Here is a 43,690-nt window from a genome sequence, read left to right as displayed (position 1 = left end):
GTTTATAGATGCATGAATTATTCATTTTTTACACAAGCAATAAATTAATGTAAAAAACTATTGCTTGTTATTCGATGGTTTTCGTATGTTTAGAAAGTAAGGCTTATGATTACAGTATTAATTTCTGTACCCCCGCATCTAAGAATCGCAGATCGAAATCGATATGTAATTTAGATTCGCCTGTTTATCTTAAAATTATACCTCAGTGATATTTATTTAATTACGAATAATATTACACCGATCTTTAGTAAAATATTTTTTTGAATTAATCTTATTGATCACTGAGATCAGTTTTCGGGCACAAATGACTGTTCACAAGTATTCGTCCAAATAATCACTGAGTGCGATGTGAATGCTAATTATCTGAAAGTAAGCGTTTTTATAGACGAGAAAACAAGCAAGAGTAAGGGGAAATCTATCCACTTCAGGAACCAAACGGACACTAACTGGAAATCCACGACGATAATTTTGGTAGTAAAATCAGCTCCTGCATAAATTATCTTTATGATAATAAAGGGTTTTACTGGTTTGAGTGAGAAGTGGAGGTGTTAATGCCAGTATCTGACGGACAGGTAAAGTTTAACTGAGTAACCTATGCTTTTAAAAGTAAAGGCATAATTGAATTTTTAGTTTAAGTTATCCTAATATATATTATTTGTACGTAAGGATAGTTTAATATTTGTTATTATATTTTTACACAGTTGTTAAAGAAAGGTACTTTGAGAAATAAACCTTATTTTTTTGCTAAGAATCAAAACGACATTTAGATTTTTAAATCATTCCTAGCACTTAGCAGCTCGGCAAAGAGTTTATTGAATTCATCAACTTTGGCACGCAGACTGGCCATATGACGCTCTTTTTCAGATTCAGGAAGATAGGCGAAAAGCTTGAGCAGATCGAGCTCACGCTCTGAAAGTGGCGGGGTTAATGCTTCAACAGGCGTCGGTGAATTCTCACTGTCGCCATATAAGATCCACATAGGTGAACATTTTAGTGCCTTAGCGAGTGCAAAAAGATTTTTGCCACCGGGTGTCGTATCACAGCTTTCCCACTGCGAAATTGTGACGTGTGAAACCTTCACCGCCAAAGCAAGATTGCGTTGGGTGTGTTTCAGCTCTTTCCGTCGCAATTTAATGCGTTCACCGTGGTCCATCATAATTGAATGATTCTAATTTTTATCGACTTAAATATCTCAAACACATTTTTTTAGGAAAAGCTAACATTGGCTTTTTATTTAAAATCCCATTTTCTCATCGATTTTTTCAATGAGATTGTGCTTGAGTGAAAATAGCGCAGCCAGTCCTCCCATGTTGTTGGGGGAAATTTGAATTTTTTGAGCTAGGCGGTCCAGCTTTATAGTTCAATATGGACCTTATTGATACAACAAGACAGGTGTATTAACTAAATGAGAAATTAAATTATTTTGAATTTTAGATGCAATTGAATTTTGCAGTCGGGCGGGGACTGGGACTAACTTAACAAATTATTTAAGTATATTATGCCCTGCCGATATTTCTGTGTTAACAGAAACTATCATGGTTACAACGATATGTTTACACACCATAACGTAGGTCGCAGTATCAAGAAAGAAGGCTCCCTCATCCAGCCAGCTATCTTTCTCGCCGGGGAGCCTTCGGTTTTCAATTCGCCATCATGGAAGACCAAAATCTCGGAGTGGGATGGCACACTCAAAGGGTTTGGGCTTGAGACAGCGCATGCTCGCGGGGGGATTACAAGGTTCCGGTTCCGCCGTCAGAGCACCACACTTGGCCAGAAGCATAGCTGTTCTCTGCACTGGCAAAGGTGACATATAACGGTGCGATTTCAGCCGGTTGTCCCGGACGAGCCAGCGGAGCATCCTCCCCAAACTTTTCGACTTTTTCTTGCGGTTGGCCACCGCAAACTTGAAGGGCTGTCCAGTAAGGCCCAGGCGCGACGGCGTTCACTCTTATGCCATCTGGGCCAAGCTGTTTTGCCAACGACTTGGTAAAGGCGACGATTGAAGCCTTGGTCTGCGCGTAATCCAGCAAAATTTCGCTCGGTTTATATGCCTGAACTGAGGTGGTATTAATGATAGAAGCGCCGCGAGGCAGGTATTCCAACGCAGCTTTGGTGATCCAGAACATGGCGTAAACGTTGGTTTTAAACGTCGCGTCGAAAGCCTCAGTGGTCAGGTCTTTAATGGATTTACAGAACTGCTGACGACCCGCATTGTTTACCAGAATGTCTAATCCGCCCAACTCCTTCGCAGCCTGTTTGACCAACTGCTGGCAAAAATTCTCTTCACGAATATCACCCGGAATGGCAACCGCCTTGCGGCCTTCCTCCCTAATTAATGCTATCACTTCTTTTGCATCCGACTCTTCTGCGGGAAGGTAGTTTATTGCCACATCAGCCCCTTCACGGGCGTAGGCAATGGCAACTGCGCGACCAATACCGGAGTCTCCGCCGGTGATAAGTGCCTTACGGCCTGCTAGTTTTCCACTGCCTTGATAGGATTTTTCACCGTGGTCTGGACGAGGAGACATCTCGCTAGCCAGCCCAGGGAAGGGTTGTTTCTGCTGTTTAAAAGGCGGTACAGGATAAGAATCGGCATTACCCAAGACGTTTGCTGTGTCAGAATTTTGCTTGTTACTCATTATGCGCTCCTTCCATATTTACGCGAAACATAGATAAAGCCTAGGTCAAAAAATCACAGTTTTGAGTTTTTAGGATTGTTCTTCAGAAAACGGGCCTGGGTACCAACACACAATTTTTACTGTCCGCTGACCAACCCATCCATCACCGAAGCGGCATCTACATCCACAAGCAAGCACACTAACGTAGTATTACCCGTTGATTCTATTAATGATAAGTTTACGTTGCCTCCGCTTATTGCATCGCCTTTATAGAGCATATTTCTCTCAACCTCGATCTCGCCGTCCATGACATATAAAAACTGAGCAAAACCTTCGCGTTGCGGAGCCTCGGTTTTATCATTGTGCTCAAGACGAATGTCATAAACATAAACCGCCTGACGTATTTCCAGCGGCGCATCTTCGCCTTCGGGTCCGGCCAGCAGCGTCCACTGATTGGTTTTGATGCCTTCCGGGCGATTCATAAACTGCGTGCGACCTTCAAGATTTGCCAGACGCGGGCGGATAAAAATTTGCAACATTTCGGTCGCGACCAGTGGCGTGGATTCTTCATGCCAAAAACTTTCGCCGGCGTTCATCATCATCAGCTTTTTCGACGACAGCGGCGTACGATTGCCGTTTGAATCTTCATGTACCATCGATCCCTGCCAAACATAGCTGAGGATTTCATCATTAACGTGTTGATGCATGCTGACCAGCGTACCCATTTGTAGATTCGCGTGGTCGATAACACTCAGCGGCCCAAATGCGTCGTCGTGACGTTCAGGCAAGATCTTTCCAGGGCGCATTCGGCGTATCTTAAAAGGGCCATATTCAAAGGTCGATTTCGGTTCCGCGCGTAGTACGTTAAACATTTTTTACTCCCTCGGCATAGGGTGAACACGGTGATCCCGCGCACATGGAATAAGCATCATGGCAGCATAATGGCGAATTTTCCTGTAGCGGGTAAGTTTGCAGAGACGCTCGGCGTGATAAATAGAGTATTGATGGCTGTATAAATATTCAGTATCATCAACGTTGTCTATTTTTTATTCGGTAACGCCTCGCTGTTTTAGTGTCCTTATGCAAAACGAAAATACCCTGCTTTATCAGTATCCTGAACATCTGCGTCATACGCTCGATACGCTGCCCTCACGCAGCGGCGTGTACGTTTTTTACGGCCAGGACCACACCTTTCCGCTGTATATCGGCAAGAGTGTCAACATTCGCAGCCGTGTGCAGGCGCACTTTCGAACAGCCGCCGAAGCCAAGCTGTTACGCATGACCAGCAGCATAAATTATTTTGAAACCGTGGGTGAAATTGGCGCTTTACTGCTTGAATCACAAATGATTAAAGAGCAGCGGCCGCTGTTTAACAAACGTCTGCGGGTGACACGTAAACTTTGCTCCTTGCAGGTGAGCGACGGCACGACGCGGGTCATATTTAGTAATGAAACGGATTTTTCCACGGCCCACGATCTGTTTGGATTATTTAAAACCAAAATGGCCGCTATCGAAAAATTAAGGGAAATAGCCGATCGGGAACGGCTTTGTTATGGCGCACTGGGGCTTGAAAAATTGTCGAACAAAAGGGCCTGTTTTCGCTATTCTTTAGGGCGCTGTGCGGGCGTTTGTTGCGAAAAAGAGTCGCTTGAAGCTCACCAGCTGCGGCTTAAAAATGCGCTGGAAGCGATGAGAATTCGTAGCTGGCCCTATCCGGGACGCATCGCAATTGAAGAGAAATCAGAGCAGCAGACGGAATACCACGTGCTGAATAACTGGTTTTATTTAGGCACAGTCAACACACTCGACGCTGCTAAAGAAGTGAATATCACACCTCCGCATTTCGATCGCGACAGCTACAAAATACTGTGCCAGCACATTTTGAAGCACAAGGGGCTGGCGATCACGCTGCTCGATTAACCCCTCGTTAAGCGTTTAGCCTTTGGATAATGCCTTAAGTGCCGCAATACCTTGGGTTTCAATCAGCGTTTGCAGTGGTGAAAAGAGTGGGGCGGGCAGTTCATCAAGATGAAACCAGTGCCAGCCTTCACATTTTTCCGGCTCCAATACGGCAGGTTCCCCGGCTGCCGTGCAGCTGTACATAAACAGCGTGATGTAGTGCTTGCCAACGTCGTGGAACACATTGCTGACGTAAGGCCCCGCGTGCAGTTCTCCAGTATCGAGACTGGTTTCCTCTGCCGTTTCGCGCGCGGCACAGGCCTGTGGCGTTTCACCAAATTCTAAATGCCCGCCCGGTGCTGACCAGTCTCCGGCACCGTGACTGCCTCTGCGGCGGCCTAGCAAAAGTTTACCCTCGCGAAAAATAAGTACGCCAACGCCAATCTGTGGTGACATATAAAATCTCCTGTTGTTTTAGAGATAATGCTTGGCTAAGCGTCCTCAAACAAGTTTCATTTAGTGCGGTTGGCATGAATCTGGGCTAACGAACTCAAATAGACTCCACGGCGTTTAATTCACACCTAACGTCGTCCTGCGCTGCCGCAAATACGGATTTTCTCGGCCACCACCGCCTTCATCGCCAGCTTGCCCGGAACGATGTATTTACGCGGATCGTTGGCGTCTGGATGTTGATTGAAATATCCTTTAACCGCGTCGGCGAAGGCAATTTTAAGTTCGGTAGCAACGTTAACTTTGCATACGCCGAGTGTGATGGCACGTTTTACCATCGCTTCTGGGATCCCCGAGGCGCCGTGCAACACCAGCGGAATATCAACCTGCTGGCGGATCTTCTCCAGACGATCGAAATCCAGTTTTGGATCCCCCTGATACAGCCCGTGTGCCGATCCTATGGCCACCGCCAGCGAGTCAATACCGGTGATTTCGACAAACTCACGTGCCGCCAGCGGATCGGTAAAGAAGCTGTCGGCCGAATCTACAACTAGATCATCCTCCTGTCCGCCGAGCCTGCCTAACTCGGCTTCCACGCTGGCACCGTAGCGATGACACAGTTTTACCGCCTGTAAAACCAGTGCAATATTTTGCCGAAACGGCAGGTGTGAACCGTCGATCATTACTGACAGGATCCCCTGACGCACCTTATCTTCAATGTCATTCATCTCTTCGTGGTGATCGAGATGCAGTGCCATTGGCAGATTGTAGCGGCGTGCGGCCGCCTGGCAGATCTCCACCAGATAATCGGTACCGGCATAGTCAAAGGTGCCCGGCGTGCCGGCCATGATCACCGGCGACTCCAATTCCGCGGCGGTTTCGGCAACCACCTGCACCGTCTCGAGATTGTGCACGTTGAACGCCGGAACCGCGTAGCCTTCGCGCTGCGCTTTGTTAAGCATTTCGCGGTTAGAGACTAAATACATAGAAACTCCCTGTGTTGGCAATGTTAAACCACAGTTAAAGCGCCGAGGCGCTGGCCTGATTTGCCGGTTTTGAATAGTGATAAATCGTGACCCCTTTAACCACGCGGTTAACCTCGCCTGTCGGGCAGGGGTTATCCGGCGTCAGGCCATGAGCCAGCGAGGTTTCCATTGCCAACATCTGGGCAAACAGCAGATAGGGGAACATCATCCACACGTCGTCACCTTCGTGATGCAGTGTTTGCACGTCGGGCACGGTATCGGCTTCGCCGCTCAGACCGACCATTTGCTGCACCAGTCCATCACGCTTGAGTTCATGCCACAGGTCTACGTCGTACTGACGCGCATAGCTGTCGCTGGAAAACATCATCAGCACCAGCGTCCTGTCGTCGACCATAAATTTAGGTCCGTGGCGAAGACCCAGCGGTGAGTCATAGCGGGTGACAATGCGACCGGCGGTAAGCTCCAGCATTTTCAACGAGGCCTCTTCCGCCAAACCGGTAAAGCAGCTGCCGCCTAGGGTGATGTAGCGGCTGAAACCGCTGTTGGCCAGTTTTTTCACCTGCGGCTGTAGGCTTTCGCGCAGGAGATAGCAGCTTTCGACCATTGCATTCAGTTGTGGATAGGCTTCGCTGAGCGACTGTGGCCCCAGCAGCAGCGCCGCACCAAGCATCATGCAGCTAAAGCTGGAAGTCATGGCAAAGCTTTGGTCGTTGGACCCTTCCGGCATTACCACTGCCAGCACGTTGTCGCGGCCTTCGGCATATTGCGCCAACTGGCTGTCCGGGTTACACACCAGCATTAGGTGATAGCACTCCGGCACCAGTTGGTCTGCCAGCGCCACGCTGGCCACGCTTTCAGGACTGTTGCCCGAGCGGGCAAACGACACCAACAGCGTGGGGCGCGAGCGGTCGAGGTACTGATGCGGATTGGCAACAATATCCGTGGTGCCATAGGCTACTACGTCACGCCCAGTTTGCTGGCGCAGCCACGGCGCTAGCGCACGTCCTGCAAAGGCGGAGCTGCCCGCTCCGCAGAGCACAATTTGCAGACGTGGGTCGGCCAGTAGAGGTTGCAAAAAGGGCTGCCACTGCCCGCTGTCCTGGGTTAGCTGCTGATGCAGGCGACGCCACATGTCCGGCTGTTGCCATATTTCGCGCGCAGTGTGCAGGGCATTGTGTTGCTCCAGCCAGTCGGTGCTGTAGGAAAAATAGGGGGTCATGATACGTACTCCTTAGCAGCTGGCTGGCAGGCATCGGCATAATCCGTCAGCACTTCACTGATTTTGTGTATAACCCAATCCTGAGGGTCGGAAGAAAGCGTGCCAGCATTGATAGCGCGGGCCTGTTCAGGCAGATATTGGCTGAGCAATGCCAGCGGAACCGGATTTTTACGCAGGTTGTCCAGCATGTGGTCAACCGCCTGTGAAACCTCCGGCAGCGGCCAGTAATAACGCACGCGGTCGCTCAGGCTGTATTGTCGATAAAGGTGTTGCTGATGCGGTTTACCCGGATAGTAGCGGCGCCACTGCTCGGGGCGTTCACACATCACCTGTTCCAGCGTGGAACATAGGTGTGAAGCCTGATGTTCCCCCAGCCATTCCCGCTCAATGTGGTCGAGAGCAAACAGCGCCTCGCGCAGAGCAAACGTCAGGGCAGGGCCGACTTTGAGAATGGCAAAGTGGTCGCGCACCAATTGGCGATAAGCCTGCGGAGGCTGGTAATCGGTGGAGTGAGCCTCATAAACCAGCGTCGGCCAACTCTCGATAAAACGGGTCAACTGTCGCGCGCGCTCTGGCTGATAGTGCTCAACGCTTTGGTTATCAAATTCAACGCCAGGCTGGACCACCAACGCGATCACTCGCGGCCAAACCGAGGCTAAACCCTGCGCCATCCAGGCACTGCGATGCACGCCGAGTGTGGTTTCAACCGCCTCAGGCGTGGTGACGTGCATGCCTTCCTCCAGCTCACCCTGTGCGCCGCCCGGCACCGGCACTTCGGTGCCTATCACGTACACAGGTGCTTCTCCGCCGTGCAGCTGCCAGTTTTTTTCCGCGATGGCACAAAGGCGTGCGGCACGCTGAGCCACCTGTTCGTCGCCGAGTGGGAAAGGGTCGCCGGCACAGGACATTGAACAGTCGAGATGAATTTTGCGAAAACCGGCGGCGACGTAATCGGCAATCAGCGTGTCTGCCAGCGCCATCGCCTGTTCTGCGTCTTTATCCTGCCAGGCATTAGGGCCAAGATGGTCACCGCCGAGCCAAACGCGCTCGCGCGGTAAACCCAATGCATCGGCCTGCTGCCAGACAGCATCACGAAACTGATGCGGCTTCATGCCGGTATAGCCACCAAACTGATTGACCTGATTCGAGGTCGCCTCAATTAACACCGCGCTATCCCGCTGTAGCGCCTGACGCAGCGCGGCCTCTATTACCCAGGGATGCGCCGAGCAGACAGAAAACACGCCTACTGGTTCTCCAGATTTATGGCGCTGGATCAGCGAAAGTAGTTGTTGCATGAAAACTCCTTAACAGGATGTTCAATTGACAGAATGTTGGATGGCGTGCTTTAGCGGTCGGCGATGATCACCTCGACGCCTAAATTGTGCAGCGACCGGCGGTATTCGTCGGGAATGCCGCTGTCGGTCACCAGCTTTTGGATCTGCCCAATTTCGCGGATCATGCAGAAGCTGGTGCGGCCAAACTTGCTGGCATCCGCTACGGCAATCACTTCACGCGCAACGTCACACATTGCGCGATTGAGCTGCGCTTCTCCTGGATTGGGCGTGGTAATGCCGCTGACCAGATCAAAACCGTCTACGCCCAAAAACAGCTTGTCGAAGCGGTATTGGCGAATGTGCTGCTCGGCCGAGGGGCCATAAAGCGACCATGACTTTCGCCTGACGCTGCCGCCTATCACCATCAAATCCACCTGTTCGTTGCTGGCCAACTCAAAGGCAATATTGAGCGCATTGGTCATCACCACTAGCTCCTGCTTGCCCTGCAACTGAGGCACCATCTGGCTGATGGTGGAACCGGAATCAAGAATGATGGAATCTCCATCGTTAACCAGCGCGGCGGCGGCGCAGGCGATGGTGTATTTCACGTCGCGATTGATGCGGCCCTTGTCCTGCAACGGGCGGTCAAACACGAACTGTTTGTTAAGCTTGGCGCCGCCGTAGGCGCGAACGGCGCAGCCACTTTTTTCCAGATAACGCAGATCGTTACGAATGGTCACGCTGGACACGTCGTATTGTCCGCTGAGATCCTCCACGCGCACCGACCCTTCACGACAAAGCTGGTCGATAATTAACTCCCGACGTTTAAGCGTATTAATCATTGCCGTTTACACTCCCGAGGCAGCGGTGCTGTTTCTGCTTACGTTTATTTTGCTGCTTTCGGTGTTTCGAGGTGATTACACCAAACGCAACTCCGGAAATCAACGTCATTTTTCACAATAAATCCTTATATATCATAAAGTTAATTATCATATCTCTTTCGTTTCATCATGAATCGAAAGGCCGAAGGAATGAGGAAAAGGCTTTAAAACGGTTATTTTTCAGCGCTTCTTTCGGTTTCCCTGCACACTATTTTTTTAAACAGTGAAAGGGAGCAATTAACGGAATACTTTTTATCTTTCGCTTATTTGATTGAAAAATTTTTCGGCAATAGCCTCATTTCAACTCGTGTGGAGCAGCGCCGCACCGCGTACGCCGCTGCTGTCGCCAAATACCGGCGGTAAAATAGCCGCGGGGTTGCTGTGGGCGAATAACCAGCCGCGCATTGCCTGTGGCAGCAGTTGGTAAATCTCGGGTATGTTCGACAAGCCGCCGCCGAAAACAAATGCGTCAACGTCGAGCATCAGTTGCAGGCTGGCCAGTGCGCTGGCGAGAATATCGATATAAAGAGTGATAAGCCGTGCGGCCAGTGGACAGCCCTGCCGATAGTGCATCAGCAGTTCTGGCACACTGGTGGCTGGATGGTTAACATGCAGGCTCAGCGCCATCAGTCCACGGCCAGAAACGTAGCGTTCAAAACAGCCGGTCAATCCGCAGGTGCAGGTAAAAAGCGGCAAGTCATAGCGCTGCACCAGCTGCGCCGAAATAGGCGTGTGTCCCCATTCGCCCGCCAGCCCGTTTTTTCCCTTGTACAGATGCTTGTTAAGCACCAGACCGCCGCCCGCACCTGTGCCGATAATCACACCAAAAACAATGTCATGGCCGCGAGTTTGTTCAGTACTGGCTTCTGAAAGTGCAAAGCAGCGGCAGTCGTTTTCAATCGCCACCGGCCGTTCCAACGTATGAGTCAGGTCATCCTCCAGGCAGTGTCCTGACAGGCAGGGAACGTTAACCGAAAGTTGCCGATGGCTCACTGGGTCTGTTACGCCGGGCAGGCCGATGCCGATAGTCCCTCGCGTGTGCAGCGTCATGTCAGCCTGCGCGACCAGCGTTTTTACACAGTTCAGAAACTGCTGATAGTCTCCGGTCGGCGTATTGACCCGCTGGCAAAAAACCTGGTTAAGGCGGTCATCAAAGGCAGCCATTTCAATTTTTGTGCCGCCAATATCAAATCCATAGCGCATCAGTGCTCTCCTTGGGATCAGGCCGAATGGACTGCGATAATGGCCCCTTCACGGCGGGCGCGTTCGGCGGCGAAAACCATTAAATGGCTCTCCAGCGTTTCTTTGGGGCCTGAGAGGATCTGGCTGGCGTCGTTGCGTCGAATGGCGTCGATAAAGTGCGCCATCAGGTAGTAATCACCGCCGCCGTGCCCACTCATGGTGCTGCTTTGCGCCGGACTGATGCTGTCGATGTCTTCTACGTCATACAGCGTTTCGCTGTCGTCGATAAACGAGGTGATGCGGATAAATCGACCGTCGCCTTCCAACGTGCCGTGGCTGCCGAAAAGCTGTGTTTTGCGGTCTTCGTGGCGGGTGAAGGCGGTCATGGTGAAAGAGGCCGTTTTGCCGCCGGCGAACTGAATGTTGACCACCTGATGGTCGACCACGTTATTGTCACAGCGATAAACGCAGCGGCCGTACTGACCGTGGCGCAGGGCGGCAATCAAATTTTCCTGGCTGACTTCCGGCGTCAGCACGCGCAAAAAACCCTGCGTTGATTTGTGGGTATCGCCAAGATAGATTTTCTTGGCCGAATAGGGACACGTGGCTTCCACGCGACAGTCGAGGCAGTTATCGGCGGCATCGGCCGGTTGATTCTCGGCGCGAAAATGGCGCAGGCCGCCAAATGAGCTCACTTGCTCGCACGGGGTATCCATGATGTAGCGGATCCAGTCGATATCGTGGCAAGATTTCTGCAATAGCATCGAGGCCGACTGCTGATCGTTACGCCAGTTGCCGCGCACGAAAGAGTGGGCCTGATGCCAGTAACCCACCGGTTCCAGATGCTGCATGCTGATCACGTCGCCAATCACCTTGTCGCGCAGCAGCTGTTTAAGTTTCTGGGTGTAGCGCGTGTAGCGCAGCACGTGGCCTACCGAGAAAATAACCCCCGCACGCTGCACCGCCGCAACAATATCTTTGCACTCTTGGCTGTCGGGCGAGAGAGGCTTTTCCAGCAGCATATGATAGCCCTGCGCCGCAAAAGCCAGTGCCGGTTCGAGATGCATACTGTCCTGAGTACAAATCAGTACCGCGTCAGCCATTTTTACCGCGGCGGCCGCGTCTTTCCAGTCTTTGAACACAGCCTCTGGGGCAATGCCGTGCTGTTCGACAAACTGCTGCCGATAGGTATCACGAGGCTCGGCCACGGCGACAACGCGCATCAGTTCAGGATGCGCCAGCGCGTAGCGTGAATAGATTTCACCTCGCGCACCGGCACCGACAACCAACACGCTCACGGGCTGAGTGGGCGTTAAAGCAGATGATGATGTAAACGACATAAGGTTCTCCACATTGCAAACTGTCAAAAGGGCCGTAACGTTTAGTGATGCTGTTTTAGATTTAGGCCAGTTTCTTTGTCGAACAGGTGCGCGCGGTCGAGGGCAAAATCGAGCCAGATTTGCTCACCCAGCAGCGGGTCCCAGTCATAGCGCGTGGCAACGCGGGTAATGAAACGATAGCCGCCGATGTCGCAGTGCAGCAGTTCTTCATTGCCCATGCGCTCGACGGTAACGATGGTGGCGGCAATGGCATTGGCATGACCTGCCTCAACCAGACGCAAATACTCGGGGCGGATGCCGAGGCACACTTCACTGTGTTGATAGCCGCTGAGCTGCTGGTGCAGCTGAGGGGGAAGATTGAGCTGTGTGCGTTCATCGAGGCGCAGGCCGATGGAAAATCCCTGACGGACCAGCGGCAGATCATGCAGATTCATTGACGGGCTGCCAATAAACTCGGCGACAAAGCGGTTAGCAGGGGAGTGATAGAGATTAACCGGTTTATCAACCTGCATGATTTGCCCACGATTTAACACGCAAATGCGGTCGCCCATCGTCATGGCTTCAACCTGATCATGGGTAACGTAAATCATGGTGGCGCCTACGCCTTCTTTTTTAAGCTGGTTGTGTAAGTCAATCAGCTGTACGCGCATTGAAACACGCAGTTTGGCGTCAAGGTTTGATAGAGGCTCATCAAACAGAAAGACTTTTGGCTTGCGCACAATGGCACGACCCACCGCCACGCGCTGGCATTGACCGCCCGAGAGTTGCCCTGGTTTACGCTGAAGTAAATTGGTAATTTCCAGTTTCTCGGCGGCGTTACGCACCCGACGGTCAATCTCCTGCTTGCTCTCTTTGCCAATCAGGCTAAACGCCATGTTTTTGTACACGGTCATATGGGGATAAAGCGCGTAATTTTGAAATACCATGGCGATGCCGCGGTCCTTGGGCATGGTGTCGTTTACACACTGATTTTGAATGATGATTTGCCCCTCACTGACGCTCTCTAACCCGGCAATCATGCGCAGCAGTGTGGATTTAGCGCAGCCTGAAGGCCCGACAAACACCATAAATTCGCCGTCGCAGATCTCCAGATCGATGCCGTGAAGTGCTTTAAATCCGTTTGGATAAACTTTTTCAACGCTATGCAATTGTATTCCGCTCATCTAACTCTCCCCCCTCATCTTTCGGGGTGATAAGGTGATTAATAAAAGGGCTTAACCTTTGACGCCTGAACTGGCGATGCCCTGAATGAAGTAGCGCTGAAACAGAATGAACAGCATCAGCATCGGAATAATGGCCATCAGCGCGCCGGCCATCAGCATCGGATACTCCTCGCCCGCGCGGCTTGATAGAGAGGCCAGCCCCACCGGAAGCGTGAGTTTGTCGCTGCTGGTGTTGACGATCAGCGGCCACATCAGATTGTTCCAACTCCACAGGCCGTTGATGATGATGCAGGCTACGATCCCCGGACGGATAAGCGGCAGCATAATGCGCCAGAAAATGGTGAAGTGGCTGTAGCCGTCCATCAGCGCAGCTTCTTCCATCTCTTTTGGCACCGCCATAAAGAACTGTCGCAGTAAAAAGGTAGCGTAGATGCTAAACACGCCGGGCAGGATCATCCCGGTCAGGGTGTTGATCAGGCCCAGCTTCTGCACCACTAAAAACTGTGGAATAAGAAACGCCTGACCGGGCACCATCAAAATTGAAATACACAGCACAAACACCACGTTGCGTCCGCGAAAGTGCAAGCGGGCAAAGCTGTAGGCGGCCATGGTGGCGATGGCCATTTGCAATGTGACGGTGAAAAACGTCGACAAGATCGAGTTCAGGTAAAACCCGGTGAAGGGGATCTCGTGCAAAATTCGCCCATAGGCCGAAAAGTTAGGGTGCGAAGGCAGTATTTGCAGTGGGATCTGGATGCTTTCGGCCTGGGTTTTAAGTGAAGTAATTAGCATCCACAAAAACGGTACCACCGACGCCAGACTGGCGAGCAGCATGAAGGCGTAGACAGCCCATTTTTGGGCGTTGAACCGCTTCGCCTGCGTGGTGCGGTGAGGCAGGTCCTGAGTAGTGGTTGAAAATAGGCTCATTGAATGCTCCTTACGACACTTTCAGGCGTTTGCCGATGGCCATCTGGATAAGAGTGATCAGCATGGTGACGATAAAAAGCACCACGGTGATGGCGGAGGCGTAGCCTTTTTCCTGCAAATAAAACGCATTTTTGAAGAACAAATAGGTAATGGTCATGGTGTCGCTTTCGACCATTGAACGATTGAACATCAGGTAGATGACGTCAAAGATTTGCAGTACTTCGATGAAGCTCATGACGGAAACAAAGAACAGTGTGGGGACCATCATCGGTAGCGTCAGGCAGAAAAAGCGGCGCAGGGTGCTGATGCCGTCAATGTCGGCGGCTTCGTAAATTGATTTCGGAATATTTTGCAGTCCTGCCAGCAGGATGATGATTTTTAGCGCCAGTGAAGACCAGATGATGATGATCGAGACGCTCAGGCGTACCACTTCAGGGTCAGATAACCAGCCCACTGCCGAGACATCAAAGAAATGCAGCAGGTAGTTAATCAGGCCAAAATCTTTGTTAAACAACCACTGCCACACCATGGCAACGGCGGCGGGCATGGTTACGGCGGGCAAGAAAAGCAGAGTACGAAACACCGCTTTTCCGCGAATATTCTGATTGAGACCCATCGCCAGCAGCAGGGAAAGCGTTAGGCTGACAGGCACACACACCACCACGTAAAACAGCGTATTGAAAATTGCCGAATAGAAGTCATCGTCGCTGAACAGATCGCGATAGTTATTGAGATTAAAGCTGCTCCAGTTCATGAACTGGTCAAGATCGGTGAAGCTGTAGAAAATGTTTTGCAGGAAGGGAATGAAGTAAAACACCAGCAACCCAATCAGCAACGGCAGGACCATTATCCAGCCCCAAAAACGTTCGGCGCGCTCAAGGCGGGTTAATATGCGGCGCGCCGGGCGAGCGGAGGCGGCATTGAGGTCTTGGGTGACGGTGTTTTTCTGCTTTACCGCAACCGAAACCGATTCTGCAAGCGACATGGTAAATACCTCATGTGGGTGTGCAAAAGGCCCTCTCCGGCCCACGATGTTTATCGGGTCAGAGAGGGTGAATAACGCTTCAGTCAACGGTTACTCTTCCATGACGCGAGAGATTTTTTTAACCGATTTATCCATCTCTTGCTTGGCATCGGCGCCCATAAAGATGCGCTTCAGGCTGGCAATCCACATGTTTTGCCATTTTGGCGTGTTCGTCCCGGCGGTGGGGTAGGCTTTGGTAAAATTGAGCGTTTCGATGTACGGCGTGACGTCAACATTTTTGATGTTGGCTGCCCAAGCTTTTGCTGCCGTTTTGTTGGCCGGGATCACGGCGTTGGCGAGAATTTCCTGTGATGGCTCTGAGCTCATAAATTGAATGTACTTCCAGGCTTCTGCTTTGTGCGCGCTCTTGGCCGACATGGCAAATCCAAGGCTGTGCGCCACGCCGGACTGACGGTCAATTTTAGGCATAATTACTACGCCAATATGGTCATTAATCAGTGGATTACTGGCGAAAGGCGCCGCCAACCAAGAACCCGCGTAGGCCATCGCTGCACGGTTGGATTGGAAAATGTTCTCAGTTTTAACTTCACTCATCTGTTGCGCGGTGGGCAGCAGGCCGGTTTTCATCATTTCCTGTAGCTGCTGATAGACCCAAATTGATTTATCGTTGGCGATATCGGTAGGTTTGCCTTCGGCTGGCACCACGTTGTTGCCACTTTGATAGAGTAGGTTGAGGTAGCTATCCTGACCGTCGTTGCTCAAATCCATGACCAGCGGGAATTCGTCACCTTTCAAACCGGCCTTTAACTGGGTAGCCTTGGCTTTCAACTGGTCCCAGGTCCAGTCGTTAGTGGGATAACTGACTTTGGCTTCATCGAACAGCTTTTTGTTATACCAGACGGCAATCGAGTCGACGTCGCGTGGAATAGCCAGCTGTTGCCCTTTATATTGATAAGCTTTAACCGAGCTGGCGACAATATTATTCAGGTCGAGTTTGCTTTTTTCAATGTCGCTATTTAACGGTTCCAATAAACCATTTTTGGCGTACTGAATGAAATAGGGCATGTTAATCCAGAATATATCTGGCGCTACGCCACCGGCCGCTGCTGCGTCAAGTTTTATGAAATATTGTGCGGCGGGAGTCAGTTCAATATCAATTTTAATGTCAGGGTTTTCTTTTTCGAAATTCTTGGCAATTTGCTGCTCGGCGGCTAATTGATTTTTATCCCACACGGCATAACGCAAAGTTATCGGGTCCGCAGCGTGCACGGAGAATGAAATGAGGGCAGGTAATAATATCGCTGATGCCGTTATGCTACGGCTAAATAAAGCCGATGCAAATAAAAATTCGGTGCATTTGATTCGTGACATTGACATCCCCTTGGTCGTTCGAAAAATAAACATTTACGTAACGTGCATTCTTTCTATCCCCTAAATTTCGGTGTGTCAATATCACCACTTTTGCCCTAAATCAGTGCGAATTGCTTTCGATGTTGTTAAAATCGAAAGGTTAAAAGTGAAAGATGAAAGCTGTTTTTCTTGTAACTTTTCGATAACATTTATCGGTGCTTCTCCTGACGGCAAGCGGTGTCGAGGCTTTACTGTCGAGGCCTGGCGGGCAGAAACCCTGCACTACAACAGGGAATAGAAAAGCTTTTATTGTGCATCGGGATAAATCTTTCATTTTTGTGATGTAAATAAACAAAAAAAAACGACTTTCGTTCGCTTTAGGTAGACGACTGTCGCGCTCCAACATTATTAATGAGATCCTCTCTCATCTCGCATATTGTATATTTAATAAAAAGATGGCAGGTTTAATCATCATCTCTTTTAATTACCGATGCGAGTCTACCTATTATGCTGCTGTCACTGTCGTTCACTCATAGCTTGGAAAAAATATTTCATCAAAAATCATTGCCGGTGTTTAATACCATTAATAAACTTTCATTGTTAAGAAATGAAAGCCTCTCTTTTCAGTGTGTCTATTGCTTACAACAAGAAGATGATGAACCACGCAGACAATTGCGTTATGAGCTTGATGGCCCGCTGTCTGAATATATTCAAGTGCGCCAGGTTCGTCATGTTCCCAGCCTTTTTCCTTGTTATACAACGACTGATGACGATTATCTCACCACTGAGCCAGGATTATTTCCTGACCCGCTAATGCCACTGAAGAATAATACTTTCTTTGTGAACGGTAACTATTACGGCAGCCTGTGGTTAACGCTGATGCCCGCAAAAGAAAGCCTGCCTGGCGGAACATTCAGCATTAACTTGCGGGTTATTGACGTGGCCACTGAGCAGGTTTTGGCAGAAAAGGCGGTGGAAATTGAAATTTTGCTTTGTGCTTTACCGCCACAAAAGCTGCTTCATACCGAATGGTTGCACGCCGACTGTCTGGCTGATGTTTATCACACCGAGGTGTTTAGTGAGGTTTGGTGGCGCACGGTCGAAAATTTTGTTCGCTGCGCGGTAAAAAATGGCGTCAATATGATCCTCACGCCGGTTTTCACGCCGCCGCTGGACACGGCACTCGGCGGCGAGCGCACCACCGTGCAGCTGGTGGGGGTCAAGCAGGATGCTGGTGGAGTCTATCATTTTGATTTCAATAGGCTTGAAAGGTGGGTTTCGCTGTGCCAGCAGTTGGGGATCACGACCTTTGAAATTTCTCATCTCTTTACCCAGTGGGGGGCGCATCACGCACCCAAAATTTTAATCGAAAAAGAGGGGGAACTGCACCCCGTATTCGGCTGGCACACGGATGCCCACGGTGCCGAATATCGCGATTTTCTGCACGCTTTTTTGCCCACACTTTGTGATTTCCTGCGACATAAAGGGCTTGAAAAAAACACCTGGTTCCACGTCTCCGATGAGCCAAAAATGGCAGATATTGATGCCTATCGTCGCGCCAATAACCTTATCCGCCCACTGATCGCCGGTTTTCCGGTGCTAGATGCGCTGTCTGACTATGAATTTTATCAACAAGGGCTGGTAGAAAATCCGGTCACCGCCAGTGACCATATCGAACCGTTTTTGAGCAATCAGGTGCCCAATTTATGGACCTATTACTGCTGCGTTCAGAAACTGGCGGTGGCTAACCGATTCTTTGCCATGCCGTCTTATCGCAACCGAATTTTAGGCGTACAGCTTTATCTTTATTCGATAAGCGGTTTTTTACACTGGGGATTCAACTTTTATAACAGCGGACATTCGTTGGAACACCTCGATCCTTTCGCCATCACCGACGGGCAGGGGGCTTTTCCATCTGGCGATCTTTTTGTTGTCTATCCGGGTGAAGATTATGAGCCGATTGAGTCGCTGCGTTTACTGGTGTTGCGCGAGGCGCTGCAGGACCTGCGCGCGTTGCAGCTACTCGAAACATTGACTAGCCGTGAAGAGGTTGAAGGGTTAATCGATAACCTGGCCGGGATGCGCATTACTTTTAAGCAGTATCCGCGCCAGGCCGAGTTTTTACTGACGCTGAGAGAGCGGGTCAACCGGCAGATAATGCTGGCCTGCGTTTGACTGTCACAGGTATGAAAATAAATAATTTCATACCTGTATTAATTATTCTGGTGGGTTCTGAAATAGTTGTTAAAGAAAAAGAGGATTTGCTCATTAATTTCGCTAATAATCTGCTGCCAATCTTCAGTTTGACTGTGCATTATGTTTAGCTCTGTGACAAAATTACAGCCACTTGATGTGCTGTAGCATTTTGCTCGGTTGCCATCTTGTTGTTTAAACGCCAGCCAGGTGGCCATTTTAGCTAAATAAAAGATCCAATAGACAGCAGGCGTCACCGTTGCGGTCTATGTTGTTGATCTAAGGAATTCTATGAAATTAGCCAGTTTTTATCGCCCACAGTCCGACCAGAAATCTTATGGTATTGTTACTGAACATGGCGTTATTGATGCGGGAAAAAGATTCTCCGACCAGTATTTAACGCTTCAGTCTCTATTAAATGACAATGCATTAGACAAGCTGCATCAATTGGCGGCTTCTCCCGTCGATTACCTTATTGAAGATATTGTTTTTCTACCGGTTATTGAAACACCAGGAAAGATTTTCTGCGTGGGTATGAATTATTCAGATAAGCGCAAAGAGTTCGAAGAAAATAACAACGCGCCGACCTTGTTTATTCGTTTTCCGGATACCTTTAGCGCCCATAAAGACAACCTTATCAAACCGGCTTCTAGCGATGAGTTTGATTATGAAGGCGAACTGGCCGTGGTTATTGGCCGCTACGCCAGCGAAGTGAAGAAGGAACAGGCACTGGATTATATCGCGGGCTACAGCTGCTTTATGGACGCGACGGTGCGTGATATGCAGCACACCTGGTTCACGGCGGGGAAAAACTGGAGACAGACCGGGGGTTTTGGTCCGTGGCTAGTAACAAGTGACGAAATTAGCGACCCTCAGGCACTGCCCATCGAAACTTTCCTGAACGGTATGCGCGTACAAAACGATACCACCGGCAATATGATTCACTCGGTTGCTGACATCATCGAATATATCTCTCGCTTCAGTCCGTTATCACCGGGCGACGTTATTATTACCGGTTCGCCAGGCGGCGTAGGTAAGAAAAGAACGCCACCTCTGTTTATGAAAAGTGGCGATGTGATAGAAGTAAAAATCGGCGGAATTGGCACCTTGACCAACCAAATCGTCGCTCAAGCTGTCGCACAAACCCTATAGTTCGCTATAACCCCAGACATGATGAGATTTCCCCTGTGCATGATTGCAGGGGGAAGTTTCATTGTCTTTACGCTCTGCGTGATACGTGCAGCGCGGCGGCTTTATTCGCTTTCACCACCGAGGAGTCCAACGGCTCGCCCAGCAGCATTGATGCACACAGCATTCCCATAAAGCAGTCACCCGCCCCGTGAGTACTTACTAACTCGATTTTCTCTGCTTCGATGGCCTGAGACTGACCTTCGGCGTTGCAGTAGGCTACACCCAGTTCACCGGCGGTCACCACTACGACGGGATAGGTTTTATTCAGCACTTGAGCGGCCTCTGAGGCTTGGTGCAGGCTGTTAACAGCGATGCCGGACATGTCTCTGGCTTCGACCGCATTGACCACCAACATGTCGATATGTTTTTGCAGTTCGGCTGAAAGAACTTTGGCCGGTGCGGCGTTGATACACACATTTATGCCGCGTTTTTTAGCTTCGACAGCGGCACGAAGATTGATCTCTTCCGGCAACTCGTTTTGCAGCAACAGCAGGCCAACGCCGGACCACAGCGCGCTGTCGCTAAACTGTTGCGCATTAATTTTAGTGTTGGCATTTGAGATAACCACCGCACCGTAATCGCCCTCGGCGTCGGTTATGGCAACGCTCATGCCTGATACGCTGCCATTGATAATTTCGACGTGCTGAACATCGACGTGGTTTTTTTGCAAAACATCGAGCAGCCATTGGCCGTGGGCATCATTGCCAACCGCGCCTAAAAATCCGACGTTGGCCCCTGCCTGTGCGGCAGAAACTGCCTGATTTCCGCCTTTACCGCCAAACTTGTATGAACATCCAGTGCCGATGACCGTTTCCCCTTTCTCGGGGCGGTGATGCGCGTCCACCATAATATCGTAATGCAGACTACCGACAACGAGGAGCTTACTCATATTAGTATTCTCTTAAGTTTTTAACGGCTTGTTGTGTCTTATTTAAATTTAGCGCAGCTTTCTTCAGGTCTTTTTTGGCAATAGCCACGAACAGCGCATCCAATATATTGAGTTGGGCGATGCGCGCCGCGGCGTTTTCCCCTAATAAATGTGAACCCTGTGAGGTGGAATTAAGGACTATGTGTGCATCTTTGGCTAAAGCCGAACCCGCATAGTTAGTAATTGCAATCACCTTTGCCCCATTTTTAGCGGCGAGTCTTATTGGGTCAATTACCGTTCTGGTCATTCCCGAATGGCTTATTGCTATTACCACGTCGTCGTCGCTTAAAATAGCCGCCGACATCATCATCATATGGGCATCATCATGAACCATGGCTTTAATACCGATTTTAAGCAGTTTGTGTGACAGGTCGCGCGCCACTGACGAAGAACCGCCTACGCCATATAAATCGATATGTCTGGCTTTAAAAAGAATATCTGCTGCCCGATTAAATTCGGAAATGTCTAAAATGGTTTTCGTTTCTTCTATTGCCTGAATCGAGGTGCGAAAAACCTTTTCAAGTAATTCTTCCGACGAATCATTAGGCCCAATTTCAGAATGCAGACTAGCTACATCAGAATTATTGTAGTAAATCAGGCTGGTCCTGAATTCTCTGAATCCTGAGAAGTCTAATTTTTTTGCCAGCTTAACAATCATTGCCTCCGAAACGGCATTTTCCAATGCCACCTCTTTTAATGACGTCTGTTCGGACAAATCATTTTTGGACGTCATTGAGTCGACTACTTTTCTTTCTAATGGAGTGAGTTGTGGCAACCTCATTCTGATATGAGCACCTATGGCTCGCGGATCTTGTTTCATTACTTACCTCGTGTCGCCCGGTCAATCAGCATGGCTATAATAATGATGAGCCCAGTGGCAAGCAATTGATAAAAGGCCTGTATATTCATTAGTGTTAAGCCGGTGCGCAGTGAGCCTAGAATAATCGCGCCAATAATAGTGCCGATAATGCTGCCTTTCCCGCCCATCAAGGATGTGCCCCCAATGGCGGCGGCGGCAATAGCGTCCAGTTCCCACAGATTACCCATGGTAGGCTCCGCTGCGCCGAGGCGGGCGATGAGGATGAGCGATGCCAACGCGGCCAGCACGCCGGAGATAACGTATACCGTGACTTTGGTTCTTTTGACCGGAACGCCAGCAACGCGCGCGGCTTCTTCATTGCCCCCTACAGCCAAAATATATTCACCCAGTGGTGTTTTATTCATTAAAATCCAAGCACATATTGCAATGACTACCACAATCAAAATTGGGCAAGGGATGCCGAACACTGTGCCGGTAATGACACTGCGAAACGCCAGCGGAATACCGAAAATCGGGCTGCCGCCGGTAGTAATCAACGCCAGCGCGCGAAACAGCGACAGTGCACCCAGGGTCACAATAAACGGCTGTAAACCGGCATAGGCCACCAAGACGCCGCTGAATAAACCGCACAGCGCACCGATGCCTAGCGTGCCTAAAATCGCCAGCGGAACGGGCACGCCTGCAACCATGAGCGTGGCCCCGAAAATCGCCGACAGCGCCGCGGTTGAGCCTACAGAAAGGTCAATGCCGCCGGAGATAATCACCAGCGTCATGCCGAGTGCAATAGCAGCATTTAATGACGACTGTTGTAAAATATTCAGCAGGTTGGGCACGGTAAAAAATACCGGCGACAACGCCGAGAAGGTACAAACGATAATTAATAATCCAATCAGCGTGCCTGTGTCTCGAAGGTTAAATTTAAATAACGTCGAAGTGCGTAAAGCAGGCATGGTTTTTCCTTGAGTATTCATTTTTCAGCCTCTTGTCGGTCTCAATCTGCTGGATTTTGCAGAGAGTTGCAGGGTTATTTTTTATTAAAAGCTTCATTGATAGCGTATTGCGCGATATTTTCTTCGCTAATATCGTCACCTGTTAATTCCGCTGCGATTTTTCCCTGTCGCATGACTAATACGCGGTCAGAAATACGCATAATTTCCTGCATCTCTGACGATACGACCACCACGGCTTTACCTTCTTTAGCTAATTTTTCAATCAGGTTATAAATTTCCGATTTGGCACCGATATCAATTCCGCGCGTTGGTTCGTCAAAGAGGAAAACTTTAGTATCCGCTGCGACCCAGCGACCGATAATCACTTTTTGCTGATTCCCTCCGCTTAATAAACCAATGTGCTTCTCAATATCCAGCGGACGAAGTTTTAAATCTGACATCACCTGCATCGCGGCATCAGCCAGCTTCGATTTTTTAATAAAACCGTTACGGGTGTAATTATGCATTTTAGGCAGTGCCATATTGACGGCCACTGAACGCTGTTTAATGATGCCCTCTTTTTTTCGGTCTTCCGGTACGAGTCCGATACCGGCTTTAATCGCGTTTGACACGTTGAGCTTGTGAATTTGTTCGCCGTTGACATAAACGGAACCGCTGGTTTTATGATCTATTCCAGCAATCAGCTTCAATAACTCGGTGCGCCCTGAACCTACCAGGCCAGCAATGCCGAGGACTTCACCCGCCTGGACGCTAAAGCTGGCGGGTAAAACGTCTTTCCCACGGCCGAGATCTTCGACTTTGAGGATCTGTTTATCGGTCATAAACGACTGATGCTGTACTTTTTCAAGCTTACGGCCGATCATCTTCGACACGATAGACTCTTCGGTTTCGTCTCTGATATTCACTACGCCCACCTGCCTGCCGTCGCGCATAATTGTGGCGCGATCGCAGATCCTGAAGATCTCGTTCATCTTGTGCGATACGTAAACGATCGATACTTTCATCGATTTGAGATCTGCAATCAGCTCCGCCAGACGGTCAAACTCGGTGGGTGTCAGGCTAGAAGTCGGTTCGTCCATGGCGATAATTTTTGCGTCATCGAGCAATGCGCGAGCGATTTCGACGATCTGCTGCTGGGCAACTTTCAAGTTCTTGATGGGTTCGTCGGGGTTGATCGACGGATCCAGCTGTTTCAGGATAGTTTTTGCGCGTTCGAGCTGCGCTTTTTTGTTAACAAACAGCCCTTTGTATTGCGTTATCGGGCGACCCAAAAACATATTCTGAGCAACGGAGAGTTCAGGGACATGCTGCAACTCCTGATGAATCATTGCGATACCGGCCTGGCGTGCAGACAGCGGATTTTTCATCTTGATGACATTGCCATCAACCATGATTTCCCCGGCATTGGCTTCGCGAACGCCGGACAGGATATTGAGCAGGGTCGATTTACCCGCGCCGTTTTCGCCGATCAGTGCGTGAACTTCTCCCGGTACGACCGAAAAATTCACCCCTTCAATGGCCGCGACGCTACCGTAAATTTTGGTCATTCCCTGCATACTTAAACGATAATTTTCCATATCCTCTCCGCTGCTTTTAATTATTTTTGTTGCTCAAGGAGTTTGCGTAGCTTCTCGTTATCTTTAGTCGAGAAAGCATCAGCATTGTCTTGGGTAATCAGGGCCTGCGGCGTTGAAACCACGCGGGAGATCTTTTGTCCGTCGATGAGGCGTAGCATGACGTTCATCGCGACTTCACCGGTCAGCACAGGGAAGCTGTCTACAGTGCCGGTTAGCTCACCGCGTTTGATTGAAGCATAGGCATCGGAAATACCGTCGGTACCGAATACCGCCGTTTGCTTACTTTTACCGGCGGAACGCACCGCTTCGACCACGCCCAGCGCCATGCCGTCATTATTGGCATAGAATCCAATCAAATCAGGGTATTGCTGTAAAATGGTTGACGCCGCGTCGTAGGCTTTTTCGCGGCTCCAGTTGGCGGGAACGCTGGCGACGACTTTAAATTTAGGGTTTGCCGAGATAGTTTCACGGAACCCTTTAGTACGCTGGCCCGCGGCGTATACGCCGGGCTGACCTTCAATAATTGCTACGCTGCCGCCGTTCGGATAGTGCTGAATGAACCACTGTGCCACGCGTACGCCGTTGTCTTTTTGCACGTTGCCCACATAGTGCGCGGCGTTTGGCATCACGGCGTCGTTGACGTTAACCACTGAAACGCCTTTGCTTTGCGCCACTTCATAGGCAGGTTGCAGATTGGCATCGGTCTGCGGTGAAACCAGCAGGCCATTAAAGCCTTCGGCAATCAGGGTTTCAGCGATGGAGAGCTGGCCTAGTTGATCGTCTTCGTTTGCGGCAGCCTGATAGGCGAAGGTGAAACCGTCCTTATCCGCCACGTTTTTATAACCTTGGCCGAGTGAGCGCCAGTATTCATTAGTCAGCGTCTTGGAGACACCGCCAATTTTGAGCTTGGCGTTAGGTTTCGGCATCGGGCCGTATTTCGCGTCGAGCTGTGTCCAGTCGGTGCGGTCTGGCTCGGTATCCGACTGCAAAGGCGGCAGTTCGGCGGCATAAACGCTGGTGCTGAGTAGGGCTGAGGCGATTGCCATTAATAGCAACTTTTTCATGTTCTATCCTTTATTGTTATGAGGTATTTGGGGGGTGTCACAACCTTAAGGCTGCGCATCTCCTCTGTAGGGATTCTTATTGTGCAAACATGATGTCATTTATAATCAGCTGTGAGGCTACCGCGTCTTGTTGACTGATAGCGGCGTGCAGCGCCGGATTGTCGTCCAGTTTTTCACACAGTTTAAGCAGGCGTTTGACGGTCGCGATGTTGGCCTGTGCTTCACGAACCGGGTCCAGACCGCTGGCGTCCGGGAAGGTATCAAAGTAGTAGGCACCCTGATAACCGTCACGCTTCATCTGCCACAGGAATTCAAGCGTCGCTTTTGGATTCACCGAGGCCACCATCAGACCATCATCACGCTTGCCCCAGCCGTCGTTGCAGTCAAGTCCCAAAAGGCGGGAGCGGCGTGAAACCATGGCGGCGGCGTAGGCAGGAATTTCGTTGGCGTACAGTACGTGGGCAAAATCGAGGGTGATACCCAAATTCGGACAGCCGGCTTCCTCTACCGCAATCAAGCAGGTGGTGACGTTAGGGAAGATTGCAAAGGCGCGCGGTTCGTTAGGTTTGTATTCAATGCTGATGTCAACGTCCGGTGCATATTCGGCGATTTCGCGCACTGCGCTCACCGCGTCGTTCCAGATTTTTTTGTAGTCCGCCTGGAAGCAGTAGTCAAAGCCGTCTTGCCCCATCCACAGGGTCATCAGGGTTGAGCCAAACTCACGGCCGGCGTCGATGCCGCGCTTGGTCAGCTCAATGGCCTTGCGGCGAATTTCAGGGTTGGGATTGGTGAAGGCACCAATTTTAAACTCTGGCGCATCCCAGCGCATTTGCATGCCGTTGACCGCCAGGCCAACGTCTTCAATTCTTTTGCGCAGTGCAGGAATGTCAGTCGTGATGTGTTGTGGATAATTTAGATCCAGGTGAGTTAATCCTTCAACCGTCGAAGCACGTTCAATCATTTGTAACACAGACGGTTTGCCCTGCTGACCTGGCCAGTAAAGGTGTGCCCCAGAGGCAAATGAGTTCAAACGTGTAGCAAATTTTAGTTCAGACATTTGTCTTCCTTTATAAATTGAACGTGATGTACTTTCCGGCTTTACGTTATTTTGTGAAGTTATGTGATTATTAGATCTTGCTGTCATGGATTTCAAGATTAAAAAATACTCAAATTTTGAATTTGAGAGGGTATTCACAGTTTTGCTTGTTTCTGCATTGTGGTTGGGTAAGTTTTTGCTTTTTTTCCTGCGGGTAGGCGTGTGGTTTACAGGCTGGTAAATCAAGGACAGAGGAGTCTTTCGAACGAAGATGTTAAGCTGTAAGTTTACTTTTTATTTGTTTTTTGTGAAGTGATGGCTTCGGTATAAATAAGGGACTCGGTGAGCTTGGGTTGCCCACCGAGTGGGTTATGCAGAGGCTAAGCGGATGCGATAAAGGGAAGTGGTGGCGGTGATGTAAAGCTCATTGCCCTCTGCACCGCCCAACGTGCAGTTAGACACGCGTTCAGGAACGGGGATTTTTCCCGTTTGATTGCCCTGTGGGTCGAAAATAATCACCCCGTCTTCGCAGCTGCAAAATATATTGCCGTGGCTATCGATACAAAATCCGTCGGGTATGCCGGGGGAAACTTGCGCAAAAAATTTACCGGCACCCAGTTTATTTCCCTCCACCGGAAACACTCTCAGTTCTCGGCGTCCCAGCGTGGGGAAATCAACAATGGACATATCGGCGACGTAAAGCAGGCTTTCGTCCGGTGAAAAGGCCAGACCGTTGGGGCGCTGTACGTCGCTGGTGGCGATGCTCAATGTCCCGTCCCGTGGGTCAAAGCAGTAAACGTAGCAGCCGATCACCTGACTCTCGGATTTGTACCCCTCTTCGTCATTGATGATGCCGTAGGGAGGGTCGGTAAACCAAAGGGTGCCGTCTGAACGTACCACGACATCGTTGGGCGAATTGAAGCGTTTGCCGTCAACTCGCTCAACCAGCAGCGTGACTTCGCCGTCGTGTTCCGTTCGGCTGATGCCGCGCCTGCCGTGCTCGCAGCTGACAATTCTGCCTTCAGTATCCAACGCATTGCCGTTGGCAAAGTTGGATGATGCGCGAAACAGACTGACGCCCTCGGACGCTGACCAGCGGAACATCCGGTTGCCTTTTACATCGCTGAATACCAGCGCATTTTTATGCGGCAGCCACACGGGACCTTCTGCCCAAATGGCCGGTGAGCAAAGCTTTTCAAGGGAATTACCCGGCGCGAACGCCGGTTTATTGACTTCGGACATGACTTTCTCCCGTGCTACTTCACGCCCCAGATAGCTTTGTAATGACCCTGATAATCGTTTTGTGGGTCAAACATATTATTTTTACCGCCGTCACTGCCGATATTGTCGCGAGTGACCAAATGCGCGGGCGTCACGTAGCCAGAAGGCGGCTGTTTAGCAAAGGCGCGGTTCAGCTCATCGAGCAGTTGCCAGCCGTGCAGTTTTAGCGGTTCAGGCACCGTCGCCGACTGGCTGTCACCGGAGCGAATGCGCTGGTAGGCAGAGATTGAGCCATCCCCGGCAGAAATGTTGAACGGGGCCTTATCGCCGCCTTTGCCTGCGGTTTTCAGCGACGGGGCCATAAAATCAAAGTACAAATCGTTGATCGCCAGTGCGTACTGGAATTTATCGCCGTATTTTTGCAGCAGGCTAAAGGTCATTGACGGCATGCGGTTGGCGGTATCGGCCAGCGGCGTATCAATAAATTCGAGCACCTGGCATCCGCTGCATTTTTCTATTTCCTTCTTCATTACATTGGCCTTATCCAACGCGATTTGGTACAGAGAATCGGTAAAGATCAGCACTTTTGCCTGACCGTTTGATTTGACAACGGCGTACTGCGCGGCAATTTCCGACACCTGGGTGGAGTCTGAGGTCACGTTATAGAAAACGTTGTATTTCGGGATCGGGCCAGGCTCGGGCACCGCGTGCCAGGCAACCAGCGTAATGCCTTCGCTAATGGCTTTTTTCAGGGGGATTTTAGCCACGTTGGGATTCCAGCCGCCAATCACGATACCGTCGGGCTTTTGCGCAATCGCTTGATTCAAAGACGAAAGCTGATCTTTGATGGAGCCGCCGCCGTCGAGGGTTTCAAGCTTCCATCCCGCCGCCGCCGCTGCCTCGCTCAGGCCCTGCTGCACGCCTTGAACGCCGCCGTTTTTCATATCCGAGGCAATAAAGATAATGCGTTTTCCGGCCACAAGTTTCGGACCGGTGGTGGGGCCATCCCATTGGGTGACCGGTGCAGTGGCTTTCTCTACCGCCAGTTTTGCCTGATCCAAATAGGCATCGGCCCACGCGGCAGTGGAACTGAATAGGGCGCTGCTTAATACAATTCCGACTAAGAGGTTTTTTGATTTCATTATTGTTCTCCAGTGTGACTTAGGGCCGCAAATCGGTTTCAGGGGTAGGGGATGACTCTTTTTTTAAGACGGCCTGACTGCGTTGCACCGCCTTTTGGTTCAGTAAACGGCGGCGTTGTGCATAGCCCGCTAGGGTTATCGACAGCAGCAGAGTAACACCGTTAAACAGCGGTTCGACCCAGAAGTCGCCGCCAAACTGCTGAATACCGGCAATGCCGATCGCCAGCACCGAGATGCCCACGACGGTGCCCCAGACGTTGACGCGGCCCGGTCTTATGGTCGTGCTGCCTAAAAATGCGCCGACCAACGCCGGTAATAAGTAGTCCATGCCAACGCTTGCCTGACCCACGCCCTGTTCGGAGGCGATCAGTACGCCGCTGAAACCGGTCAACACACTGGAGGCAATAAATGCGCCGATGGTGTAGCGATTAACGGAAATCCCATTTAGCCTTGCTGCCGCCGGATTGCCCCCAACGGCATACATGCAGCGGCCAAGCGGGGTATGTTCGGTGATAAGCCACAGCACCACCGCGACCAGCAGCACATAGAAGGCAACGATGGGAATGCCTGCAATTTCAGTATGATGAATGGCGGTAAAAGCATCAGGCAAATCGCCCACAATCTGGCGACCGCCGGAGTGCCACAGGGCAATGGCGTACAGCACGGTGCCAGAACCCAGCGTAGCAACAAAACTGTCGATGTCGGCCAGCGCGACCAAAATGCCGTTAAGCAGACCATAAAGTGCGGAAAGCACCAGCACGGCAATCACCGCAAACTCCCACGAGAAGCCATATTGCACCTGTAGGGTGATGGCTAAAATATGCCAAAGCACGATGCCGAAACCAACGTTGAGGTCAATTTTACCGACAATCATCGGAATAGTGGCCGCCAGCGCCAGCAGGGCGATTTTCGATTTACTGGAGAGTATGGCCTGTAGCGTGAGCATTGAGGCAAACGAAGGGGTTGCCAGCGAGAAGAAAATCACCAGCGCGATGCACAGCAGCAGCAGGCCGTAGCGGGTGAGAATTTGCATGCTCCACGGGCCACCACCGTGCTGACGAAGGCTAACGCGCTGTTCTAATGCGGTTGATTTTACAGATGTTTTTGACATGACATTTTACGCCTCATAGTTCTTATTAAACGCTTAGCCAGACAGAATCAGTAGAGTGAAAGGTTCGATCAGGATGTTGGAACGGCTTCCCCGGTGCTGGCAGAGGCCAACTCCAAAAGATTGGCAAACGAGACGCGCTCATTTTTGAGTTCGCCCACGACTTTGCCACGGTTGAAGACCAGAGCACGGTTACAGATGTGCGCTATCTCTTCGAAATCCGTTGAAATCACCAGCACGGCAACGCCTTCTGCCAGTGATTTGTTTAACAGGTGATAAATCTCGGCACGTGCGCCAACGTCAACGCCGGCGGTGGGGTCTTCGAGGATCAACAGCGGCGCATTGAGATTCATCCAGCGCGCCATGACCACTTTTTGCTGATTGCCGCCGGAAAGTGCGCTAACGGTAGTGTTAACGTCTTTCGGGCGGATATCGAACAGCTGTACTTTCCACCAACTCGCGCCCGTTTCCTCGCGATTGCTGTAGCGCGAGAACAGTTTGTGCCCCGCGGTGCAAGGATTAAGAAACAGATTCTCTCTTACGCTCATGGTCATCACCAGGCTTTCCCCGGTACGGTCACCTGCTACCAGTGAAACGCCTCTGTCGATTGCCTGGGCCGGGGTCGTGACGTCGTAGGATTTATCACGGAAGACAATGCTGCCGGAATTTTTTTCGCGCAGCCCGAAAAGCAGTCGGCCAATTTCTTCCTGTCCAGCCCCGCGCAGTCCGGCCAGTGCCATCATTTCACCCGGCTGAAGCGAAAATGAGACCGGGCCAATTTCGCCAACGGACACGTCTTTTAATTCTAAAACCGCAGGTTTGTTAACGGGCAACGGCTCACGCTGGTCGTCGTCGACACTTTCGCCAACGATCATGTGCACTAAATCACGCAGGGAATAGTCAGAGGTTTTACCGCCGGCAACGTAGCGCCCGTCGCGCATGACGCAGACGCTGTCGGCAATCTCTATGACTTCGTCCAGGCGATGTGTGACATAAATCATGCCAACTTTTTTGGCGCGCAGGCGGTTAATCACGGCAAAGAGGTGTCGTACGTCATTGGCGGGCAACGAGGCTGTCGGTTCATCCAACACCAGGAGTTCAGCGTTCACCGCCACCGCGCGAGCAATGGCCAGCAGTGACTTTTCGGTGCGAGAAAGTTCGAAAACGCGTGCGTCCGGATCGAGCGCAATACCGACATCTTTTAACGCATCCAGAGCACACTGACGAATCGCTTTCCAGTTAATCAGCCCCATTCGGCGTGGGAAACCCATCACCAACGCCATATTTTCGGCAACGGTCATCCACTCAATTAGGCCGAGATCCTGATGGATGAAGGCGATTGGCTGCTTTGAACCACTTTTAAGCTCTGCCGCTGAAGTGATGCTATTACCTTGAAATAAAATCTCACCGCCGTCGCGCTGATAAACCCCCGCCAGCACTTTTATCAGCGTTGACTTGCCTGCTCCATTTTCACCAAGCAGGGCCAATACCTCACCGGGCAGGACCTGTAAACTGACGTCATTCACCGCGACGTTGCCACCGAAGCGTTTGACGATATGGTTGAGAGAGAGAATGGGCCGATCGTTGCCTGGATAATTGTCGTTTTGCATCTTTACGCCCTTATGAACGCCATGCTGGTTTACCGGCATAATGGAAAGTGCTGAACGTCTGGTCTACTATCACACTGAATATTTCAATATGCGAAACCTGATTTCAAAAATACTATGCGGTTTGTGCGGAATAATCAAAGATGTGGGTGATTTTATTTGTGTTATAAATCATAATCTTAATTATTATGTTGCTTAAATGTGACCGGTAACACACTTTCATCCCAGTGCGAAAAGGGTGATAGTCTTGGTTTTTGGATCCTGAGGAAACGCGGAATGAATCTCACCACGTTTGAAGACGAAAAAAATAAAAAAGAGAAACCTTTAGGCAGCCAGAGTTTGTTTAGAGGCCTTCAACTGATCGAGATCTTGGGTAATTTCCCCAATGGTTGCCCGCTGGCGCACCTGGCTGAATTGGCCGAAATGAACAAGAGTACGGTTCATCGACTGCTGCAAGGGCTGCATGCCAGCGGCTATGTGACGCCCGCGCCGTCGCCGGGCAGCTATCGGTTGACGACTAAGCTGATTTCAATCGGTCAAAAAGCCCTGTCGTCACTCAATATTATTCACGTGGCGGCTCCGCATCTTGAGCAGTTAAATCTGATCACCGGTGAAACGGTGAATTTTTCGACCCGTGAAGACGATCATGTTTTGCTGATTTATAAGCTTGAACCGACCACGGGCATGATGCGCACTCGCGCCTATATTGGTCAGCATATGCCGATGTATTGCTCGGCGATGGGGAAAATCTTCATGGCCTATGAGAAGAGCGAGTTTGCGGTCGATTATTGGCAAAACCACGCAGATGAAATCCAAACCTTCACGCGCAATACCATCACCGAATTGCCGAAAATGCGCGAGGAGCTGGAAGATATCCGCCGGTTAACGCTGGCGATGGACCGAGAGGAAAATGAGCTGGGTGTATCCTGCGTGGCAGCACCTATTTTTGATATTCATCAGAAGGTTAAATACAGCGTGTCCGTTTCTCTGCCCACCGCCAAGCTTAAGCACGTGGGGTCAAAAGCGCTGATTGAGGCGGTTCAGGATATTGCGCGTCGCATCTCGCAGGAGATTGGGTTTGTTTCCTAAACATTGCCTCTAGCGACAGTTGACGTTTTGAACGCGTGAGGTGGAAAAGTTTTTTGATGTGCTACAAATGTACCGTTGGATTCAATGGTTCATTTGATTAATATTTTGTTTCTTATACCCTTCATTATTGGATTTATTGCACTTAAATTATCTATTTAAACGGTTTTTCCTCCCCGAATTTATAGGTGTGTTACAGAATAACCAGTTAATGGAACGGTCTATTCGTTACACCTTTCACATTTCTTCTTCTATTTTTATGTTCATAACTCCATGAATAACGGGTTTTTTCATGACATTCTTGTACGGATTTGTTAATAAATTGGTTGAAAAGAGTTATAGCATTAACACTGTAACGAATCAGGTGGTACAATACTGCGCTCACTTTTTGACTCAAAATTCATTATTTAGTCACGCTTGAGAAGACAGAAGTAACTATTACACTTTGTAATAATCATCAAAATTCATAATTTCGGAGAGTGCCTGTATGTCTGGATTACCTACCCAGTCGAGTCCCATGCTCAGGCTATGGTGCTGTATTTTAGGGTTTATTCTTACCGTTAGTGGTTTGTTCTTTGCCATTGAAGGTGGAAAATTAGTTTCACTCGGCGGCAGTGGGTACTTCTTGATTGCCGGTATCGTGATGGTGCTTTCTGCTATCCAATACTTCCGTGCAAAATCCTCCGCCGTTGTTCTATTTATTCTTGTGTTCTTAGGAACGCTAATCTGGTCCTTCTTTGATGCGGGTTGGGATTTTTGGCCCCTCGTCTCTCGCCTGATGGTGCCGACCGGATTTATGCTGCTGGGTTTCGTGACTTGGCCGACCCTGCGTAGAAGAGAAGGCAAAAGATGTTTTGCCAAACTTTCCTATCTCTTCACCGCCGTGCTGGCAGTAGGCATGGTGGCTGCTCTGGTACAAATGTTCCAACCGCATCCCACCGTTGCTTTTAAAGGTAACGAGTTGCCTTTAGTGCCGGTTGATAAAGCAAAAGAGCAAAAAAATTGGGACAACTACGGCAATACCCCCGGCGGTGACCGCTTCGTGGCGTTGGACCAAATTAACCGCAATAACGTTAAAGATTTGAAAGTTGCTTGGACCTACCGCACCGGCGATACGCCAATCAGCCCTGGCGGGAACGGTGCTGAAGATCAGCAAACTCCGTTGCAAATCGGCGATAAAGTATTCCTGTGTACTCCGCACAATAATGTGATTGCGGTTGATGCCAATACCGGTAAACAAATCTGGAAGAATGAAGTTAACGCACAGGCTCAGGTTTGGAACCGCTGCCGCGGTCTGGCTTATTTCGATGCCACTAAACCTGTTCCTCAGCCGACTGTTCCGGGATCTACGCCTGCTGCGCCTGTTTCTTTGGCCGCTGGCGACACCTGCCAGCGTCGTATTTTGATGAACACCATCGATGCTCGCCTGATTGCCATTAACGCCGATAACGGCGAATTTTGTGCAGATTTTGGTCACAACGGGACCGTCGATCTGAAGGCTGGATTGGGCGAAGCCAGCGATCCTAAATATCAGCTGACTTCTGCACCAACGCTGGCGGGGACCACTGTGGTGGTGGGCGGTCGCGTCGCAGATAACGTACAAACCGATATGCCTGGCGGCGTGATCCGCGGTTTTGACGTGATAACCGGCCAAATGCGCTGGGCGTTTGACCCGGGTAATGCTGATCCTAATGCTAAATTGCAGCCCGGTCAGACCTATGTTCGAAGCACGCCTAACTCATGGGCGCCGATGTCTTATGACCCAGCGATGAACACCGTGTTTATGCCAATGGGCAGCTCGTCCGTTGACCTGTGGGGGGCAAACCGTAACGCGCTTGACCACAAATATGGCGCCTCGGTTTTGGCTGTTGATGCCACCACGGGTAAGGAGAAGTGGGTATATCAGACCGTTCATAACGACCTGTGGGACTTCGACCTGCCGATGCAGCCGAGTCTGATCGACTTCCCGATGAAAGATGGCACCACGAAACCTGCGGTGGTTATTGGCGCGAAAACCGGGCAGATCTTTGTGCTCGACCGGCTTACTGGCCAGCCTTTAACAGAGGTTAAAGAGCTGCCGGTCAAGACGCGTAACATCCCTAACGAGCAGTATTCTAAAACTCAGCCGTTCTCGGTGGGCATGCCTTCAATCGGCAATGCTAAATTGTCAGAATCTGACATGTGGGGCGCGACACCGTTCGACCAGTTGATGTGCCGTATTAGCTTTAAATCAATGCGTTACGATGGTCTGTTCACTGCGCCTGATACCGACAAGTCTCTGAGCTTCCCGGGGTCACTGGGTGGAATGAACTGGGGCAGTATGTCTATTGACCCGAATAATCATTACATCTTTGTGAACGACATGCGTCTGGGCCTGTGGGTACAGATGATCAAGCAGAACAACAATGCTATTGCTGCCAGCAACGGCGGTGAGTCTGTTAACACCGGAATGGGGGCTGTGCCGCTGAAAGGCACGCCTTATGGGGTTAACAAAGACCGCTTTATGTCTCCGCTGGGTATTCCGTGTCAGAAGCCACCGTTTGGTACGCTGTCGGCGATTGACCTGAAAACGCAGAAAGTTGTCTGGCAGGTTCCGGCCGGTACCGTGCAAGACACGGGTCCGTTTGGTATCAAAATGCGGGTACAGATGCCGGTAGGTATGCCAACACTGGGCGGCACTTTGGCTACACAAGGTGGACTGGTGTTTATTGCTGGTACGCAGGATTACTATCTGCGCGCATTCGATGCCTCGAGTGGCAAGGAAGTTTGGAAAGCGCGCCTGCCGGTGGGCAGTGGCGGTACGCCAATGAGCTACGTTTCACCGACGACCGGTAAACAATATATTCTCATCTCAGCAGGTGGCGCACGTCAGTCACCAGACCGTGGTGACTACGTTATTGCCTATGCGCTGGATAACAAATAAGGCGTAGGCCCGTTAAAATGAACAAAGCCCCTACAGGAAACTGTGGGGGCTTTTTTTATGGAAAAATCTGCAACCTTATTTTAGATAATAAAAAATAAAATCAATCAATTAATGTCTTAAATTTCAGTCGTTTTACCCGGTGGCATCAGATAGAGATCATCTGCTCGTAACGCTTTTTATACTGCCGCGGGCTGACGCCAATGTGGTGTTTAAAGATACGAGAAAAATAGAGCGGATCCTCGTAACCGACCGCCTGCGAGACTTGCCCAATAGTGAGATGCGTTGACTGCAGCAGGTTTCTGGCGCGGTTGACGCGCTGCTTTTCACGCCAAGAAAAGATTGTCTGATGCATCTCGTCTTTGAACAAATGGGCCAAGCGCGAAGGCGATAAAAATACCTGTTCAGCCAGGTGCTCAATGGTCAGATCCTCAACAATATGCTCGGTGATGTAATGACAGAGGGTGCTTATCCGTGGATCAAGGTTTTGATGATTGGATACTGGCTGTAGTTTGAAACTTGATATAATAAGCCGTTCAAGCGCGTTCATTGCCAATGCTTCACTCAGTAAATCATTACTGGCATTCTGCTGAATAACCTCCCAAAAGCTGTCCTGAATGTGTGCAGATAAAGCCGGATCGTTGAGGCTGGTAATGCCAATATTATCCTCTTGCCTGTCCCAACGTAGCCAGTCGAGCCAATAGGGACGCGGATGGAAATAGATCCACAGGTGATCCCAGTGATCGCTGTTCTCTGCTCGACCATAGTGATGTGCAACGCCTGGCGGGAAAAGGAAAAGGTCGTTAATGCGGCTGGCAATATATCTATTACCCGCTTTAATACGCCCCTCTCCACGCAGCGTCATATGCAAAATATAGCCTTTCATGCCGCCAGGTCGATTGATATAAAAATCGAGCTGGCTGGCGCGTGATATCGGGGTATAACCGGCAACCAGGTAGGCATTGAAGGTAAAACTTTTCATTAGGGGTGAATAGCTCACTCTTTCTTGCTGATTCAATTCCATCTTTTTGTTCGCGCACCGGTTAGTTTAAGGATTGAGTACTAAACGTCTGATTGGTAAACGCGCAGTCCCCAAGGCTCTATTTCCCCGCGATGAGAAGAAAGGGCATCGCTATCACCCAACAGGCAAACGGCACCTTCGGGTTGTTGTATCTGTTGGATATCGGACGAATAGTTAAAATAGAATGTCAGCCTTTTGCCCTTTTTACCTACAGCCTTTTTAACAATCACTGGGAAACTGTGAGCACTGTTACAGGATGCTAGGGTTTTTTTGTCGGCCAAGCGTAACACCAGCTGTGAAATGACCTTTTTACTGCTCAGGCAGCCCATATAAATAGCCGATCCCTTTCCGTATCGGGATTCGGTTATCGCTGCATATTTTTCCCAAACGGGATGCTGATAAGAAGCCAGCACCTGCACCTGCTCCGACTCATCCGGGGTTAATAACTCCATCCATAATTCGGCGCAGTCCTCGGTGGTTATCACCAATTCAGGACAATGGCTGTTCAGACCCGTATCCTGCGGCAGTACAAACTGACTGTAGGTGACTCGGCAGCATTCACTGAGAATGCCCGGCTGTCGGCAGGTCCTAACTTTGACATTTTCGTCACTAAAACCGCTTTTGAAACCAATAAGAACCTGACCCCCAGATTCCACATAGTGATTAATGCGTTTTAGCAACGCGTCATCGGCGGCATAGAGCGCGGGAACCACAATGACGCGATAACGCGAGCAGCCTGCATCGACGTCGTTGATAATATCGACGGAGATATTGTTGTCGTAAAGGGCATCGTAAAACCGGCGGAAGACATCGTTGTAAACGTTGCTTTGTGCGTCCCCGGGTTTAAACCAGTTTACAGCGTCCATTGCCTCATTGCTTATGAGGATAGCGACGTCATTTTCAATTTTGAGGCCGTCAAGCTCAGCCGATAAACGCGCCAGATCAGCACCAATAGTTTTGGCTTCCAGGTAGGTTGGATTAGGCGAGAAGTCGTGGCTAAGTAATCCTTTCCAATAAGTTTCGAAAGAGTTGTGGATAGAGTGCCAGTGCCAGTACGAGACCATTTTTGCACCGCTTGCAATATGGCTAAAAGCCTGCAGGCGAAGCTGGCCGGGGAAGGGGGTCCACTGTGCAAATCCCTGCGCTTCGGTTTCAAGTACCAAGTATCCAGCCCCCTGTTTTAGCGCGCGGGTGATATCGCCGCCGAAGGATATTTCACGGCCGGTCAACTGCGCCTGCGATGGGTGATAAATATCGACACCGGCAACGGTCAACGCCTTGGCGGCGGCAAAGTGGTTGACCCGCGGTTGAACGCCGTAGGAGTAGCCGCGCCATTCAAAATCAAAGTTGTGGGTAATGAATTGGTCGGGGCGAGAGTATTCGCTGACGATACGGCTTTGCCAGGCCAAATAATCGGTCACTGTTTGACGCTGAAAGGTCGAAAATGCGCAACCCAGGCTGGCGTTGATCGTTGACGCCGCGGGAGGGAAATCTTCCCAGCTATCAATTCTGTTACTCCAGTAATCCAGACCAAAGTCTTTGTTCATCTGTTCTAGGCTGGGATAGCGCTGTCGCAAGGTCTCAACGAATTTTTGCTGCATCACCGGGCCGACATTGTCGTAGTGCTTGGTTTCATTATCTAGCTGATAACCGACAATCGCCGGATGAGTGTGGACGTGTTCAAGCAGAACTCGAATAATGTTTTCTGCATAGCGTAGAAACGTCGGGCTAACGATATCCATAATCTGACGGCGGCCGTATTTTTCCTGTCCTTTAACACTGGTGACCATCACCTCTGGATGTTTTCGCGCCAGCCATGAAGGAATGGCGTAGGTTGGGGTGCCGATGATGACCGCAATCCCGGCCTCATGCATCGCGTTGAGTACCCGGTCGATATGATAAAAGTTGTATTCCCCTTCCTGCGGCTCCAGCGTGCTCCAGGTTGATTCCGCAATGCGAACGATATTAATGCCCGCCTCCTTCATCATGGCAATATCTGCTGCCAGCCGCTCCTGTGGCATATATTCATCGTAATAGGCCACACCATAATAAATTGTTGACATACTGCCTCCTGATATTATTCAGTTACTGTCTTTTGCTGAATAAAAGCGCGTGTTTTATCCAAGGTGAAATAAGAGATAAGCGTAAATGATAAGGCAATAAGTCCTAACACTAGGTAGCTGTCTGCAAAACCATAGGTTTTGTACATATGGCCAATACCGCTGGAGAGGAATATTTCGCTAAAGCGTTTTGAAAACTGGAAACCAATTAAATACACTGTTGCCGAAAGCCACGGGTTAAAGTTTTTGGCAATGTATTTAAGACCTGCCACCAGAAATACTGAGCTTTCAAAACCGTGCAGCATTTTAACGGCGCTGATTGAGATAGGGCCGACGGCGTAGGCTGACCCAATTATCCTTAGGCTCATAATCAGACCGCAGTAGATAAGTGCGTTTTTAGGGCCGATTTTGTTTACAAACCACGGTGAGAAAAACATCACTACGGCATCGAGAAAAATTTGTGCGGTATAGAGATACCCAAAGACTTCGGCGCCGCGCGCTTTGCTGGAAAAGAAGTGGCTGTAGTAAATCGCAAACTGCTGATCGTAGGTTTCATACACAGCACCCACGCCAATCATATACAGTGCAAAGAACCAAAACTTGCGCATTTTCATTAGATTACGCACGTCTTCAAGCGTGATAGGGGTGCGTTTTGTGCCCTCTGCCGCGTCTTTTAACGAAATGCGTGGGTTAGTTTTCCAGACAATAAATAACAGGAGAACGCCCGCCGCACTTGCCATCCAGAAAATATAGTTCTGATCAATTCCATAAAGTATACCGGCCATGAACGTGGCGATAGCCGCACCGATACCGCCAAACATTCGCGCTTTACCAAATTCAAATCCAGTCATGCGGCTGACTTTATCGATATAAGCTTCGCAAACTCCGCAGCCAGCACCAAAAGCAAAACCGATATAAATACCCCCGGCCAGTGCCCCGACAATAACGTTATATTTTAATAGTGGAGCAAATACCCAAATCCAATAAGGAGCAAACAGGGTGATAATAATGGCCAGCATCCACATCAGGTTTTTTCTAAAAACAAGTTTGTCGGCAATAAAGCCAAAGGCGGGCTGTACACAGACGGAAACGATGGCAGTAAACGAGTAAACAAGACCGACGTCAGCATAATCAATGCCGATAGTATCGGTCAGCCATAATGAAAGATAAGGGTAACAACTTCCCCATCCGATAAAGAAAAATAAGAAGAACAGGCAACACATGAGATAATTATTATCGAGTTTCAGCATGATTAACCTCTTTACCGCCCTTGTAGGATATCGAATTAACTTATCGCTAAAGGCGTGAATAAAGCGGTAAAGAGACGCTGTCAACATAGAAAAATCTGCTGCACCTTACTGCTTTGTGAGCCAACTCACGCTGGCAATAAGGTAAAAAAAACGGCGCCCGATTAAGGGCGCCGTTAGGCACTGATAACGCGACGGTTGGCAATCCATGCATTCGCTAATGTGCCAGCGTTTTCCTCACCTTATCTACGTCATCCGCCGTGACTGCTGACGCCTTGTTGCTCCAGCCTTGACGAATAAAGGTCGAAAGCTGCGCCACTTCGTCGTCAGACAAGCGGCCCGCAAAGCCGGGCATTGCTAGCGTAGAAGGCGCGCGTGCAGTGGAAGGCTGTTGGGCTCCGGCGAGAATAGTATGGATTAATCCCGTGGGGTTTTGCGCATTGACCACGGTGGCTTGATCCAGCTGCGGGAACACGCCCGGCGCGCCCTTACCTGTCACAAAGTGGCATGCGCCGCAGTTGTCGAGATACAGCCGCTCGCCTACGCTGAGGTTTTTCGCCACCGTCAATTTTGCTTCAGTGGCGCTGGCCGCCTGATTATCTTCTACTGGCAGCGGTGGATTACCGCCCAAAAACTTCATGTAGGCCGCAATGGCTTTCAGGTCATCATCGGTCATATAGGCGGTGCTGTTTTCGACCACCGAGGTCATTTCACCGCCCACTGCCGCTTTGTCGTTACGACCTTTACCAAGATAATTAACGATTTCCTGTTCATTCCAGTGAGCCACACCGCGCAGTGACGGTACGTCCCAGCCGTTGAGACTGCCGCCAGACAAGAACTTCGCGTCGCTGCTGTCGAGCGCTTTTTCATTCATTCCCAAGCCGCGCGGCGTATGACAACTGCCGCAGTGACCCAACCCTTCAACCAGATAAGCGCCACGGTTTACCTCAGCCGATGCGCCACCAATAGGTTGGAAAGGTTTGTCGGAGGTGAAGGCCCAGTTCCAGAATCGCATGCCCCAGCGCTGGCTGAACGGAAAGCTCAAGTCCGTTTTCGGCGGTATTTCAGCACTCGGTTTTACGCCCTGCATAAAATAGGTATACAGCGCATGCATGTCTTCATCATTGATTTTTGCATAATCAGGATAAGGCATAGCCGGGTAAAGCCGCGTGCCGTCGGGCAACACGCCTTTACGCACGGCGTCGGCAAACTGCTGTTCACTGTAGTTACCAATGCCGTGGTCTTTATCGGGCGTGATATTGGTCGAGTAAATAGTGCCTAAATCTGACTTTATTGCCAGACCGCCGGAAAAAGGGGCCTTACCTGCTATGGTATGACAGGCAGCACAGTCACCAAGACGTGAAACGTATTCACCCTGTTTAATTAACTGTGCGCTGTCGGCCTGCGCATGTGCCATAAAACCTGCGCCCATCAACACAACGTTAGCAATAAAAAAACGTTTAACATTCATCATGTTCATGTCACTTATGCCTGTACCAGTGGACCGGGGTTCTTAAGATAGTGATCTTTAATCGCCTGAGCGGCCATCAGGGTGATCGCACCAATGGTGTCGGTTGGGTTTGCCTGGAAGTTCTGCGGGAAGGCATTACCTCCTGGCACAAATACGTTGTGCACGTCCCAGCTTTGCAGATACTTGTTCAGCGCCGACGTTTTCGGGTTGTCACCCATTACCGCGCCGCCGACGTTGTGGGTCGACACGTATTTGGTTAGGTCAAAGTGCGCATCCATCGGCAGGAAGCTTTCACTGTAGCTGTCTGGATTCAACTCTTTGGTGATATTGCCAACGACACCTTTCAGATACTGTTGCAGTTTCAGCTCGTTCTCTTTCCAGTCAAAGGTCATACGCAGCAGTGGCATGCCGTATTCGTCGTTGTAGTTCGGGTCTAAATCGAGATAAATATCGCGATACGACTGGCAGGTGGTGGTGATGCTTATTTTCATCGAATGGCCGTACCATTCTTCCATTCCCTCTTTCCAGCCGGTTCCCCAGGCGGGCGTACCTTTTGGTAATGAGGTGCTTATAGGCGTGCCGGTGGCCTGCGAGCTGTGAATTTTTGCTCCGCCGATGAAGCCTAATCCTGGACCGTCGTAGTTACCTGGGGAGATGTCATTGATCATCTGACCGGTGGCGCCTGCGGTGGCGAACGGATTAAAGTTTTTATCTTTGAAGAACAGCGTGGAGCCGCCGTTACTCAGGAACGCATAGTTACGACCGACTACGCCTTCTTCGGTAATAGGGTTGTAGGGCTTGCCGATACCCGACAGCAGCATTAAACGCACGTTGCAGAACTGGAAGCTGCTCAACACGACGATTTTTGCCGGTTGGAAGCACTCGTTGCCCTGTGCGTCCATGTAGATAACGCCTTTGGCGGTTTTTTTGTCGTCGTGCAGCACAACTTTCAGCACATTGGCATGAACTTCATAAGAGAAGTTTTCCATGCGCTTGAGGGCGTCCATCACGGCTGTTTGTGGCGACGCTTTTGAATAGTTGAGACACGGATATTTGCTGCAATAACCGCAGTAGTTACAAGGTGCTATCTGATTGCCGTAAGGATTCGTCCAGGCGCGAGAAACGCAGGCCGAAGGGTTGGGGAACGGGTGATAACCCATTTTTTTTGCCACATCGGCAAACATGCTGCTGTTAAGCGTATCTTCTAGCGCAGGCAAGGGGTAAGGCTCAGAACGCGGCCCTTCAAAAGGATCGCCACCCTCCATAATTTGCCCACGCAGGTTGCCGGTTTTGCCCGACTGACCGCAAATGTGCTCGAACTTGGTGTAGTAAGGTTCAATCTCGTCCCAGGTGAACGGGAAGTCCATGATGCGCATGTCTTCCTGCAAAATACCGGGTTTATATGCCTGGTCGGCATAGGTTTTGAGTTTTAAATCGGTCGGAGTAGGACGAATGAGTACTGCCGTCCAGTGCAGGCCAGAACCGCCCACGCCGGTGCCTGGCGCAAATGCGCCCCATTTACGGGTGGGTAACGCGGTTTCACTCATGTTGTAGCGTACGGTAACCGCAGCTTCCGCCGGCGTGGCCATGACTTTATTTCGTACCGCGTAGGCGTATTCATCGGCTGGCTTAGGGTAGGCGAACTCCTCATAGCCGCGGTCACCACCGCGCTCGAGTGCGCGCACCTTAAGGCCCGCCATAGCAAGCTCGATACTCATCAGCGAACCTGCCCAACCGAGGCCGACGACGACGACGTCGACTTCTTCTTTTGTTACGTGTGCCATCATTAATCCTGTCAAATCATCAGAAAACGGAGAGAGGGGGCAGTCTGCTTAGGCGCGCGCGCCGGTCAGACTGACTGGACCTAATGGATAGGGGATGTTGTGCTGCTTTACCCACTCCGTATAGCTGGCGCGAGCTCCCGGGAATCCGATGGCAATCCAGGCCTTCATGCCTTTGTTGCCGCCGTAAATCGGGTCTGCGAGATAGCCATGTTTGGTATCAGAGAGCAGTTCGCTGAAGAATTGTGAGGCCACCAGAGATTCCTCACCCAGGCTTGCGAAGCTGATAGCGTTTTTCTGAAGCTGGGTCAGAACGTCATCTTTGTCATTCTCTGACAGGTCATGAAAGGCTTTTTGATGATTCTGCTGACACCAGCTGTTTACCAGACGAATGCCAATTTTGTAGATTTCCTGCGGGCGGTAGGGCAGTTGAAAACCCATTGTTGCGGGCGCATGTACGTTGAACGGCCCCTGCATGTAAATTTCGCTGCCAAATTCGCCGTGCATTTGCTGATCGATAAAGACAGGGACATTGGTTTCCAGTGCGCCAGGTGCTTTCCCTTTACCGCCCGCTGGGATCAGGCGGTCAGCGGCAGACATAATAAATTGCCACTCTTGTGCACTAAAAAAGATGGGTTTGTATTCGAGCAGGTCCGGTGCCGCCATTTCGGCCGCCTGCGCCGCCGTTAATCCTTTAACCATGATGGCGCTAACCGGTAAAGCCATTATTGACCCGAGTAAAAACTTACGACGGGTAGTTTTCTTTTGAAGGAGCATAGCATTACGACTCTCACATGCTTAAATGTTAGAAGGGGGTTAATTTTAATTATTGTTTGGGTACAAAATAATAATATCACTGTAACATGATAAATAAATGATTAAATTCCATGCTGTTTGTGTGTAAATCATATTCTTGTTCGCGTGGGTTTATTTTAAGTTGTTATTTTTCAATGTCTTAATGTTAATTTTGTTCGGTAATGGTAAGCCTTTTTT

The 43,690-nt window shown here is 50.2% G+C and carries 35 protein-coding genes; 5 read left to right on the top strand and 30 right to left on the bottom strand.

Annotated elements, in window-relative coordinates; all coding sequences use genetic code 11:
* Window positions 1–763: 763 nt before the first annotated feature.
* The 3 genes from BS639_RS18180 to BS639_RS18170 all read right to left on the bottom strand — a co-directional run bounded on the left by BS639_RS18180 (window position 764) and on the right by BS639_RS18170 (window position 3,490).
* On the bottom strand, window positions 764–1,156 hold the full coding sequence (locus BS639_RS18180; protein WP_055782057.1) for a helix-turn-helix domain-containing protein: 393 nt from the start codon (window positions 1,154–1,156) through the stop codon (window positions 764–766).
* A gap of 574 nt (window positions 1,157–1,730) precedes the next feature.
* Window positions 1,731–2,639: an SDR family oxidoreductase gene (locus BS639_RS18175; protein WP_084983929.1), complete on the bottom strand. Its 909-nt coding sequence runs from the start codon at window positions 2,637–2,639 to the stop codon at window positions 1,731–1,733.
* Window positions 2,640–2,755: 116 nt separating this feature from the next.
* A complete protein-coding gene (locus BS639_RS18170; RefSeq protein ID WP_084983927.1) occupies window positions 2,756–3,490 on the bottom strand; it encodes a pirin family protein in 735 nt (244 codons plus the stop codon).
* A gap of 208 nt (window positions 3,491–3,698) precedes the next feature.
* On the opposite strand from BS639_RS18170, the gene cho reads away from it, so the two are divergent.
* Window positions 3,699–4,538 carry an excinuclease Cho gene (gene cho / locus BS639_RS18165; RefSeq protein WP_084983926.1) on the top strand — a complete coding sequence of 280 codons (840 nt, stop codon included), beginning with the start codon at window positions 3,699–3,701 and terminating at the stop codon, window positions 4,536–4,538.
* Window positions 4,539–4,553: 15 nt separating this feature from the next.
* Here cho and BS639_RS18160 read toward each other — a convergent pair whose 3' ends face one another.
* The 11 genes from BS639_RS18160 to BS639_RS18110 all read right to left on the bottom strand — a co-directional run bounded on the left by BS639_RS18160 (window position 4,554) and on the right by BS639_RS18110 (window position 16,295).
* The gene (locus BS639_RS18160) at window positions 4,554–4,973 is read right to left on the bottom strand and encodes a nucleotide triphosphate diphosphatase NUDT15 (RefSeq protein ID WP_055782046.1); all 420 of its coding nucleotides are present in this window, start codon (window positions 4,971–4,973) and stop codon (window positions 4,554–4,556) included.
* A 125-nt stretch (window positions 4,974–5,098) separates the two neighbouring features.
* Window positions 5,099–5,953 carry a tagatose bisphosphate family class II aldolase gene (locus BS639_RS18155; protein ID WP_084983925.1) on the bottom strand — a complete coding sequence of 285 codons (855 nt, stop codon included), beginning with the start codon at window positions 5,951–5,953 and terminating at the stop codon, window positions 5,099–5,101.
* Between the two features lie 34 nt (window positions 5,954–5,987).
* Complete coding sequence (locus BS639_RS18150) at window positions 5,988–7,172, bottom strand: SIS domain-containing protein (protein WP_084983923.1); 1,185 nt, start codon at window positions 7,170–7,172, stop codon at window positions 5,988–5,990.
* Window positions 7,169–8,467, bottom strand: coding sequence for a D-tagatose-bisphosphate aldolase, class II, non-catalytic subunit (locus BS639_RS18145; protein ID WP_084983922.1), 1,299 nt, complete (start codon window positions 8,465–8,467; stop codon window positions 7,169–7,171). Before BS639_RS18145 ends, BS639_RS18150 begins: the two co-directional genes overlap by 4 nt.
* Window positions 8,468–8,517: 50 nt before the next feature.
* Window positions 8,518–9,288: a transcriptional repressor AgaR gene (gene agaR, locus BS639_RS18140; RefSeq protein WP_055782032.1), complete on the bottom strand. Its 771-nt coding sequence runs from the start codon at window positions 9,286–9,288 to the stop codon at window positions 8,518–8,520.
* 339 nt (window positions 9,289–9,627) lie between these two features.
* Window positions 9,628–10,530: an ROK family protein gene (locus BS639_RS18135; protein WP_055782029.1), complete on the bottom strand. Its 903-nt coding sequence runs from the start codon at window positions 10,528–10,530 to the stop codon at window positions 9,628–9,630.
* A gap of 17 nt (window positions 10,531–10,547) precedes the next feature.
* The gene (locus tag BS639_RS18130; RefSeq protein ID WP_084983920.1) at window positions 10,548–11,849 is read right to left on the bottom strand and encodes a Gfo/Idh/MocA family protein; all 1,302 of its coding nucleotides are present in this window, start codon (window positions 11,847–11,849) and stop codon (window positions 10,548–10,550) included.
* A 41-nt stretch (window positions 11,850–11,890) separates the two neighbouring features.
* Window positions 11,891–13,012 (bottom strand): ABC transporter ATP-binding protein, encoded by a 1,122-nt coding sequence (locus tag BS639_RS18125; RefSeq protein WP_084983918.1) that lies wholly within the window; start codon window positions 13,010–13,012, stop codon window positions 11,891–11,893.
* Window positions 13,013–13,063: 51 nt separating this feature from the next.
* Complete coding sequence (locus tag BS639_RS18120) at window positions 13,064–13,846, bottom strand: carbohydrate ABC transporter permease (RefSeq protein WP_055782129.1); 783 nt, start codon at window positions 13,844–13,846, stop codon at window positions 13,064–13,066.
* Window positions 13,847–13,949: 103 nt separating this feature from the next.
* Entirely contained in the window at window positions 13,950–14,924 is a 975-nt protein-coding gene (locus BS639_RS18115; RefSeq protein ID WP_055782018.1) for a carbohydrate ABC transporter permease, read from the bottom strand.
* A 90-nt stretch (window positions 14,925–15,014) separates the two neighbouring features.
* Window positions 15,015–16,295: an ABC transporter substrate-binding protein gene (locus BS639_RS18110; RefSeq protein ID WP_084983916.1), complete on the bottom strand. Its 1,281-nt coding sequence runs from the start codon at window positions 16,293–16,295 to the stop codon at window positions 15,015–15,017.
* 792 nt (window positions 16,296–17,087) lie between these two features.
* Between BS639_RS18110 and BS639_RS18105 the strand changes: the two genes are divergently transcribed.
* Together BS639_RS18105 and BS639_RS18100 are read left to right on the top strand one after the other, a co-directional pair.
* Window positions 17,088–18,449, top strand: coding sequence for a DUF4091 domain-containing protein (locus BS639_RS18105; RefSeq protein WP_233427706.1), 1,362 nt, complete (start codon window positions 17,088–17,090; stop codon window positions 18,447–18,449).
* 309 nt (window positions 18,450–18,758) lie between these two features.
* A complete protein-coding gene (locus tag BS639_RS18100) occupies window positions 18,759–19,619 on the top strand; it encodes a fumarylacetoacetate hydrolase family protein (RefSeq protein ID WP_055782002.1) in 861 nt (286 codons plus the stop codon).
* A 67-nt stretch (window positions 19,620–19,686) separates the two neighbouring features.
* Here BS639_RS18100 and BS639_RS18095 read toward each other — a convergent pair whose 3' ends face one another.
* The 10 genes from BS639_RS18095 to BS639_RS18050 all read right to left on the bottom strand — a co-directional run bounded on the left by BS639_RS18095 (window position 19,687) and on the right by BS639_RS18050 (window position 31,114).
* Window positions 19,687–20,547 (bottom strand): ribokinase, encoded by an 861-nt coding sequence (locus tag BS639_RS18095; RefSeq protein ID WP_055781999.1) that lies wholly within the window; start codon window positions 20,545–20,547, stop codon window positions 19,687–19,689.
* A gap of 1 nt (window position 20,548) precedes the next feature.
* Complete coding sequence (locus BS639_RS18090; protein WP_055781996.1) at window positions 20,549–21,406, bottom strand: MurR/RpiR family transcriptional regulator; 858 nt, start codon at window positions 21,404–21,406, stop codon at window positions 20,549–20,551.
* Entirely contained in the window at window positions 21,406–22,377 is a 972-nt protein-coding gene (locus tag BS639_RS18085) for an ABC transporter permease (protein ID WP_055781993.1), read from the bottom strand. Before BS639_RS18085 ends, BS639_RS18090 begins: the two co-directional genes overlap by 1 nt.
* Before the next feature lie 53 nt (window positions 22,378–22,430).
* Window positions 22,431–23,933: a sugar ABC transporter ATP-binding protein gene (locus tag BS639_RS18080; protein WP_055781988.1), complete on the bottom strand. Its 1,503-nt coding sequence runs from the start codon at window positions 23,931–23,933 to the stop codon at window positions 22,431–22,433.
* Window positions 23,934–23,953: 20 nt separating this feature from the next.
* Window positions 23,954–24,997, bottom strand: coding sequence for a sugar ABC transporter substrate-binding protein (locus tag BS639_RS18075; protein ID WP_055781985.1), 1,044 nt, complete (start codon window positions 24,995–24,997; stop codon window positions 23,954–23,956).
* A gap of 76 nt (window positions 24,998–25,073) precedes the next feature.
* Window positions 25,074–26,054: a TIM barrel protein gene (locus tag BS639_RS18070; RefSeq protein WP_084983913.1), complete on the bottom strand. Its 981-nt coding sequence runs from the start codon at window positions 26,052–26,054 to the stop codon at window positions 25,074–25,076.
* A 348-nt stretch (window positions 26,055–26,402) separates the two neighbouring features.
* Entirely contained in the window at window positions 26,403–27,275 is an 873-nt protein-coding gene (locus tag BS639_RS18065; RefSeq protein WP_084983912.1) for an SMP-30/gluconolactonase/LRE family protein, read from the bottom strand.
* A gap of 14 nt (window positions 27,276–27,289) precedes the next feature.
* A complete protein-coding gene (locus BS639_RS18060) occupies window positions 27,290–28,396 on the bottom strand; it encodes an ABC transporter substrate-binding protein (protein WP_055781975.1) in 1,107 nt (368 codons plus the stop codon).
* Window positions 28,397–28,415: 19 nt separating this feature from the next.
* The gene (locus BS639_RS18055) at window positions 28,416–29,507 is read right to left on the bottom strand and encodes an ABC transporter permease (RefSeq protein ID WP_084983911.1); all 1,092 of its coding nucleotides are present in this window, start codon (window positions 29,505–29,507) and stop codon (window positions 28,416–28,418) included.
* A gap of 68 nt (window positions 29,508–29,575) precedes the next feature.
* A complete protein-coding gene (locus BS639_RS18050) occupies window positions 29,576–31,114 on the bottom strand; it encodes a sugar ABC transporter ATP-binding protein (protein ID WP_084983909.1) in 1,539 nt (512 codons plus the stop codon).
* 273 nt (window positions 31,115–31,387) lie between these two features.
* Here BS639_RS18050 and BS639_RS18045 point away from each other — a divergent pair, with 273 nt between their 5' ends.
* On the top strand, window positions 31,388–32,200 hold the full coding sequence (locus BS639_RS18045) for an IclR family transcriptional regulator (protein WP_084983907.1): 813 nt from the start codon (window positions 31,388–31,390) through the stop codon (window positions 32,198–32,200).
* Between the two features lie 514 nt (window positions 32,201–32,714).
* A complete protein-coding gene (locus tag BS639_RS18040; protein ID WP_407690319.1) occupies window positions 32,715–35,120 on the top strand; it encodes a glucose/quinate/shikimate family membrane-bound PQQ-dependent dehydrogenase in 2,406 nt (801 codons plus the stop codon).
* Between the two features lie 145 nt (window positions 35,121–35,265).
* On the opposite strand, the gene araC is transcribed toward BS639_RS18040, so the two are convergent.
* The 6 genes from araC to BS639_RS18010 form a co-directional block, all read right to left on the bottom strand.
* Window positions 35,266–36,141, bottom strand: a complete 876-nt coding sequence (gene araC, locus BS639_RS18035) for an arabinose operon transcriptional regulator AraC (protein WP_055781960.1) — start codon at window positions 36,139–36,141, stop codon at window positions 35,266–35,268.
* Window positions 36,142–36,179: 38 nt separating this feature from the next.
* Window positions 36,180–38,201, bottom strand: a complete 2,022-nt coding sequence (locus BS639_RS18030) for a beta-galactosidase (RefSeq protein ID WP_084983904.1) — start codon at window positions 38,199–38,201, stop codon at window positions 36,180–36,182.
* 14 nt (window positions 38,202–38,215) lie between these two features.
* The gene (locus BS639_RS18025) at window positions 38,216–39,448 is read right to left on the bottom strand and encodes an oligosaccharide MFS transporter (protein ID WP_084983903.1); all 1,233 of its coding nucleotides are present in this window, start codon (window positions 39,446–39,448) and stop codon (window positions 38,216–38,218) included.
* A 214-nt stretch (window positions 39,449–39,662) separates the two neighbouring features.
* Window positions 39,663–40,916: a c-type cytochrome gene (locus BS639_RS18020; protein WP_407690318.1), complete on the bottom strand. Its 1,254-nt coding sequence runs from the start codon at window positions 40,914–40,916 to the stop codon at window positions 39,663–39,665.
* Window positions 40,917–40,930: 14 nt separating this feature from the next.
* Entirely contained in the window at window positions 40,931–42,700 is a 1,770-nt protein-coding gene (locus BS639_RS18015; protein WP_055781944.1) for a GMC family oxidoreductase, read from the bottom strand.
* A gap of 48 nt (window positions 42,701–42,748) precedes the next feature.
* Entirely contained in the window at window positions 42,749–43,474 is a 726-nt protein-coding gene (locus BS639_RS18010) for a gluconate 2-dehydrogenase subunit 3 family protein (protein ID WP_055781941.1), read from the bottom strand.
* Window positions 43,475–43,690 lie beyond the last annotated feature (216 nt).

This window comes from Rouxiella silvae, assembly GCF_002093625.1.
Classification (GTDB): Bacteria; Pseudomonadota; Gammaproteobacteria; order Enterobacterales; family Enterobacteriaceae; genus Rouxiella; species Rouxiella silvae.
This window is presented reverse-complemented; position numbering and strand designations above follow the sequence as displayed.

What these genes read in the sequence shown, in the direction of transcription:
- BS639_RS18170 (WP_084983927.1), bottom strand. Translation starts at nt 3,490, where the DNA reads ATGTTTAACGTACTACGCGCGGAACCGAAATCGACCTTTGAATATGGC.
- BS639_RS18055 (WP_084983911.1), bottom strand. Translation starts at nt 29,507, where the DNA reads ATGTCAAAAACATCTGTAAAATCAACCGCATTAGAACAGCGCGTTAGC.
- BS639_RS18040 (WP_407690319.1), top strand. Translation starts at nt 32,715, where the DNA reads ATGCTCAGGCTATGGTGCTGTATTTTAGGGTTTATTCTTACCGTTAGT.
- BS639_RS18120 (WP_055782129.1), bottom strand. Translation starts at nt 13,846, where the DNA reads ATGCTGCTCGCCAGTCTGGCGTCGGTGGTACCGTTTTTGTGGATGCTA.
- araC (WP_055781960.1), bottom strand. Translation starts at nt 36,141, where the DNA reads ATGGAATTGAATCAGCAAGAAAGAGTGAGCTATTCACCCCTAATGAAA.
- BS639_RS18150 (WP_084983923.1), bottom strand. Translation starts at nt 7,172, where the DNA reads ATGACCCCCTATTTTTCCTACAGCACCGACTGGCTGGAGCAACACAAT.
- BS639_RS18010 (WP_055781941.1), bottom strand. Translation starts at nt 43,474, where the DNA reads ATGCTCCTTCAAAAGAAAACTACCCGTCGTAAGTTTTTACTCGGGTCA.
- BS639_RS18160 (WP_055782046.1), bottom strand. Translation starts at nt 4,973, where the DNA reads ATGTCACCACAGATTGGCGTTGGCGTACTTATTTTTCGCGAGGGTAAA.
- BS639_RS18135 (WP_055782029.1), bottom strand. Translation starts at nt 10,530, where the DNA reads ATGCGCTATGGATTTGATATTGGCGGCACAAAAATTGAAATGGCTGCC.
- BS639_RS18045 (WP_084983907.1), top strand. Translation starts at nt 31,388, where the DNA reads ATGAATCTCACCACGTTTGAAGACGAAAAAAATAAAAAAGAGAAACCT.
- BS639_RS18020 (WP_407690318.1), bottom strand. Translation starts at nt 40,916, where the DNA reads ATGAATGTTAAACGTTTTTTTATTGCTAACGTTGTGTTGATGGGCGCA.
- cho (WP_084983926.1), top strand. Translation starts at nt 3,699, where the DNA reads ATGCAAAACGAAAATACCCTGCTTTATCAGTATCCTGAACATCTGCGT.
- agaR (WP_055782032.1), bottom strand. Translation starts at nt 9,288, where the DNA reads ATGATTAATACGCTTAAACGTCGGGAGTTAATTATCGACCAGCTTTGT.
- BS639_RS18180 (WP_055782057.1), bottom strand. Translation starts at nt 1,156, where the DNA reads ATGATGGACCACGGTGAACGCATTAAATTGCGACGGAAAGAGCTGAAA.
- BS639_RS18100 (WP_055782002.1), top strand. Translation starts at nt 18,759, where the DNA reads ATGAAATTAGCCAGTTTTTATCGCCCACAGTCCGACCAGAAATCTTAT.
- BS639_RS18080 (WP_055781988.1), bottom strand. Translation starts at nt 23,933, where the DNA reads ATGGAAAATTATCGTTTAAGTATGCAGGGAATGACCAAAATTTACGGT.
- BS639_RS18050 (WP_084983909.1), bottom strand. Translation starts at nt 31,114, where the DNA reads ATGCAAAACGACAATTATCCAGGCAACGATCGGCCCATTCTCTCTCTC.
- BS639_RS18070 (WP_084983913.1), bottom strand. Translation starts at nt 26,054, where the DNA reads ATGTCTGAACTAAAATTTGCTACACGTTTGAACTCATTTGCCTCTGGG.
- BS639_RS18085 (WP_055781993.1), bottom strand. Translation starts at nt 22,377, where the DNA reads ATGAATACTCAAGGAAAAACCATGCCTGCTTTACGCACTTCGACGTTA.
- BS639_RS18175 (WP_084983929.1), bottom strand. Translation starts at nt 2,639, where the DNA reads ATGAGTAACAAGCAAAATTCTGACACAGCAAACGTCTTGGGTAATGCC.
- BS639_RS18115 (WP_055782018.1), bottom strand. Translation starts at nt 14,924, where the DNA reads ATGTCGCTTGCAGAATCGGTTTCGGTTGCGGTAAAGCAGAAAAACACC.
- BS639_RS18075 (WP_055781985.1), bottom strand. Translation starts at nt 24,997, where the DNA reads ATGAAAAAGTTGCTATTAATGGCAATCGCCTCAGCCCTACTCAGCACC.
- BS639_RS18090 (WP_055781996.1), bottom strand. Translation starts at nt 21,406, where the DNA reads ATGAAACAAGATCCGCGAGCCATAGGTGCTCATATCAGAATGAGGTTG.
- BS639_RS18060 (WP_055781975.1), bottom strand. Translation starts at nt 28,396, where the DNA reads ATGAAATCAAAAAACCTCTTAGTCGGAATTGTATTAAGCAGCGCCCTA.
- BS639_RS18025 (WP_084983903.1), bottom strand. Translation starts at nt 39,448, where the DNA reads ATGCTGAAACTCGATAATAATTATCTCATGTGTTGCCTGTTCTTCTTA.
- BS639_RS18110 (WP_084983916.1), bottom strand. Translation starts at nt 16,295, where the DNA reads ATGTCACGAATCAAATGCACCGAATTTTTATTTGCATCGGCTTTATTT.
- BS639_RS18030 (WP_084983904.1), bottom strand. Translation starts at nt 38,201, where the DNA reads ATGTCAACAATTTATTATGGTGTGGCCTATTACGATGAATATATGCCA.
- BS639_RS18065 (WP_084983912.1), bottom strand. Translation starts at nt 27,275, where the DNA reads ATGTCCGAAGTCAATAAACCGGCGTTCGCGCCGGGTAATTCCCTTGAA.
- BS639_RS18105 (WP_233427706.1), top strand. Translation starts at nt 17,088, where the DNA reads ATGCCACTGAAGAATAATACTTTCTTTGTGAACGGTAACTATTACGGC.
- BS639_RS18155 (WP_084983925.1), bottom strand. Translation starts at nt 5,953, where the DNA reads ATGTATTTAGTCTCTAACCGCGAAATGCTTAACAAAGCGCAGCGCGAA.
- BS639_RS18095 (WP_055781999.1), bottom strand. Translation starts at nt 20,547, where the DNA reads ATGAGTAAGCTCCTCGTTGTCGGTAGTCTGCATTACGATATTATGGTG.
- BS639_RS18125 (WP_084983918.1), bottom strand. Translation starts at nt 13,012, where the DNA reads ATGAGCGGAATACAATTGCATAGCGTTGAAAAAGTTTATCCAAACGGA.
- BS639_RS18015 (WP_055781944.1), bottom strand. Translation starts at nt 42,700, where the DNA reads ATGGCACACGTAACAAAAGAAGAAGTCGACGTCGTCGTCGTCGGCCTC.
- BS639_RS18130 (WP_084983920.1), bottom strand. Translation starts at nt 11,849, where the DNA reads ATGTCGTTTACATCATCATCTGCTTTAACGCCCACTCAGCCCGTGAGC.
- BS639_RS18145 (WP_084983922.1), bottom strand. Translation starts at nt 8,467, where the DNA reads ATGCAACAACTACTTTCGCTGATCCAGCGCCATAAATCTGGAGAACCA.